We start from the raw sequence: 44,653 nt of genomic DNA, 5'->3' as shown, positions 1-44,653 counted from the left end.
ACGGAACACCGTCCGCAACACCTCATGCCGCCCCACCACCACCGACAACGCCCCACCCAACGCACCCACGTCCAACCCACCCCGCACCCGCACCGCGAACGGCACGTTGTACGCCGCACTCCCCGGCGACAACTGGTCCACCAGCCAAAGCCGTTGCTGCGCGAAGGAGAGCGGCAGCGGCTTGCTCCGGTCCGCGCGCGCGATGCCGTCGGACTCCGGCCGGGTGTGCTTCATCAGCTGCTGCAGGGCGGCCCGCAGGCCGGCGGAGTTGGCGTCAGTCGGCATGGCGGGGTGCCTTCTCCTCGGTCGGGTGTGCCACGGGGCGGTGCCTGTCCATGTCCGCGGCGAGTGCTTGATGGGTGCCGACGTCGCTGCCGCGGAACCAGCAGTCGACCTTGTCGCGCAGTTCGGCGGGCTGGTCCTGGGAGAGCTTGAAGATGCTGTCCACGGCCTCCAGTTCGATCTCGAAGGCGCCCACGCCGGGCACGATCCTCTCGAAGTAGGCCAGCGAGCTCGCCATGTCCCACCCCTGCCCGAACCGGCCTTCGAGGGCGGTCACGGTGCGCTTCACGACCTTCAGCGCGGGTTCGCCCGGGCCGAGGAGCCGGATCCTGCCGCGGACGTGCACGGCGGAGAAGTTCCAGGTGGGCGCCGCCGGATCGACGTCGTACACGGTCGGCGAGATGTAGCCGTGCGGGCCCTGGAACACCACCAGTGCGCGGTCCCCGTCGGCGAGCGCGGTGTACTGCGGGTTCAGCACGTTGAGGTGGCCGTACATCCTGACCCCGACGAGGTCGGTCAGCCCGGTGAGGTCGTCGTCCGAGACGAACACCACGGGGATGTGCGAGGCCACCGGTACGTCGTCCCTGGTCGTGACGAAGCAGGCCAGGGGGTTCGCCCGGATCAGGTCGACGACGGGCTCGACCTCGTGGACGGCGAAGTCTCGGGGTACGTACATGCGGATTCCTCGTTCCGGGCGGGCCACCGGGGCAGCACACAGCGATGACCGCCGGAAGGCGTCCGGCGGGCGAGTTCGGCGGGAGTCGGGGCAGCGCACGGCGCTCGCTGCCGGAAGGTGCCGACGAGCGAGGTCAGTGGGCGCGGATCAGCGGAGAAGGCCGGCGCCGGTCACGCGTTCGTATCGACGAGGCTGTTCCAGAACAGCAGGTCGTACGTGCGCAGGAAGCGGGCGTACTGCCGCGCGGTGTCGGGCACCCAGCCCGTGGACAGCCGCTGGTCCAGGATGCCGAGGCCCTGTTCCTCCAGTTGCGCGTTGGGGGCGCTGAGGCCGTCCAGGAACGCGCAGGCCGCGTCGTCGAGGCCGTGGTGCTTGCGCAGGGCGCCGGCGAGCGTGCCGAAGTACCCGCTCCAGGCGGGGAAGTTGGCCAGCAGCGCGGCGACGACGTCGGCGGGGTCGGCGTTCAGCGCGAGCCAGGCGGTGTAGGCGGGGTAGGCCTGACACAGCGGCATCGGCCGGTGGGCACGGCGGTCCTCCTCGTCCACGCCGAGGGCGGCGGACAGGGTGGTGAGCCCGGCCAGGCCCATGGCCTCGCCGAAGGCCAGCCCCATGAAGAACTGCCGGGTGTCCGGTGCGGTGGAGCGTCCGGCGAGGGAGAGGTAGCTGCCCCAGTCGCTGGTGAAGATCAGGTGTTCCTCGTTGGCGTACCTGCGCAGGGCGTCCTGGGGCGCGCGCCCGGCGGCGACCAGCTCCACGAAGGTGTTGTCCCCTGCGGCGGGCGCCAGTTCACGGCGCATGCCGTCGAGTAAGTGCTGTGCCGAATCGGCCATGATCGATGTTCCCCCGTGCCTGAGACGTGCGGGTGGGGCCGCACGGTTCGAAGTGGGTCAGGTCCTCGCAGCGGCGGTGGCGCCGTCCCGGACGGGCAGCGAACTCATGCCGCGCACCACCCGGGTGGGTCGGCGTTCCGCCCCTTCGGCCAGGCGCAGATCGGGGAACTTGCGCAGCAGCACCCGCAGGGTGGCCGCGGCCTCGATCCGGGCCAGGCCCGCCCCGACGCACAGATGGATGCCGTCACCGAAGGTCAGGTGTTCACGGCTGTTCTTCCGGCGGAGGTCGAACTCCTGGGCGTTGTCCCCGAAGACCTTGGGATCGCGATTGGCCCCGCCGACGACCACGAACACGGGCGAGTCCTCGGGGATGTCGACGCCGGCCAGGGTCACCGGTTCGGTGGTGACCCGCAGCAGGTACTGGACCGGGGCGTCCCAGCGCAGGACTTCCTCGACGGCGTTGGGCACCAGCTCCGGGTCGTCGATGAGCTGCTTCCTGATCCCGGGGTCGTCCAGCACGGTGAGGACGCAGTTGCCGATCAGGTTCACCGTGGTCTCGAAGCCGGCTCCGAGCAGGACACCGCAGGTGGCGATCATGTCGTGCCAGGTCAGCGGCTCGCCCTCGGGTTCGGCCTGCACCATGAAGGACACCAGGTCGTTGCCCGGTTCACGCCGGCGCAGTTCGATCAGGCCGCCGAAGAACTCCTGCATCTCGATGAGCATCTGCCGGAAGGTCTTCAGGTCCCGCATGGTGCGGATGCCGTCGACCGAGGTGCCGATGATGCCGCCCCACTCACGGAAGCGCTCGAAGTCCTCTTCGCCGATGCCGAAGAACGCGGCGATCACCCGGATCGGCACGCGCACGGCGAGGTCGTTGACGGCGTCCCACTCGTCCTGGCCCGCCAGGTCGTCGAGCAGCTCTTCGAGCATGGTCTCGATGGTCGCGGTGCGCTCCCGGATCGCCCGGGGCGAGAACCACGGCGCGACCATGCGTCGCAGCCGGGTGTGGTCCGGGGGGTCCATGGAGAGGAAGGAGTCGTCCATCGGCACGATGAGACGCTCGCCCCGGTCGTCGTACACCGTGGTGTCGATCGGCTTCGCCTTCGCGACCGCGAAGGAGCCGAAACGGGCGCTGTCGCGGAGAATCATCGACGCCAGTTCGTGATCGCACGTGGCGAATGCGCCGATATTTCCGCGAATGAGAGCACCCTTTTCCCTGATGCTCTCATATATTAAGTAAGGGTCCCTCTCGGGACGCCGCGCGATCAGCTGTGCGACAGGATCCCCCGACATCATGAGAATCCGAAGCATGATTCGCGACATTAACATTTTGGATGTTGACGTTGCCATTTCTTGCTTCGCCATAGCGTCATCCTGACACTCTGACGACCAACCGTCAAGTGACTTAGATCACAGTTGCCCCTTGATCGAGTGCGGATTACTCTCATCGAACCCGCCCGGACTTCGAATCGAGCCCGCCCCGTCCGCCCGAAACGACCGAATGGGCCGGCTTCACCATTCCCCCACCAAGCCGCCCGATTACCCGGTCGACCCCCACCCCGGGTGCCGCGTCCGCGCTTTTCGCGGCCACGGATCCGGCAGAGCGTTTCGGCACCCGTGGATCCGACGCCGCGAGAGGCGGCGGGAGTTCTGCGGCCGAGCGCCCCGGCCACCCCGACCGACCGGTCCGCGCAGCCCACCCGGCGACCGCCGGCACCACGGACCGGAGCGCCCATCTCCCCCGCCCGGGCGGGCGGTAAACGTCTCCTCGCCCATGTCACGATGGCTCGATCCGGCCACCGGGGCCTTGGCCCCGCCGCACCCGGACACCCCGGTCGTGCCGCACCCGGGCCGCCACGACCGGTGCGACGACCGCCGGCCGGAATCCGTTACAGCGCCGACCGGCACCCGTGAGCGACGAATTCCGGGCATTCACCGACGGATCGACGGCGCTATTCGGCCACGGCAATCGGGGCGACCACCGCCGTCGATGTCGTGAAACGCCCGAAGGCACCTTGGAATCACCTTTTCGGCCTTCTTCACCGATGGTCGGCACTCGACCTCCGCCAGGCCATCCAGAAATCTTCACCCGGCTACCGGAGGGAGCTCACCGAGGAATCGGGGAAAGCCCACGAAGCGACGCGGCGAGCCCCGGCGACGCGAAAATCAGGGTGGCTGCCAGGCCGCTCCTACCAATGCGCCCGCAGGACGACAGCGGGCTCTTTTCGGCCACGCCGGGAGCTGTTTCGGACTTCCCGTCACGACCCTCCCGGCGAGTCCGGGCCACGGCCGGGCCGGGCAGTTCCACGGGGCCGGTCGCGGCATTCCACCGGGATGCCCCGGCCGTACCGATCCGGACGGCCACGCCCCTTTCGGCGGGAATGCGACACAGCTCCGCGACGGCACTCCCGGAGGCGGGCCGGCGCGCGCCACGACGGCGGTGCGGCCCCGCCGGTGCGCCGGGCCCTAGGACCGGCCGGCGGCGTGCTCCGCGAGGAAGGCGCCGGCGTGTGCGGCGGCCTCCTCCTTGGTCGGGTACCAGGTGTCGCCCCCGGCGGTGCCGTGCGCGCCGTCCGCACCCTCACCCGTCCAGCTCCAGCCGCCGGACTCGGGGTCCTGCACCAGTTCGGCCGTCCCGCCGAACAGCTTCAGCCCCGCGCCGGGCTGCGCCGCCGTGGGGCGGGTGACCGCTTCGGGCCACTTCTTGCGCGCGCCCTGCCGGGTGATGCCCCAGACGGCCCCCAGCTGCTCGTAGCTCGCGCCGTAGGAACCGGCGGTGCCGGCCGCGATCGCCGTCAGTCGCTTGACCTCCGCGTCCACCACCTTCCAGGCGGCAAGGACGGACAGGGTCACGTCGACCGGGTCCGCCTCCCACATCCGCTCCTCGGGCAGCCCCGAGGTCCGGGAGCGGATGGCCGAGGCGAGCGGGTTGAGGGCGTCGAGGAGAGCCTTGTCCAGCTCGGTCTGCTCTTCGAGGGTGATCTCAGTCGAAGTCATGCGACAACCATAGTTCCCACAGAAGAGTCTGGCAACTTTAGTTTCCGAGCCTTGCCGGCCGGGGGCAGGGCGGCCGGCTCCACCGGCGAGCACGCGACCCGACCCACCCGACAGGCCGCGAACGGGTGAAGCATGTCACGGCTACGCCCCGTCCCCCGGTGGGGCGCGGGCGGGTAGGTTCCTGCGTCCGAGGGGAAGAGACTCCCCCTCGGACGCAGAGCCCGCCGTGAAGAGTTCCTCCGACGAGAGAGGCACGAGTGATGTCTGCACAGGACGCCACGCACCACCCCCCGCTGCGCATCGGTGTGGTGGCCGAGTCGGCCGCCGGGGAGACCCGCGTCGCCGCGACACCGTCGACGGTGCGCGGACTGCTCGCCCTCGGCTACGAGGTCACCGTCGAATCGGGGGCCGGCGCGGCCTCCGGCTTCACCGACGAGGCCTACACCGGGACCGGCGCACACCTCGGGGACGCGTGGACGGCCGACGTCGTCCTGAAGGTCAACGCCCCGTCGACCGCCGAGATCACCCGACTGAGTGACGGCGCGACCCTGGTCGGTCTGCTCGCCCCGGCCCAGCGGCCCGACCTGCTGGAGGCGCTGTCCTCGCGCCCGCTCACCGCGCTCGCGCTGGACGCGGTGCCGCGGATCTCCCGCGCGCAGTCGATGGACGTGCTCAGCTCGATGGCGAACATCGCCGGCTACCGGGCCGTGATCGAGGCCGCCCATGTGTTCGGCCGCTTCTTCACCGGCCAGGTGACGGCCGCGGGCAAGGTCCCGCCGGCGAAGGTCCTGGTGGCCGGTGCCGGCGTGGCCGGGCTCGCCGCCATCGGCGCCGCCTCCAGCCTGGGGGCGATCGTCCGCGCGACCGACCCCCGGCCGGAAGTCGCCGACCAGGTCAAGTCATTGGGCGGCGAGTACCTCGCCGTGCAGGTCGCGCAGGAGGCGGGCACCGACGGCTACGCCAAGGCGACCTCCGCCGACTACGACCGCGCCGCGGCCGAGCTCTACCACGAGCAGGCCGAGGACGTGGACATCGTCATCACCACCGCGCTGATCCCCGGGCGGCCGGCCCCGCGGCTGCTCACCGCCGAGGACGTGGCGGCGATGAAGCCCGGGAGCGTCGTCGTCGACATGGCCGCCGCCCAGGGCGGCAACGTCGAGGGGACGGTGGCGGGCCGCACGGTGGTCACCGCCAACGGCGTCACCATCATCGGGTACACCGACCTCGCGTCCCGGCTGCCCGCCCAGGCGTCACAGCTGTTCGGGACCAACCTGGTCAACCTGCTCACCTTGCTGACGCCGGGCAAGGACGGGCGGTTGGTCGTCGACTTCGACGACGTGGTCCAGCGCGCGGTGACCGTGGTCCGGGCGGGCGAGATCACCTGGCCACCGCCCCCGGTGGCCGTCTCGGCCGCTCCCGCCGCACAGCCCGCGGCCGCCCCGGCGGCTCCGGCGCCGAAACCGCCCCGGCTCACTCCGGCGGCCCGGTTCGGCCTGATCGGGCTCGGGATGCTGGCGACGTTCCTGCTGATCGCCGTCGCCCCGGCCCAGCTCGCGGAGAACTTCACGGTGTTCGCGCTGGCGGTGGTGATCGGCTACTACGTCATCGGGAAGGTCCACCACGCCCTGCACACCCCGTTGATGTCGGTGACCAACGCGATCTCCGGGATCGTCGTGGTCGGCGCCCTGCTGCAGATCGGGCACGGGGGTGTGCTGGTCACCGTGCTGGCCTTCGTGGCCGTCCTGCTGACGAGCGTGAACATCTTCGGCGGCTTCGCCGTCACCCGCCGCATGCTGTCCATGTTCTCGAAAGGCTGAGCCCCGATGACTTCCACGACGGCCGCCCACGCCGCGGACCTGGTCGCCGCCCTGCTGTTCATCCTCAGTCTGGCCGGGCTGTCACAGCACCGCACCTCTCGTGCCGGCGTCGTCTACGGCATCGCCGGCATGGCCCTCGCCCTGGTCGCCACCGTGGTGCTGGCGGCCCGCAGCATCAGCGCCGGCGCGGTCGCCCTGATCCTCGTCGCGATGGCGCTGGGCGGCGTGGTCGGCCTGTGGCGGGCGCGGCGGGTCGAGATGACGCAGATGCCGGAACTGATCGCCGTCCTGCACAGCTTCGTCGGTCTCGCCGCGGTGCTGGTCGGCTGGAACAGCTACCTGGAGGTCGAGTCCCGGGGCTCGGCCCAGGTCGCCGTCGCCGCCGACCTGCTGCGGATCCACCACGCCGAGGTGGTGATCGGCGTCTTCATCGGAGCGGTCACCTTCACCGGCTCCGTCGTCGCCTTCCTCAAGCTGTCCGGCCGGATCGCCTCCCGGCCGCTGATGCTGCCCGGCAAGAACGCGCTGAACCTCGGCGCACTCGCCGCGTTCGTCGCGCTCACGGTCTGGTTCACCGTCGCCCCGGGCCTGGGCCTCGTGATCGCGGTGACCGTGCTCGCGCTCGCGCTGGGCTGGCACCTGGTCGCCTCGATCGGCGGCGGCGACATGCCCGTCGTCGTCTCCATGCTCAACAGCTACTCCGGCTGGGCGGCGGCCGCGGCCGGGTTCCTGCTCGACAACAACCTGCTCATCGTCACCGGCGCACTGGTCGGCTCCTCGGGCGCCTACCTGTCCTACATCATGTGCAAGGCGATGAACCGCTCCTTCCTCTCCGTCATCGCCGGCGGCTTCGGCATCGAAGCGCCCGCCGGCGGGGGCGGGGAGCAGGGCGAGCACCGCGAGATCCGCGCCGAGGAGGCGGCGGGGCAGCTCGCGCAGGCCCGCACGGTCGTCATCACCCCGGGCTACGGCATGGCGGTGGCCCAGGCGCAGCACCCGGTCGCGGAGCTCACCCGCCGGCTGCGCGAGCGCGGCGTCGAGGTCCGCTTCGGCGTCCACCCCGTCGCCGGGCGCCTGCCCGGGCACATGAACGTGCTGCTCGCCGAGGCGAAGGTGCCCTACGACATCGTCCTGGAGATGGACGAGATCAACGACGACCTCGCGGCCACCTCCGTCGTCCTCGTCATCGGCGCCAACGACACCGTCAATCCCGCCGCCATGGACGACCCCACCAGCCCCATCGCCGGCATGCCGGTGCTGCGGGTGTGGGAGGCGGAGCAGGTGATCGTGTTCAAGCGGTCGATGGCCTCCGGCTACGCGGGGGTGCAGAACCCGCTGTTCTTCCGCGAGAACAGCGCCATGCTCTTCGGCGACGCCAAACAGAGCGTCGAGGACATCCTGCGTGCCCTCGACGCCGACGGCCGGGACGCCCCGGCACCGGCCGCCCGCCGGACGGCGACGGCCGGCCGGACGGCCGGGTAGGCCCGCCGGCGGGTCCCGGTGTGCCGGCCGGCGCACCGGCACCCGCCGCCCGGGCCGCCCACGCCCGGTGCCCGGGCCCGCTCGGAAATCCGTCCCGGATTCCATCCTTCGCCGTGTCGATCCGCGGCCGGCCCCTTCGACCTGGGATAGAGAGGATCGGAGACCGGTCCCCGGACGAAGGAGCGCAGCCATGGCGAAGTACATGTTGATCATGCGGGGCAGCGACGAGTCGCTCGCGAAGATGAGGGAGACGCCGTTCGAGGAGATGCTCGAAACGATGGGCCGCTACAACGACGAGCTGATCCGGGCCGGCGTGCTCGTCGCGGCCGAGGGCCTGGACGACGCCGAACAGGGCGCGGTGGTCGATGTGAGCGGGCCGACCCCGGTCGTCACCGACGGCCCGTACGGCGAGACCAGGGAACTGTTCGGCGGCTTCTTCATCCTCAATGTGGCGTCGAAGCAGGAGGCGGTCGAATGGGCCAAGCGACTGCCGTCGTTCCCCGGCACGAAGATCGAGATCCGGCGCGTACCGGGGATCGACGAGTTCCCCCAGGACAACGAGTGGATCATCAAGGAGCGGGCCTGGCGCGAGCGGACCGGCCAGCTCTGACACCCGCGACGACGGACGGCCGGCCGGGCGGCGATCCGCCCGGCGTGCCGTCGAGGCGCTCCGGCGGATCGAGTCGGCGCGGATCGTCGGCGCCCTCGCCCGGTCCACCGGGGACTTCGACCTCGCCGAGGACGTCGCGCAGGAGGCCCGGGCGCAGGCACTCGTGGTCCGGGCGCGCGACGGCGAGCCGGCCGGCCCGGTGAGGTGGCTGTTCGGCCCGCGCCCCGGCGCCGGGCGGGCGACGCCACCACCGCACCCCCGGCGCTCCGGGCGGCAGGCCGTGATCCCGTGCCGCCGGGGCCGGATGACTGGGCCGGGCGGGTGAGGTCGGGGAGGTACCGGTGTGGTACCCGGGGGTGATCGCGGGTGCGGGCGGGAGGCTGGCGCTCCGGGGCAGGGAGCCAGGCAGGCAGGAGAGAGCGCGTGAGCGAGCGCAGCCGTCGAGGTACCGGTAGCAGCACGACTGCGGACGGGACGCGGACGGCCGGTGATCCCGGTGTGCTGGGGACGGCGCTCGCCGTGGTGCTGGCGTTCTCCCTCGCGCAGGGTTCGTGGCAGTGGTTCTCCACCTACCTCGGCGTGACGCTGCTCGCGGTGGTGGTGTCCTTCGGCCGGGTGCCGGTGCTGACGCCGGGTCGACGGGTGGCCTACGGGTGGAGCCTGGCGGCGTACTCGCTGGTCGTGGGCCTGTGCGTGGCCCTGGCGGTGGCTCCGGCGCTGCAGCGCTGGGACGGGCTGTTCCCCGTGCCGGGCGCCCGCCACGCCTGCGTGGAGTCGGGCCGGTACCAGAGCATGCAGGCGCGGGCCGCGCTGGGCGCCCTCGCCGGTCACGACGGTGACGCGCTGGCCTCCGCGCAGCGGGAGCAGAGCCGCCAGGCCGTCGACGACTGCCTGGCGGCGACGACGACGCGCTGGCTGCCGGTGTACGCCCTGGGGGCGGCCCTGCTGGTGGGCGCGGGTGCGTGGTCGTGGGAGCGGGCCCGGACCCGGAGGACGACGGCGGGGCCCGCCTGAACTCTCCGGACGCCCCGGCCCGTCAGCAGAGCGTGCCCGGTCTCGCCGCCGTGGCCCTGACCCGCACGCGCCGCGCCGCACCGCACCGCGCCGCACCGCGCCGAACCGCCGACCGGTCAGCCCGCTTCGGCTGCCGCCTCCCACACGGACCGCAGGTGCGGGTCGACGTCGCCGGCCTGGCGAAGACCCGCTCGGTAGGCCGGCTCCCAGGCGGCCACGTCTCCCAGGTCCGGGCCGAACGCCTCGACCGAAGCCGGATCGGGGCTGAGGGTCACCACGGTCCGCGCCCCCACCCCCGCCACCTGCTGGTCGGCTCGCCCCTCGGGAAACTGGTGCGCCATCGGGTCGACCACGACCAGCGTCCGGGCACCGACGGCGAGATCGGCGTTGAGACCGGCCCGCAGCGCCCCGTCCATGTACCGCCGGCCGCCGACGGTGACCGGCGGCGCGGCTCCGGGGAAGGCACTGCTCGCCGCCACTGCGGAGACCAGCGGCACCCCGCTGTCCCGGTCCCACACCACGGGCTCACCGGTACTCGCGTCCACGGCGGTGATCACCAGGTGTCGCTCCGGCCACGCGTCCGCGCCGATCAGGGCGGCGCGCCCGGCGATCAGCGCTTCCTCGGCCCCGGGGACGGTGGCGTCGAGGGCGAGCCGGCCCACCCGGCGCCTGGCCTCGCCGGGTTCCAGACCGCCCTCGCCCAGCACGCCGAACACCCGGCCCATCAGCTCGGGGTCCGGCGTGACCCGGTGCTCGGGCCGGCGGGGCACCGTCGCGAGCCGGCCCGGATCCTGCCCGGTGGCGAGCACCGCGCCGACGATCGCGCCGGCCGACGTTCCGACGATCAGATCGGCCCCGCCCAGATCCACGCCGGCGCGGCGCAACCCGTGGGCCAGCCCCGCCGCCCATGCCGTGCCGACGACGCCGCCGGGTCCCAGGACGAGCGCTCGGTCGATGGTGTGCATGTGGCCCCCTCGTTGTTGAAACAGTCGTACCATATACACGCCTCCCGCCGCTCCGGCTTCGAGGCCCGGGAAGGAGACCCTCCGTGGGACGACCCGCAGATCCCGCCCGTCGTGAGCGCACCCTCGCGCGGGCGACCGACTACGTGCTGGCCCACGGCCTGGCCGGGCTCAGCCTGCGGCCCCTGGCCACGGCCCTCGACACCAGCCCGCGGATGCTGCTCTACGACTTCGGCAGCAAGCAGGAGCTGGTCGCCGCGGTCCTCGCCGAGGCCCGCCGCCGAGGTGCGGTACGCCTGGCCGGGCGCCTTCCGGCCGCGACGGGCTCCGTGCAGGAGCGACTGCGGGGCATCTGGGCATGGATCAGCGCGGACGAACGTGCACCGTTCGTCCGGCTCTTCTTCGAGGTGCACGCCGACGGTTTGCACCACCCCGAGAACTACCCCGACCAGGGCCAGGCGATCACGGACTGGTTCGACACCCTCGGTGCCACCTTCCGCGACGTCTGCACCGGCCCCGAGGACACCGTCACGCCCACGTTGGTCATGGCCGTGATCCGGGGCCTGCTGTTCGATCTCACCACGACCGGCGACCGCCACCGGGCCGATCGCGCACTGGACCGCTTCGCCGAACTCCTGGATCGCTGAACCACGGGCCGGCTCCTCCTGCGGCCGCACCTCGACGGCCCGGCCTCACGGCGGTCGGCGACCGGCCGTGGCCTGCCGCCGACCGGTGCCTCAGGAGGTGAGCTGGCCCGGTCGGCCCGGCACCCACAGCGGCGCCGGACCGGCATGCGGCATGGACCTGGTCGCGTACTCCTCCAGGCAGGCCGCCGCCCGGCCCGGGTCGCCATCGCCGAGCTCCACCAGGGCGGAGGCGGCGGACCGGGCGCAGGAGAGCGTCAGGGCAAGGGTGTCCTGGCGCCGGTGGTGGTGACGGACGTAGGCCTCGCACCGCTCGGCGATGCGACGGCCGTGCGTCTCCCGCTCCGTCTCGCCGGCGTGGTCGCGGCCGGCGGTCGCCGCCTGCACCCCGTGCCAGACGAGGGTCAGCGCGACGGGTTCGGCCGGATGGGCCGCGTCGGCCCGGCGACACCTCTCACGGGCCTCGGCCGACTGCCGGCCGAGCCGGTCCAGTGCGGCCGGACCGTCCCCGTCGCAGGTCCGCAGGGCCAGCTCCGCCGCCCGGTGTACGACCGCCCGCAGGACCGCTCCCGCCGGTACCCGGAGCCCGGGCGCCGCCGGGTCGGCGAAGGCCAGCCAGCTGTCCGCGAACGAGGCCGCCCGCACCTGCCACAGCCACGGCGGGGCCCCGGCCGCCGCACCCGATCGCTCTCCCGCCGCCAGCCGGACCAGACCCACGGCGGCGAGATCCGCCGCAGCCGCGTCCGACCCGAGCCCGAACAGCCGTCCACTACTCCTCAACACGCACCCCCGTCAGCGGCCATCACCTGGTGACGGCACATCTCACCACAGTGGGACGCGAACGAACTGGCCTCGGCCGCCGATGAGACCCAGGACACGTGCTGGGCCCCGTCACCCCGGGGCCCCGTGCAGCGGCCCGGGGGCCGCCCGGCCGCGTGGCGGAGTCGGTTCACAGGACCCCCGCGCCGGGACGGCGCGGCCGCCCTCGGCGGTCAGCGGGCCGGCAGCGAGAGGCCACGCCGGCGAGGGCGCCGCCTCGCGCGCGTTCCGCTGCCGCGACCCGCGGGGCGCCGTGGGCGGGCGCGCGGGTCAGCCGGCGGACCGATAGCTAATTCATCGACATACTCTCATCATTGACCTATGCTCACCTCCATGGCTAACCGTCAACTACAGGAGCCGACCAGGCTCGTACTCACCGCGCTGGCCGACGCCCCGCGGCACGGCTACGCGATCGTCCAGGAGGTCCTGGCCATCTCCGGCGGCCGGACCAAGCTCCTCACCGGCACCCTCTACACGGCACTGGACCGCCTCCTCCAGCAGGGGCTGATCCGGATCGACCACGAGGAGACCGTCGCCGGCCGGATGCGCCGCACCTTCGCCCTCACCGAGGAGGGCCGACAGGTGCTCGGCGAGGAGACGGAACGCCTGCGCGCCGGGGTGGCCGAGGCCGACCGCCGGCTCGCCCTCGGCCGCGGTCCCGCCCTCGGCCCGCTCCGGCTGAACGGAGCCACGGCATGAGCACGCCCTCACAGGCCACCGCCCTACCCACCCGGCTCCCGCTGATCGGGCTCTACCCCGCCGCCTACCGGGCGTCCCACGGAGAGGAGATCGCCGCCGTCTTCGCGGAGTCCGTCCAGGGCGGCGACCGCGGCACCGTCGTGCGCGAATGGGCGGCCCTCGCCGCGCACGCCGCCCGGCTGCGCACCCGGCTCAGCTCGCGCGACCCCGCCGGCCGAATCCTCGCCGGCGCCGCGCCGTTCATGCTCGCCGGCGGAGCGGGCCTGGCCACCGTCCACCTGGTGATGGGCCTCTTCCTCACGGTGCCCCTGTTCGAGCTGGGCGGTTCGAACGCCACGGCCACCGCCGTGGTGGGCGCGGTGCAGACCGCCCCCTGGATCCTTGCGCTGCTCTGCGCCGCCCTCGGCCGCTGGGGCTACGCCCGGGTGCTGGTCCTGGCCGGCACCCTTGCCCGGATCGGCGCCTTCGCCGGCTACTTCGTCCACCCGGCCGGGGCGTTCGCGCAGTACCTCTTCCTGCTCCCGCTGTGGCTCCTGCTCGCCGCGCCGATCCTCATCGCCCCGCCCGACGCCGTCGACCAGTCCACCCGTGGCCGCACCGGGGTGACGATCGCCGCCCTCGCCCTCGCCCTGCCGATGACCGCACTCGTCCTGCGCTGGCCCTGGCGCGGGGCCGGGGACTACTCCGAACCCGTCTTCTCCACCGGCCTGCAGACCCTCCTCGACGTTTCCTCGGCCTGGCCCGCCTTCGTGATGGCCACCGCCCATCTCGTCCAGCTCGCCGCCGCCCGACCCGACCGGCTGCGCGCCGCCGGCACCGCCCTGGCCGTCCTCCCCTGGACCGTCATGCTCGCCGCGCCCTACTACTGGCGGCCACCGCGCGACCTCGCCGAACTCGCCCGCAACGCCGCGGTCGTCGCCGCCTTCCTGATCGTCGCCACCGGCCTCGCCGCCCTGCGCCGCGCCCTCACCGGCGCCCCGAAGCCGGTAGAACCGGCCTGACCGCACCGCGGACCCGCCACCGGACCGGGCCGGCCTCAGCGCCGGCCCGGCTCCGCGCCTGCGATCGCCGCGGCGGGACGCACCACCGCCCACCGACCCCGGCCGGGCGGAGCCGCGCCGCCGAGCCTCCTCGGGCGGTCGCCGGGGCGCGCCGTGCTCACCCCGCCGGGGGCCGGCGCGGGGTGCGGCGAGCGCGACGAACGAGCGCAGTTCCGCGGCCTCGGCGCCGCCGTCAGCGGGCGCCTGGAGGGTGCGCGGGTGCCCACGCCGGACTTCGTCTACGAGCGGTCCCACCGCCTCGACCTCGGCGGCCGGTCGGTGCGGCTGAGCGCCGTCGGCCGGGCTCACAGCAGGGGCGGCGACCAGGTGATCACCGTGCCCGACGCCGGTGTGCTGTTCACCGGCGATCTGGCCGAGACCGGACAGTTCGCGATCTTCCCGTGGTTCCCGCCGCACGACACCGACGTGAGCGGGCTCGGATGGATCGAGGTCATGGCCCGGCTGGCGGCGGCGAGGCCGCGGACGGTCGTGCCGGGCCACGGCGCCGTCGGCGGCGCCGAGGTGGTCGAGGACGTGCTCGACCACGCTCCCCGGAGGGGTCGGCCCTCCGCACCGGTGCACGTCCCCTCGGCACCGGTGCACGTCCGAGGTCGTCACCGCCTCGGCGGCCACGGCCGCCGGCGGCCCCGTGCTCGCCCCCGGCAACCCTCCCGGGAGGGATCAGGCGCAGTCCGGGCAGATCCCGCGGTAGGTGACCTCGGCGGTGGCGACGGCGAAGCCGAACCGCTGCTCCGCCGGCAGGTCCGCGAGCGGATCTCCGGCCGGCTGGACGTCGCGGATCGTGCCGCAGCCGGAGCACACCAGGTGCTGGTGCGGGCGGTGCGCGTTGGGGTCGTAGCGCCTGGCCCGGCCGTCGGTGGCGACCTCCATGACCTCGCCGAGACCGACCAGCTCGCCCAGCGTGTTGTAGACGGTCGCCCGGGAGATCTCCGGCAGCCGCTGGACGGCGCGGGCGTGCACCTCGTCGGCCGTGAGGTGGACGTGATCGCCGTCGAGGACCTCCGCGACGACACGCCGTTGGGCGGTCAGCCGCCAGCCGCGCCCTCTCAGCCGTACCAGCAGGTCACTCATATCGGTTCACCTATTCAGGCTCATGGGGGAACCCCGGATTCTAGCAGTGGCCTTACGAACCCCGACGGGATACGGACTCGGTGTGGTTCTTGACTTGGAATCCGTCCATCGTAGGATCGGTTCCGGCGATAACCTAGGGGGCAGTGAGGCTCCGGAACGGCGGTGAGCACCTCCGCGTCGGGTGAGCTACTCCTCCTCATTGAACGACCCTCCCAGGTGCTTCACCCTTCGATCGTTCCTGAACACAGTGATCCGCCCGGCCCGGAAGGATTCCCATGTCTGAGAACCACGACGCGATCGTCACCGATGCGAAGGCGGAGGGCGGAGGCTGCCCGGTCGCGCACGGACGCGCCCCGCACCCCACCCAGGGCGGTGGAAACCGCCAGTGGTGGCCGGACCGGCTCAACCTGAAGATCCTTGCCAAGAACCCGGCCGTGGCCAACCCGCTCGGTGCGGACTTCGACTACGCCGCGGCGTTCGAATCGCTCGACCTGGCGGCCGTCAAGCGCGACCTCGCCGAGGTGCTGACCACCTCGCAGGACTGGTGGCCGGCCGACTTCGGCCACTACGGCCCCTTCATGATCCGGATGGCCTGGCACAGCGCGGGCACCTACCGGATCAGCGACGGCCGCGGCGGCGCCGGTGCCGGCCAGCAGCGCTTCGCCCCGCTCAACAGCTGGCCGGACAACGCCAACCTCGACAAGGCCCGCCGCCTGCTGTGGCCGGTGAAGAAGAAGTACGGCCAGAGCCTGTCCTGGGCCGACCTCCTGATCCTGGCCGGCAACGTCGCGCTGGAGACGATGGGCTTCGAGACCTTCGGCTTCGGCGGCGGCCGCGAGGACGTCTGGGAGTCGGAGGAGGACGTCTACTGGGGCCCCGAGACGACCTGGCTCGACGACGAGCGCTACACCGGCGACCGCGACCTGGAGAGTCCGCTGGGTGCGGTCCAGATGGGCCTGATCTACGTCAACCCGGAGGGCCCCAACGGCAACCCGGACCCGATCGCCGCGGCCCGCGACATCCGCGAGACCTTCCGCCGGATGGCGATGAACGACGAGGAGACCGTCGCCCTGATCGCGGGCGGCCACACCTTCGGCAAGACCCACGGCGCGGGCCCGGCCGACAACGTCGGCCCCGACCCCGAGGCCGCCCCGCTGGAGCAGCAGGGCCTGGGCTGGAGCAGCGCCTACGGCACCGGCAAGGGCGGCGACGCGATCACCAGCGGCCTGGAGGGCATCTGGACCAACACGCCCGTCACCTGGGACAACTCCTTCTTCGAGATCCTCTTCGGCTACGAGTGGGAGCTGTTCAAGAGCCCGGCCGGCGCCCACCAGTGGCGGCCCAAGGAGGGTGCCGGCGCCGGCACCGTCCCGGACGCGCACGACGGCTCGAAGACCCACGCCCCGACCATGCTGACCACCGACCTCTCGCTGCGGTTCGACCCGGTCTACGAGCAGATCTCCCGGCGCTTCCTGGCCGACCCCGCGCAGTTCGCGGACGCCTTCGCCCGGGCCTGGTTCAAGCTCACCCACCGCGACATGGGTCCGGTCGTGCGCTACCTCGGCCCCGAGGTCCCGTCGGAGCCCCTGCTGTGGCAGGACCCGCTGCCCGCCGCCACCCACGCCCCGATCGACGCCGAGGACATCGCCGCCCTCAAGCGGCAGGTGCTGGCCTCCGGCCTGTCGGTCTCCCAGCTGGTCTCCACCGCCTGGGCCTCGGCGTCCTCCTTCCGCGGCAGCGACATGCGCGGCGGCGCCAACGGCGCGCGCATCCGGCTGGAGCCGCAGAGCGGCTGGGAGGTCAACGAGCCCGACGAGCTGGCGACCGTGCTGCGCACCCTGGGGTCCGTGCGGGAGTCGTTCAACTCCGGCCGGACCGACGGCAAGGCGGTCTCGATCGCGGACCTGATCGTCCTCGCGGGCGCGGCGGGTGTCGAGAAGGCCGCCGCCGACGCCGGCTTCCCGGTCGAGGTGCCGTTCACCCCGGGCCGGGTGGACGCCTCCCAGGAGGAGACGGACGTCGAGTCCTTCGCGGCGCTGGAGCCGACCGCCGACGGGTTCCGCAACTACCTCGGCAAGGGCAACCGCCTGCCGGCCGAGTACCTGCTGCTGGACCGGGCCAACCTGCTGACCCTGAGCGCCCCGGAGATGACCGTCCTGGTCGGCGGCCTGCGCGTGCTGGGCGCCAACCACCAGCAGTCCTCGCTGGGCGTCCTGACCCGCACCCCCGGGCGGCTGACCAACGACTTCTTCGTCAACCTGCTCGACCTGGGCACGACGTGGAAGGCGACCTCCGCGGACGCGAGCACCTTCGAGGGCCGGGACGCCGCCACCGGTGAGGTCCGCTGGACCGGCACCCGGGCCGACCTGGTGTTCGGCTCCAACTCGGAGCTGCGCGCGCTCGCCGAGGTCTACGCGAGCGACGACGCCAAGGAGAAGTTCGTGACGGACTTCGTCGCGGCCTGGACCAAGGTGTCCGAGCTGGACCGCTTCGACCTGCGCCGACCGCAGGTCGGCTGAGGACCGGCCGACCGGCCGGCGTGCCCCGGATGCCCGTGCGGCGTCCGGGGCACGCCGCTGTCATCAGGGGTTGAGCGTCCACTTCTGGTTGCCGCCCCCGGTGCAGGTCCAGATCCGGGTGGCCGTGGCATCGGCCGGATTGTTGTCCGCGACGTCCAGGCACTTGTTCGCCGGTACGTTGACCAGGTCGTGGGTGGCCGCGTTGTACGACCAGCGCTGGGCGCCGGTGCCGTTGCAGTCCCACAGCTGCACCCTGGTGCCGTCGGCGGTGCCGGCGGCGTCGACGTCCAGGCACTTGCCGAGCGCGCGCACCGTGCCGTCCGAGCCGACCGTCCACCGCTGCGCGGCGGTCCCATTGCAGGTGTAGAGCTGGACCTGGGTGCCGTTGGCGGTGGCTGCGGCGGCCACGTCCAGGCACTTCCCGGCCAGCCCGGTCAGGGTGCCACCCGTGGGCGCGGCACCGGAGGTCACCCGGACGTAGTCCACGACCAGTTGCCGGGGGAACACGGTGCCTGCGTCGGGGTCGCCGGGCCAGGAGCCGCCGACGGCCAGGTTGAGGATGAGGAAGAACGGCTTGTTGAACGCCCAGCTCCGGCCGCCGAGGTCGGCCGGGGTGCGGCGCTGGTACACCGTGCCGTCCACGGACCAGCTGATCGAGTCGGGTGCCCAGTCGACGGCGAAGGTGTGGAAGGCGTCCGCGAAGGCCTGCCCGGCGGGGAGGCTGTAGCCGGCGCCGATGCCGCCGCTGCCCGAGTAGCCGGGACCGTGGATCGTCCCGTGCACCGTGCCGGGTTCGAACCCGACGTTCTCCATGACGTCGATCTCGCCGCTGTTCGGCCAGCCGACCTGGCCGATGTCGTTGCCCAGCATCCAGAAGGCCGGCCACATGCCCTGGCCGCGCGGGACCTTCATCCGGGTCTCGACGTGGCCGTAGGCCTGGGCGAACCGGCCGGAGGTGTTCAGCCGGGCCGAGGTGTACTGACAGGTGCCGTACCAGCACCGGTAGTTGGCCGGGTTCTCCCGTCGCGCCGTGATCACCAGGTGCCCCTGGCCGTCCAGCGCGGCGTTGGCGTTGCCGGCGGTGTAGTACTGGCGCTCGTGGTTGTCGACGTTGTCTCCGGTCTCGGTCTGCCACCGGCCGGCGTCGACGGCCGCCCCGGCGGGACCGTCGAAGTTGTCCTCGAAGTTCACTGCTTGAAGAGACGCCGGGGCCGCCGAGACCGGGGCGGGCCCCCAGCCGATGGCCGCGACCATGGCCAGCAGGAGGCCGAACGTCGTTGCCAGGGAGCGTCGTCGGACAGACGAGGGCATACGCAACCGCCTTGAGAGAGGGGTCGTGGGAGTGCCCGGCCGGGACCTTTCTTCAGGAAGTGAACTCTCATGACGGAACCCTGTCAATCACTTGACCGGAGCGCGCGGTCCGGCCCGGGCCGCGACCGCTGCGCGAGCCCGGGCGCCCCCGTCGAGGCGGCGACCGCAGACACCGACGATGCGGGCTCCCGCACCCGGGTGACCGTGCGTCAGCGCGCGGGGTCCTGCGCACGGTGGTGCGCGCGCGGGCCGCGCAACGGCTGGGTCCGGCTGAGCACGAGATTGGTGGTGGTGCTGCCGAACTGGGCCAGCGCGTCGACGATCTCCTCCAGGTGGGCCATCGACGTGGCCGCCACCCTGAGGACGTAGCAGTCGTCCCCCGTGGTGCGCACGCACTCCAGGATCTCCGGGCGCTCCCCGAGCAGCCGGCGCAGCGGCTCGTGCCTCGTCCCCGGGTACTTCAGCCGGATCACCGCCAGGACGGGGTACCCGGTGCGTTCCAGGTCCACCTCGGCCCGGTAGCCCGTGATCACCTCGGCCGCCTCCAGCCGCCGCACCCGCTCCGTGGTCGCCGACGCGCTCAGGTTCACCCGCCGCGCCAGTTCCGTGAAGGCGAGCCGGCCGTCCCGTTGGAGTTCGGCGAGGATCGCCCAGTCGGTCGCGTCAAGAGTCACGGTCATCCGGCCAGATTACCGGCGGATCCACGGGCGAACGGCCTGCGAACAGGCAGGAATCCCTTCTGACGGTCCGTACCGCCTGGCTAGGCTCGACGGTATGAAGATCGGAGTCAACGTCCCCAACTTCGGCCCCGGTACGGACCCCGGAGTCCTGCGGAGCTGGGCCCGGACCGTGGAGGATCTGGGCTTCGACCTGCTGATGCTCTCGGACCACATCGCCATCACGCCCGACGTCGCCGAACGCTATCCCGCGCCCTTCTACGAACCCTTCACCACCTTGTCCTGGCTGGCCGGACTCACCACCCGGGTCCGGCTCGGCACCACGGTCCTCATCGCTCCCTACCGGCACCCGCTGGTCACCGCCCGGATGGCGGCCAACCTGAACGAGCTGAGCGACGGCCGGCTGGTCCTCGGCGTGGGAGTGGGGTGGGCGCGGCAGGAGTTCGCCGCCCTCGGGATCCCGTTCGAGCAACGCGGCCGACTGACCGACGCCACCTGCGGGACGTCCGCGCCGCCTGGGCGGACACCGCCGCCTACGGACACCGCGGGATCCCGGTGTGGGTCGGCGGCAACAGCGACGCCGGGATCCGCCGGGCCGTGCGGTTCGGGGAGGCCTGGCACCCGCTGCGCTGCACCGTGTCCTGGCTGCGCGAGGCCGCCGACCGACTGAAGGCGGCGGCGGCCGAACAGCGGCTCCCCGCGCCCGCCCTGGCCCCGCGGATCGCCCTGCGGCTCACCGCGGCGCCGGTGGACGGACCGCAGCGGCTCGCCGGCGAGGGCACGATCGACCAGGTCCTGGACGACCTCGACCAGCTGCGGCAGTTGGGCGCCGAGACCGTCGTCCTCGACCCCTACCACGGCGACCCGCGCGAGACCTGCCGTCCGCACACCGCGCGGCAGGCCCTCGCCACCGTGGCCGCGCACCTCCTCCCGCCCCGTACCGGAACGGAACAGTCATGACCGCACCCGACCACACCCTGCCGGACCACACCCTGCTGCGCCGGGCCGTCGCGCTCGCGGCCGAGGCACACGCGGGCGGCAACCCGCCGTTCGGCTCCCTGCTCGCGGGACCGGACGGCACCGTCCTGGCCGAGGAGCGCAACACGACCCTCACCGACCGGGACATCACCGCGCACCCGGAGCTGAAACTGGCCAGGTGGGCCGCCAGGGAGCTCGACGCCGCCACGGCGGCGGGCACCACCCTGTACACCAGCTGCCAGCCGTGCGGGATGTGCGAGGCCGTCATCCGGCAGGCGGGGCTGCGGCGGGTGGTGTTCGCCCTGTCCAACGAACAGCTCCTGGACATCAGGCCGGGCAGCGGCCGCCCACCGGTACCGCAGGACGGCCCCGCGCTGCTCGACGAGGTGCGGCCCGTGGTCGAGGCCTGGTACCGCTGACCCACCGGCCCCCGCCCGGTCGACCTCCCCCGGAGCGCCTCGGAGCACCCCCACCCTCGCCTACAGGTCATGAGCATTTGCCTAAAGCCTTTAGGCAAATGCATAATCGATTCTGTCGAACGAAAGGATGGCCATGGGACGCGTGGGGCTGACCACCGAGCGCCTGACCCGGGCGGGCGCGGAGCTGGCCGACGAGGTCGGCTTCGAGCAGGTGACCGTCTCGGCACTGGCCCGGCGGTTCGACGTCAAGGTCGCGAGCCTGTACTCGCACGTGAAGAGTTCCCAGGACCTCAAGACCAGGATCGCGCTGCTCGCCCTGGAGGAGCTCGCCGACCGGGGCGCCGACGCGCTGGCCGGGCGGGCGGGCAAGGACGCCCTGATCGCCCTGGCGGACGTCTACCGCGACTACGCGCGGCAGCACCCCGGCCGCTACGCCGCCACCAAGCTGCCGCTCACCCCGGAGGCGGCGGCCGGCAGCGCCGGCGGCCGGCACGCGGAGATGACGCGGGCGATCCTGCGCGGCTACGACCTCACGGAACCGGACCAGACCCACGCCGTCCGCCTGCTGGGGAGCGTCTTCCACGGCTACGTCAGCCTGGAACTGGCCGGGAGCTTCAGTCACAGCGCCCCCGACTCCCAGGAGTCCTGGGCCCGGGTCCTGGACGCCCTCGACGCCCTGCTGCGGAACTGGCCCGCGCCCTGACCGGGCCCCGTCTCCGACGGAGGACCGGCCCACGCCAGCCTCCGCCCACGCCCGCCTCGGCCGACCGGCCCGTCGCCCGGTCCGGAGCCTCCGTCACCTCGGAACCACAAGGTAGATGCACATGCCCACCACCCCCCGCCCCTGGATCACCACGCCCGTCACCGGGGAGCTGCTGCGCGGCGCCCTGGACCTGGAGCGGACCGAGCACGGCCTGCTGCCGCACCGGCTCCCCGCCTGGGCCCGTGCCCAGAACACCGACGGACAGCTGGCCATGGCCGAGGCCCAGCCCTCGGGCGTGCGGCTGGCCTTCCGCACCCGGGCCACCGCGGTCGAGCTGGACACCCTGCCCACCAAGCGGGTCTACGTGGGCGCCCCGCCCCGTCCGGACGGCGTGTACGACCTGCTCGTCGACGGACTCCTGGCCGGACAGGCCCGCGTGGCCGGCGGCAACACCCTGACCATCGACATGAGCACCGGCTCCGCGCACGTCGGCCGGGGCCCCGTCGGCACCGCCCGCTTCCCCGCGCTGCCCGAGGGCGTCAAGGACGTCGAGATCTGGCTGCCGCACAACGAGGCCACCGAGCTGGTCGCCCTGCGCACCGACGCCCCCGTGCAACCCGCACCGGACCGGGGCCGCAAGGCCTGGCTGCACCACGGGAGTTCGATCAGCCACGGCTCCGACACCGCAAGCCCCACCACGACCTGGCCGGCGCTCGCCGCGGCCCTCGGCGGCGTGGAGCTGATCAACCTGGGCCTGGGCGGCAGCGCCCTGCTCGACCCCTTTACCGCGCGGACCCTGCGCGACACACCCGCCGACCTGATCAGCGTGAAGATCGGCATCAACCTCGTCAACACCGACCTGATGCGCCTTCGCGCCTTCACCCCGGCCGTCCACGGGTTCCTCGACACCGTCCGCGAGGGGCATCCCGACACGCCGCTGCTCGTCGTCTCGTCCATCCTGTGCCCCATCCACGAGGACACGCCCGGCCCCAGCGCTCCCGACCTCGCCGCCCTCAGCACCGGGCAGCTGAGGTTCCGGGCGACCGGTGACCCGGCGGACCGGACGAGCGGGAAGCTCACCCTGCGCATCATCCGGGACGAGCTGGCCCGCATCGTGCGACAGCGGGCCGCCGAGGACCCGAACCTGCACCACCTCGACGGCCGCGAGCTCTACGGGGAGGCGGACTTCGCCGAGCTTCCCCTGCCCGACCGGCTCCACCCGGACACCGCCGCGCACCGCCGCATCGGTGAGCGCTTCGCCGCCCTGGCCTTCGCCCCCGGCCGCCCGTTCGCCGCCCGGTCCGCGGCCTCCGGAGCCGGGTGAGGACGGCACCCGCCGACAAGCCGCCCCGCCTCCGGGCCGGACAACAGGAACCGCCGCCCGGCCCGGGAGGAGCCGGACGGCGGAAGGAGCCGGCGTGCCGGACGGCGGCCGGCCTCCGACTCGCCGCCGGCACACGACCGGCAGGGCGCGCCGCCCCCGCAGCGCCCGCTGCTCGGGTGCCCCGGGGCCCGGTCGGCACCGGACCCGGCGGCCCCGTTCTGCAGCGGAGTGCTCAGCCGCCGCTCTTGCGACGGAAGTTGCGCTTTCCGCCGACCGCGCCGTGGGCGCCGTGGATCTTCGAGTCGGCGTTCGGCCCACCGGCCGAGCTACCGGCCTTGGTGCCCTGCTTGCGCTCCAGCGCGGCAAGGAAGCGGGCCTTGACGTCGTCCTGCGCGGCGGGCGCCGCGGCGGCCTGGTCGGCCTCCGGGCTCGCGGGGTTCTGCGGGTTCTCGGGCTTCTCGGACGACGTTGATTCGCTGCTCATACAGGACCTCCTGGAGTGGTGATGCCGGTTGACGGCTTCACACACACCTTGTCACGTCCGACGACCCCTCCCGCACCGGTGGTGCCGGTTGCACCCGGTCGGAGCCCGCACACCACCCCCGGCCGGCGGCCGGCCCTGCCCGGTCAGGCGTCCACGGGCCGCCAGGCCGGACCGTCGCCGTCCTGGCGGACGTGCCCGAACACCACGTCGGCGAAGTGGACGCCGAAGCCGATCGTGCCGGGCTCCGCCAGCTCGGCGACGAGGCGGCGGCGGCGGCGATCGGCGGTCCGCGCCAGGTCGTGGTCGAAGCCCGAGGACCAGTCGGGGTGGTCGATCTGGATCGGCGAGTGCACGGCGTCGCCGAAGGCGATCAGCCGCCGCCCGCCCCCGGTGATGACGTACTCGGCGTGCCCGACGGTGTGGCCGGGGGTGATCCGCACCCGCACGCCGGGGAAGACCTCCTCCCCGTCCGTGACCGTGCGGACGCGCCGCGCCAGGGCCGCGACCTGCTCGGCCATGCCCTGCTCCACCAGGAGGTCCCGCCGGTCCCACTCCGGCTCCGAGATCAGGTAGTCGGCACGGGAGAACACCGGCCGGTCACCGCCGGGGGCGGGGAGGCAGGCCCAGCCGAGGTGGTCGGCGTGGAGGTGGGTGAAGGCCACCGCTTCGATGTCCTCGGGGCTGCGACCGAGCTCGGCCAGGCCGTCCGCGAGCGCGCCGCCGTGGATGGTGGCGAGGGGCCCGTCCGGCGCCTCGTGCGCCTGCGGGCCGAAGCCCGCGTCGATCAGCAGCGCCCGGTCACCGTGCTCGACCAGCAGAGCGCCGACGCTCCCCACGAGGTGACCGGCGGCGTCCAGGTACTCCGGGTGCGCGGCCCACACCTCGTCCGTGGAGTCCTGCAACAGGTCCAGCGGTCGCAGCCGCACATCGCCGTCCGGCACGTACGACACCTTCACGTCGCCCAGCCGTATCGAGCGGATTCCGGCCGGCCGGCGCAGTCGCCCGACCTGATCCACCGTCACATCAGCCATGAACTCTCTCCCCTGCTTCGTCGTCAGGTCGTCGCGACCACTCCCGTGGCGACGACGCCACCATATGCATCAAGTTCGAATCATTCAAGCTGTAATTATGTTGGCTTGACGTATTTGCTAGGGTGATGGCATGACGACGTCAGCCGAGCCGCACGCCATCGCCGAGCGACAGCTGTGCGGCCTGGTGAACGGGCTGGCCCAGCGGATCGGCGAGCACGTACGCGAGCGCGCCGCCACCCTGGGCCTCACCGCCTCCCAGGCGACGGCGCTGCGGGAGATGAGCGGGCCGATGACCATGCGGGAGCTCGCCGAGCGCATGAGCTGCGAACCCTCCAACACCACCTTCGTCGTCGACAAGCTGGAGAAGCAGAGCCTGGTCGAGCGGCACCCGCACCCCACCGACCGCCGCGCCAAGCAGCTCGTCCTCACGGCCGAGGGCAGCGCACTGCGCGAACGCCTCCTCGAACTCCTCGCCGTGGACTCCCCGCTGTCCGGCCTCACCCCGCAGGAGAAGCAGCTCCTGCACGGCCTGCTGGAGCAGGCCATCGTCTCCGGTCTCGGGGAGCACCGGTAGAGCCGTCGGCGCTGTGCGATCGAGTCTGCCGGCGAGGTTCGACGACTGGGCCGCTCCCGTTCTCGACCTCCTCCGCCACGGCACCGCCGTCGTCCACCGCCCCCTCCATGTCCTGCTTGCCGCACACCTGGGCCCACCGGCGATCCGCCCGTACGCCTGACGGCAGGCCGAGCCGGGCGACGGCGGCAGGCCCCGGCGGGCCGGTCAGGGGCGGGCCGGTCAGCGGCGGGCCGGTCAGGGGCGGGCCAGTCAGGGGCGACCGATGTCGCGCACGAGCTCCAGACCCAGCACCCGGTCCAGGGCCGCGAAGGTCTCGAAGCGGGCGCCGTCCGCGAGCCCGTCCGCCGCGCGGACGCGGTGCAGCAGGGCGAGCACGGCCGGGGTGTCCAGATCCCCGGTGAACGCGGCCGCAGCCTGCCGTCGGACCTCGTCCGGGACGGGTTTCGAGGGCGTCCACGCCCAGTCGGCGACCTGTCGGCGCCAGTCCCGCAGGGTGGCGGCCGCCTCGTCCAGCTCGCGCGGGCCCGTCCCGACCGGCTCGCGGTACGGGCGGGCGAGCAGCGCCAGGCGCAGGGACGCCGCGTCGACGCCGCCCGAGCCGAGGGCCACCGCGACATCGCCGCCCGGATCGGGTCCGGCGGAGCCCACCGCGAGCCGGACGCCCTCTGCGGCGCCGGACCCGTCGGCACCGGCCGCCAGGACCTGGACGTCCGGCGGGCCACCCAGCGCCCCCGCCAGGTCGCCGAGGGCGACGACGGCCACGTGGGGATGGATACCGAGCGCCGCAGCGGCGCGCTCGAAGACGGCGCCCCGCTCCGCGACGGCGTGGTCCGGCAGCACGAGGACCCGCACCACCTGGAGACCCTCGATCTCCGCGACCCGTTGCAGGACGTCACCGATCAGCGCCGCCCGCAGGTCCCCCGCCCCGGTCCGACCACCGGCGCAGGACAGCCGGACGCCGACCCGGAGCAGCATCCGGCGCCCGGGCGGGACCTCGCTGCTCCGGCCGGTGCGGGCGTCGTACACGCTCAGCGCGGGCTGCCGGCTGCCCGCCCCCGGCCGGGCGACCGCCTCCGGCCGCAGCGCCGGCCGGTCACCGAAGGCCGCCGCACCGCTCACCGCGCCCGTCGGGATGCCCTGTTCGTCCGCCACTCGGCCCCACCTCCTCGGCGAGGCCATCCTCCTCCCCCCGCCACCGGGCCGCCACCGGCCGTTTCGCGGGCGAACGGGCGGCCGGGCGGGCGAACCGCGAACAGGACTCCCAGGACGGGCTCATGACGCGCTAGGTCGACCCCGCGTCCGCCCTGGACTCCGACCACCGGAGCACGTCCCCGGGTCGCCGATCCGACCGGTACCGGCTGAACGCGCCCGGGCCGTTCCACGACGGCCGTACCGCCCCGGCCGCCGGGCCGCTAGGACGTCCGGCCGAAGCAGCGCTCCAGCTCGTCGACGTCGTAGAAGTAGCTGCCCTTCGAGACGGGCACGCAGCCCGACCGGAACGCGGTCTGCTTCTCGTTGTAGAGCATCCGGACCAGGTACCGGTCGCCCTTGCGGTACAGGTCCCACTGGATGTTCGCCCCCATCGGGGCCACCGTCGCACCGCGCCAGGCGTTGCTCGCGTACGTGTAGGGGGACGCCTCGGTGGCCTGCGCCGTACTGCCGGGCAGTCGCATCAGCGCGGCGAGCGGGATGATCTCCTCGGCGTGGGTGAAGCGCAGTTCGGCGCCCGGGCCGCCCGTTCCCGCGCGCCTGTCCTCGACCTTGCGGAACAGGTCGTCGAGGAGCACCCCGGCCATCTTGTAGGTGATGTCCCGGCCGGAGAAGCCCGGGCCCTTGGTGTAGAACTCCTCGGCGTTGTCGAGGTAGCCGAACCAGGCGGCCTCGTCCGAGCCGATGTAGCGGCCCAGGTGCCAGTAGCCCTCGTCCGTGAGGTCGGCGGTGACGCTGTACAGGGCGAAGACGGCCTGCGCCACGTCCACCTCGTTCCCCGCGAAGGGGTAGGCGCCGGCCGCGAGACGGGCGACGAACTGCGCGGTGAAGATCCGCTCCAGGACGTGCCGGGCCGCCTCGTGGCTGCACGGCTGGTCCCGCACCGCGGCCAGGGCGGCGGCCAGCCGCGGGTCCTTCTTGACGTAGTCCGTGTAGTCCTTGTTCACGGCGGACTTGTGGAAGTAGAGCAGGTCGGTGTCGGTCCTGGCCGGGTCGACGGCCTTCGCCAGCGACGGGTCCCCGTCCAGCAGGCCCTTGACGAACTCCGTCCCCGAGTCGACCGCCCGCGGCTGGCCCGAGCTGACCACGTCGATCCGGTCCGGGCCCGCCGGGTCCTCGGCACCGGCGGCGATCCGGTGGAAGAGGCCGGGCAGCCGCTGCTCCATCCGCTCGGCCGTCTCCCGCAGCGCGCGCCGGCCCTGACCGGTCAGGGCTCCGTAGCCCACCTTCGCGTTGGCGTCGAGCAGCGCCCGCACGTCGGGGCCGAAGCTCCTGCCCTGCCTGGTCAGCGCGCCCTCGTCGGCGGCCTGCTGCCAGAGCTTCAGCAGGAGGTCGCCGTCCTCGCTGTCACTGAGCGCGCGGGCGCCGTGCCGGGAGACGGTCTGGGTGAAGACCGCCGTGTAGCCGGCCGGTGCCTGCTGCAGGCTCCGGACGCTCTGCAGCGGGCGGTAGGGCGCCTTGGTGGTGGCGCCCGCCGGTGTGGCGAGGACCTGGCCGTCGTGCGCCTGGGCGGGAACGGCGGCCGCCACGGCCAGCAGCGCGGAGGCGGCCAGTGCCAGGGCGGGGGTGAACGTGCGTCGCATGGGGAGTCCAGGGAGTCGCTCGGGGTCGGGAGAGCCGGGCCGATCCCACTCGATCAGGGTGGCCACCGGGCATCCTGCGAATGTCAGCCCGGTGCACAGGCCGGCAACTCGCCCCTGCCCGGAAGGGCGGCGGGCCGCACCGGGCGGGGTGCGCGAGGGCTCCCCGCCCGGCCGTGCGCCGCATGCTGTGGCGGATGCGGCGGCCGCGCGAGTACGGTTCACAAGTGTCCAGTTCTCCCCCGGGGCGAGACCCGAACCGTCGGACGGCTGCGGCCGGGCCCGGGTGAACGGGCTGCTGCTGGCCGTCGACCCGACGAGCGGGGACTCCCTGCTCGCCGCCTTCGGCGCGCTGGCCGTCCTGGTGGTGGTCTTCGCCGAGTCGGGGCTGCTGGTGGTGGGCTTCTTCCTCCCCGGTGACACCCTGCTGCTGCCCGCCGGGGTGCTCTGCGCCGCCGGTAGTCACACCGGGCCCCACCTGTCGCTCTGGCAGGTGATGGTGTGCGCCGCGGTGGGGTCGGTGGCCGGGGCCCAGGTGGGCTTCCTGCTCGGCCGGCACGGGGGGCGGCCGGTGCTGGCCCGCACCCGCAGCGGCCGCCTGAAGTCGGCGGCGGCCCGGGGGGAGGAACTGCTGCGCCGCTACGGCTACCGGAAGGCGATCGTCCTGGGCCGCTTCGTGCCGCTGGTCCGGACGGTGCTCAGCCCGTTGGCGGGCATGCTGGACGTGCCCACCCGTACGTTCACCGTCTGGCAGATCGTCGGTGGCGTGCTCTGGTCGCAGAGCCTGGTGCTGATGGGGTACTGGCTGGGCGCCGCCGTGCCGGGGATCGAGCACTACCTGTGGTTGCTGGTGGGCGGCGTCGTGGTGCTGTCGGTCCTGCCGCTGCTGCTGCGCCGCCGCAAGGGGCCGGACCGGCACTGACGGCCCCGCCGCTGCGGCTCCGCCGGTACGACTCCGGCCGTCCGGACGACCTCCTCGGCCACCTTCGGACCGGCCCCGGCCCAGTCCACCGCGCGATCGGCCCTCACTCCGGGGACCGGTCGGGCCCCACCGCTCCCGGTGGGGCCCTTCTTCGGTCCGCTACGCCGCCTGGGCGCAGTCGGGGTGTCCCCAGCCGTCCGGGTTCTTGGCGATCGGGTCGCCGACGGCGTAGGAGCGGCCGCAGCGGCAGGAGCCGGGGAACTTGGCCTTGGTGCGGCCGCCGCCGGCCTTGGCGCCCGCCCGCGCGCCGGTCCTCCCGGCGGCCTGGGAGCCGTCGCGGGAACCGGCCTGGCGGGTACGGGTCGACGGCGCCGCGTCGGTGCGGGGAGCGGGCACGACCGCGTCGAAGGAGGTGCCGCCCGCGGGCTGCTGGGCCACCGCCGCGTCGCTCGCCGCCCGGTCGGCGACGGCGTTCAGCGGGTCGCCGTCGACCTGGTGGGCGGCGACGTGGACGAACTCGACGGCCCGCCCGGCCAGCAGCGCGTCGATCGCCACGATCAGGTCCTTGTTCGCGACCGGCGTCCCGGCGGCGGTCTTCCAGCCCTTCCTGCGCCAGCCGGGCAGCCACTGGGTGACCGCCTTCATCGCGTACTGGGAGTCCATCCGGACCTCCAGCGGCGCGCCGGGCTCGACCGCTCCCAACAACTCCTTCAGCGCGGTCAGTTCGGCGACGTTGTTGGTCGCGCGGCCGAGCGGCCCCGCCTCCCAGCGCCCCGGCCGGCCGTCGGCGTCGGCGATGACCCAGGCCCAGGCGGCCGGGCCGGGGTTGCCCTTGGAGGCGCCGTCACAAGCGCCGATGATGCGTTCTGCCATGCAGCGATCATGCCAGGGCCCCGCAGGTCCGCGCACATACCGGGTGGGGAGGGCGGCGCAGCCGGGACGAGCGATTCGTTCAAGACCCGGCGGCACCGGGCGCTCGACACTGGCCCGCATGACCGAACGAGCCTTCACGCCCGCACTGGGCCGCCTCGCCCCGACGCGCTTCTACGACCCGGTGATCGCCCTGATGCGCGAACGCCTGTGGCGCGCCCTGACCGCCATGCACGCCGCACCGCGCCCCGAGGACGTGATCGTGGACGTCGGCTGCGGCACCGGCTCACTCGCCCTGCTCCTGCAGCGGATCGAACCGCGGGCCCGCATCGTCGGCGTCGACCCCGACCCCGACATGCTGGCCCGGGCCCGCCGCAAGAGCGTGCCCGGCGACGCCGCCCCGCAGTGGGAGCTCGGCATGGGCGACGCCCTGCCGCAGCTCCTGGGCACCGGCTCGGCGAGCACCGTCGTCTCCAGCCTGGTGCTCCACCAGTGCCCGCTCGCCACCAAGCGGGCCGTCCTCGCGTCGATGTCCGCGGTGCTGCGCCCGGGCGGCCGGCTGGTCATCGCCGACTACGGACGTCAGCGCACCGCACTGATGCGCCTGGCGTTTCGCACCGTCCAGCTGGCGGACGGCCGGGAGGACACCCAGCCCCAGGCCGACGGCGTGCTGCCCGAGCTGATCCGCGAGGCCGGGTTCCGCGAGGTGCGCGAGGCCGAGGTCGTCCCCACCATCAGCGGGTCCGTCTCCGTCTACACCGCGCGCCGCGGCTGAGGCGCGTAGCAGGGGCCGCACGGCCGCCGGGGTGAGTCCGGTCATCTCGCGCAGCTGCCGGCTGAAGTGCGCCTGGTCGGCGAAGCCGCCCGCGACCGCCGCCTCGGCCGGCGACCGGCCCTCGCCCAGGGCCTGCGCCGCGCGGGCCAGCCGCTGCCAGATCCGCCAGCGGGTCAGCGGCATGCCCAACTGCCGCTGGGCCAGGGCGCGGAGGCGCTGGGGCGAGAGTCCGACCCCGGCGGCGAGGGCCGGCATCGGGATCGGGTGCCTGACCAGTCGGTTCATCGCCAGCCGTAGGCGCGCGTCCACGCTCCCGGACGGGCGCGCGCCCGTGGTACGGAGGTCCTCCTCGCCCAGGCCGTTCAACTCGGGGGTGGCGGTGATGCCGGGGCCACAGCGTTCGCGCAACCGGTCGGCGAAGGCGCTCTGCGGCTCGACGAAGAAGGTGAGCACGTCTCCCGTCGTCGCCATGCGGTGGCGCACCATCGGCGCCACCACCAGCGCCGCGGCACGGTGGCGTCCACCGTCGGCGTCGACCATGGTCACTTCGCCGGACGGCGCGAGGGCGACCTGGAAGGCGGCGTGGGCGTGCAGGCCGCCGTCCGCCGACGGACCCCGGTAAACCGCGTAGCCGTCCCGGACGGCGAAGTACGCCGTCGGTCGTTCCCCGTCCTCCATGCCGCGATCGTGCCAGAGCCGGGGCCGACCCGCCGAAGGGGAGGGCCCACCGAAGGGGCCGGCCCACCGAAGGGGAGGGCCCACCGAACCGGGACGGCCCGCCGGCCACCGCGGGGCCGACCGGTCAGCCGACCGGAATGCCCGGGTTGACGACGCCCCGGCCGCCGGTGACGGTGTTGTCGGCGGTGACGGTGGTCGGGCAGGACCCCGGCGCGTAGGCGGTGACGTCGATCGCGTACCGGGTCGGGCCGGTGGCCCCGGTCAGGTCGGAGCGGTTGTTGCGGAAGACCGTGCCGCAGCCCCAGCCGGCCGCCTGGGAGTGGGTCTGGAAGCCGTCGTTGCGCGTCCGCACGCCCGAGTTGTTCTCCACGACGTAGTCGTTGCCCTTCACGTCGACCCAGGAGTCGTCGTAGTTGACGTCGGTCAGCCCGTTGCCGTCGAAGGTGTTGCCGGAGATCAGGCCCCCGGTGGTGCCCTCCTTGAGATCGATGTTCTCCCCGCCGATGCCGGGGCCGATCACGTTGTTCAGGATCCGGACGTGGTCGCTGTGGTCGGTGAGCGTGTTGGCCGTCCCCACGTACACCCCCTCGCCCTTGCCGTCGTGGGCGGTGCCGGTGTCGCGGACGGTGGAGTTGCGCAGCACGCCGTAGCTGCTGGAGTTGCGGAAGTGCACGCCCTCCATGGTGACGTGATGGACCGTCACCCCGTCGATCTCGACGTGGTCGGCGGCGTCCACCATGATGCCCTTCTGGGCGCCGGTCACGGTGACGCCCCGCACCGTCCAGTACGCCGCGCCGTTCAGGTGGAGTCCGTTGCCGCCGCCGGTGGTCGTGGTCAGCACGGCCTTCGGCGAACCGGTCAGGGTGATCCGGGCGGCGGCGGTGCCGGGCGTCGTGGCCTTGAAGTTGCCCTTGTAGGTGCCGTCGGCGAGCCGGATCGTGCGGCCGGGAGCGGCGGCGGTCAGTGCGGCCTGGAGCTCCTTGGCGGTGGCGACCTCGACCACGCCACCGGCGGCACTGCCGCTCGCGCCGGCCACCGGGGCGGCGCCGGCCGGGGCGGGCAGCAGGGTGAGCGCGACGGCGCCGAGGCCGAGCGCGGCGGCCAGTGCCGGGGTGCGGGCCGGCCGGCGGGCGGAAAGGTACGTCATGACGGGTCGCTCCGTGGGGGTGAGAGCGGGTCAGGGACATGTGCACGTTCAATGTGGACTGGACCACTGCGGATCGTCAATGGCCCGCACCCGACGGCCTGACGAAACGGGCCGGACGACCTTGGTCCGACGGATGGTTGACGAACGGTCACGGGGGGTAGTTGCTCCGCCACCACCCGCATCCGATTCAAGGGGCAGCAGCATGGCCGAGCAGGCCGACCTCATCTTCCACGGCGGCGCCATCGTGACCGTCGCCGACGGGCCGGCGCCGGAGGCCGTCGCGGTCAAGGACGGGCTCATCGTCTTCGTCGGCGGTCTCGACGAAGCGGTCGACCGCTGGAAGGGGCCGCAGACGCGGTTGCGCGACCTGGCGGGGCGGGCGCTGCTGCCGGGCTTCGTCGACGCGCACGGGCACCTCGGCGGGATCGGGCTGCAGGCGACCATCGCGAACCTGCTGGCCGCGCCCGACGGGGACGTCACCGACATCGCCTCGCTCCAGGACAAGCTGCGAGCCTGGGCCGAGAGCCCGGTCGGCGGGGACTCCGACTGGATCATCGGGTTCGGCTACGACGACGCCATGCTCGCCGAGGGCGTACACCCCACCCGTGACGAGTTGGACGAGGTCTCCACCACCCGGCCGGTGCTGGCGATCCACCAGTCCTTCCACCTGGGCGCGGTGAACAGCCTGGGACTGAAGCGGCTCAAGTACGGCGCCGACACCCCTGATCCCGAGGGTGGGGTCATCCGCCGCCGGGAGCTGGCCGTGCCGCCCTCGTACGGCGAGCCCGACGGGGTGCTGGAGGAGAAGGCGTTCAACCCGGCCGCGGACCAGGCGATGGCCGGCCTGCCCGAAGCCGCCCTGCTGGCGCTGTTCATCAAGGGCGCGGAGTCGGCGGCACGGTTCGGCTTCACCACCGTGCAGGAGGGCGGGACCAGCCTCGTCAACCTCAAGGCCCTACGGGACACGGCCGCCGCCGTGCCGTTCAGGATCGACGTGGTCGCCTACGTCAAGGCCGACCAGCTCGCGGACGCTCCGGAGGAGGACCCGGTCGGGGCGAGCCCGGAGTACGTCAACGGCGTGCGCGCGGCCGGGGTGAAGCTGGTCCTGGACGGTTCGCCGCAGGGCCGCACCGCCTGGCTCACCACCCCGTACCTGACGCCGCCGCCCGGCAAGCCCGAGGGCTACTGCGGCTACCCCGCCATCGAGGACGACGGTACCGTCCTGAAGCAGGTCGCAGCCGCGTACGCCAAGGGCTGGCAGGTCCTGGCGCACGTCAACGGGGACGCCGCGATCGACCAGTTCCTCAAGGCCGTCGAGGGCGCCGCCGAGGTGGCCGGCCCCGGCGACCGGCGGACGGTGGCGATCCACGCGCAGACCGCCCGAGCGGACCAGGTCGAGGACTTCGCCCGGCTGGGCGTCATCCCGTCCTTCTTCTCCATGCACACCTACTACTGGGGTGACTGGTACCGCCGGACCGTCCTCGGGGAGGAGCGGGCCGCGACCATCTCACCGGCCCGCTGGGCGCTGGACCAGGGCCTCGCCTACACCTCCCACCACGACGCCCCGGTGGCACTGCCCAACTCGATCGCGATCCTCGCCAGCCAGGTCACCCGGCGCACCCGTACCGACGGCGTGGTCGTCGGCCCCGAGCAGTGCGTCGACGCCCTGGACGCCGTCCGCTCGATCACCGTCAACGCCGCCCGCCAGTACTTCGAGGAGGACCGCAAGGGCACCATCGAGGTCGGCAAGCTCGCCGACCTGGTGATCCTCAGTGCCAGCCCGCTGGCCGTCGAGGCCGAGGAGATCAAGGACATCACCGTCGTCGAGACCATCAAGGCCGGCGACACCGTCCACCCGCTGCCCGACCGGAAGGCCGGTGGCACGGCCCTTCCCGCCCGTCCCGGCGAGCCCCAGTGGGGGTGCGGCTGCTGAAGGCCTGCCGGGAGGGCCTGCGCCGGGCGGCAAGGGCGCGGCAGCCGTCGCGGCAGCCGTCGCCGGAGGCCCGTCCGACGAGGACGCGGCAGCGTCCGCCTCGGGACGGGCGACCCTGCCGGCGGGCAGGCGGGTGCGACGGGCGGGGGCAGCGCATCGGCTGCGGCCGCCCGGAACGATCGTCGACCGGGTGCCGCACGGGGGCGGCCCGGCGTGTGAGCCGCCGCCGAGTCGAGCGGCGGCGGGTGGGGCGAATGGCGGCGACGGAGCCGCCGGCAGCCGGGCGGGGGGCGGTCTCAGCCCTCCGGCAGCTGCTCCTCGTGGTCGGCCACCCCGGCGGGCTCCAGGAACGGGGCCCGCTCGACGGGCTGCAGGTGGTGGCGCTCGGTCTGGACGGGGACGGTGGCGGAGGGCTCGGAGAAGGGCTGCCACAGGGGGCGCAAATCGGCGGTCATGATCGCCAGTGTGCCAGCCCCGACGCCCTCGCGGCGCATTCCCCCACCCGGATCGGCCGGGCCGGCCCGCTGCGACCGCCCGCCGGGGCGGTCGCGGGGGGTACGGATCCGGCCGTGGAGCGGCGGCCGGGGCTCGCGGTGCGCCTCGCCCCCGCCCCCGGTCCAGCCCCGGTCCAGCCCCGGTCCAGCCCCCGGCCTCACCGGCCACCGCAAGGGACGAGGCACCGGCCCGAGGACCGATGACCGGCGCCGCACACACCGTCGCGGTACTACGGCATGAGGTCGAGCGGTCGCAGGAAGCGACGCTCGTACCGCTTGATGCAGCGGGTGGTACGAGCCAGTTCGAAGGCCTCCTGGCACTCCGGGTCGGTCATGCTGTCCGTGCGGTACTGCTCGTACGCGGCGAAGCTGGGAAAGGAGAAGAGGGCGTAGGCGATGTCGCTGTCGCCCTCGCTCGGCAGGAAGTAGCCGTGGTGAGTGCCGCCGAACCGGTTGACGAGCCCGACCCAGCGGCGGCCGTACTCCTCGAAGTCCGCAAGCTTGTCGGCGTCGATCTCGTACTTCAGATGAATGGTGATCATGCCCACATGAAAGCGGGCCCGCCGTCCTGGAGCAACGGCCGGGCCCCGAGGCGATCAGCCGCCTCGGTGCTGTCGACTCCGGGTGGCCCCTACAGCTGCTCGAAGTGGAAGGAGCGGATGAAGCAGTCTCGTGGCTGACCGATCGCGAACAGGACGCAGTCGAGCACGGACCGGGCGGTCAGCGGGTCGCCCTCCGTCCGGGGAGCGTGATCCCAGGTGGAGTGGAGCGGGTCCCCGTCGGTGAAGTCCGGCGGGTAGAGCGAGATGACGCGAATGCCCTCGGGGCGGAGCCGGTGGGAGAGGATGTCGGCGAAGCCCGCCTGGGCGGCTTTGGCGGCGTAGAACGCGGGGTGTGCCGCGGAGCGGTGGTCCCGGGCTTCCGCGGCCGAGGAGACCAGATTGACCACGTCCGCGCCCATGGACGCGCGCAGCAGCGGCAGGAAGTGTTTCACCGTCAGCAGGGTGCCCGTGGCCCCGGAGGCGATGGTGTCGGTGATCGCGTCGTCGTCGGCGTCCAGCAGATCGCTGCCCTGCAGGTAGCGGGCGCCGTTGTTGACCAGCACGTCCACCCGGTCGGTGTGGGCGGTGACTCCGTCGGCGAAGGCCCGCACGGAGGCCGGGTCGGCCAGATCGCAGGCGAACGCGTCGGCTCTCACACCGCTGTCGACCGCCATCTCGTCGGCCACTCGCTCGGCTGCGTCCAGCGAACGCGCGGACAGGAACACCCGCGCACCCAGCCGACCTGCCGTCAAGGCCAACGCCCGCCCGAACCCGCGCCCGGCCCCGGTCACCACCACCGTGCGCCCGGTGAGATCCACGCGCACACCTCCTTCTGCGCTTGGTTGATCACCGCGAGCGTAGCCGCGCAGCCCGAGGCGCCGGCGTGCTCCCCCTCGACCGCCGGGTGGGTGCCGGGGGGGGTGGACGGTGGCGGTCGGGTGGCCCTCCCCCGACGGACGACGGGTGCCGCCGGGATGCTACCCACCGGTAGGATGGCGCCGAACCTGCACGGAGGCGGCAGCACAGGCAGCAGGCGGGACGGGGACGATGGGGATACGGCTGCTCGGGCCGGTCGAGCTGCGGCTCACGGACGGCGAGGCCGCCGCGGTCAGCGGTGCGAAGCAGCGGGGGGTGCTCGCGCTACTCGCGCTGGAGCTGGGCCGGACGGTGGCGGTCGAGCGTTTCTTCGAGCTGCTGTGGGGCGACAAGCCGCCGGCCCAGGCGAAGGCGGCGCTGCAGGGACATGTCGCGGCGCTGCGCAAGGTACTGGCCGGTTCGGGGTTCACGCTGGCCACCCGCGCGCCCGGCTACCGGCTCGACGGCGATCCCGAGGCGGTCGACGCGCTCGCCGCCGGGGCCCTGGCCGCGCGGGCCGCCGGGACGGCCGACGACGCCACCGCCGCCGAACTGCTCCAGCAGGCGCTCGGGCTCTGGCGCGGCGCGGCCCTGACCGATCTCCCGGCCACCCCCTTGTGCGCCGCCCTGGCCGACCGGCTGGACGAGAGCCGGACCGAGGCGCTGACCGGGTGGGCCCAGCGGCAGCTGCGGCTCGGACGCGGCCACACGGCCGTCCCCGCGCTGGAGCAGCGTGTCCGCGCGGACGAGCTGCGCGAGCCGACCGTGGCCCTGCTGATGCGTTGTCTGCACCAGAGCGGCCGCGGGCCGGACGCGCTGCGCGTCTACCACCGGGCCCGGGCCCGGCTGGACGAGGAGCTCGGCGTCATGCCGGGGCCCGCGTTGCAGCAGGCCCTGGCCGAGGTCCTGGCGGTCCGCGCGGACGGCCTCGACGCCCCCGCAACCGCGCAGGCAGCGGCACCGGCAGCGGGCAGCGCCGCGGCCGCACCCGGCGGGACCGCCGTCGCGCTGTCGGCGGCCGTCGGTGACCTGCCCGGGCCGCCCCGGGGGTTCGTCGGCCGCACGGCGGAGAGCCGCTGGCTGGACCAGCAGTGCGGACCGGACCGGACCGGGGACGGCCTGACCGTGGTGGCCGGCCCCGCCGGGGTGGGCAAGACCGCGACGGTGCTGCGCTGGGCCCACCGCGCAGCGGCGGCCTTCCCGGACGGCGTACTCTTCACGGACCTGCGCGGATTCGATCCCGCCGGTCCGGGCGACCCGGCCCAGGCCCTGGGACGCTTCCTGCGGGCGCTCGGCCTTCCCGAGCAGGCGATCCCGGAGGACCGGGCCGCGCGGGCGGCCCTGTTCCGCGACCACACCTACGGGCGCCGGCTGCTCGTCGTGCTGGACAACGCGCGAGCTGCCGCCGACGTGGCCGACCTGCTGCCGTCCGGCCCCGGCTGCGTCACGGTGATCACCAGCCGGAACAGCCTGGAGGACCTGGTGGTGACCGACGGCGCCGCGCTGCTCCGGCTCGCCGCCCTGCCGTCCGCCGACGCGCACCGCCTGTTGGAGCGCCTGCTCACCGCCGAGCGCGTGGCGGCGGAGCCGGAGCCGGCCGGGCGGCTGATCGATCTCTGCGACCGGCTCCCGCTGGCCCTGCGGATCGTGGCCGCCCGGCTCGCCGCGCGCCCGGGCTGGCGGGTCGCCGACCTGGTGGACGAGCTGACCGACGAGAGCACCCGGCTGGCCGCCCTCGGCACCCAGGGCGGGGCGGTCAGCGTCCGGGCGGCGCTCACCCTGACGCATCATCAACTCCCTGACAGCGCGAGACGTCTACTCGCACTGCTGACCGTTCACCCGGGGAGCACGGCCGACCCGCACGCGGCCGCCGCGCTGCTGGACACGGACGCGGAGGGGGCCCGGCACGCGCTCGGCTCGCTCGCCGCGTACCACCTCCTGTCGGAGCAGACGCCCGGCCGCTTCGGCCGGCACGATCTCGTCCGGCTCTACGGCACCGAGCTGTTCGACCGGCTCTCCCCGCAACGGCAGCGGGAGGCGTTCCAGCGCCTGGTCGACTACGAGCTCGTGGCCACCGGCCTGGCAGTGCGGCGGGTGAACCCGTACCACGAGCCGTTCCGGCCGCCGGGGCCCGGGCCGCGCGCGCTGCCGCGGCTCGGCGACGTCCGGTCGACGCTCGCCTGGTGCCACGCCGAGGAGCCGGTGCTCCGCGCGCTGGTGGCGGCCGCGACCGATCGCGGCGAGTACGAACGCGCGTGGCGCCTGGCCCGGTCCGCGTCGATCCTCTACTACGGTGCCGGGCGCGTCGCCGACCGGCTCGACTGCCTGCGGATCGGGCTGCGGGCCGCCCGGCTGGACGGCGGCCGGGAAGGACTGGCCGCCATGGAGGCGGCGACGGCCTGCGCGCTCGGCTCCGGCGGACGCGTCGCCGAGGCGTTGCCGCTCGCCGGACGGGCCGTCGCCCGGACCACGCCGGACGACGGCGAACTGCACATCCACGCCCTCTCCGTGCGCTCCTCGATGGCCGCCCTGTCCGGCGACCCGGTCGAGGCGGACCGGATCGCGCGGACCGCCCTCGCCCTCATCCGCGCGAGCGGGCTGCGCGAGCACGCCGCCACAGTGCTCAGCAACGCGGCGGCGATCAAGGTGGTGCTGGGCGAGCCGGTGGCGGCGCTGGAGCACGCCCGCGAGACGCGCACCCTGCTGTCCGACCGCCCGACGGCCAACGCCCACCTGTGGGCGATGGTCAGTGAGGCTCTCGCCCGACAGGCGCTGGGAGAACCGGAAGCGGCCGAACGGGTCTGGCGGGAGGCCCTGCACCTGTGCGGGTCGAGCGGCAACGTGCGGCTCCACGCGCTGGCGCGGCGTCACTTCGCCGACTTCCTGGCGGGGACGGGACGGACCGAGGAGGCTCGCGACCACCGTCGGACCGCGGGCGAACTGTACACCGCGCACGGAGACGTCCGGCTGGCCGAGGAACTGGACGGACAACTAGCCAGGACCGCGGGCCACCGGACGACGCCGAGCACGGCCACCGCCGAACCCGGCTCCCGTACCGGCGGCGACATGCGGATCGCTTGACACCAGCTCACCGGAGGCGACATGACCGCCCATCACCTGAACTGCGCCACCATGTGCCCCTTCGGAGGCCAGCTGCTGCTGGGCAGCGGCGGACCGCTGGTCGCACGGCTGACAGCCCACTGCCTGCTGGTGGAGAGCGCGGACGCACTCATCCTGGTCGACACCGGATTCGGGACCGGTGACGTCGCGGACCCCCGCCGGCTCGGGCGGTCGCTCCTGTGGACGGTCCGGCCCCGGCTCGACCCGGCGGCCACCGCAGTGCACCGGATCCGCGCCCTCGGCCACGATCCGCGCGACGTCCGCCACATCGTCCTCACCCACCTCGACCCCGACCACGCCGGCGGAATCGGTGACTTCCCGCACGCCCGGGTGCACGTCCTCGCCGACGAGCTCCGGGCCGCCGAGGCCCTGGCGACCCGCGGGGAACGCGACCGCTACCGCCCCGTCCAGTGGGCCCACGGTCCGCGCTGGGTGGAGCACCCGCAGGACGCCGCCACCGAGGACTGGTACGGCTTCCGCGCGATCCCGATACTGCCGCGCGAGACCTCCGACGTCCTCCTGGTCCCGCTGCCGGGACACACCCGGGGTCACTGCGGTGTCGCCGTCCGCGAGGCGGACCGCTGGCTGCTGCACTGCGGCGACGCCTACTTCTCGCACACCGACGTCGACCCCGCCTCGCCCCGCCGACCGCCCGCGCTGACAGCCTTCCAGCGCATGATGGCGGTCGACAACGGCGCCCGCCTGCACAACCGGGAGCGACTGCGCGAACTGCGTCGCGCGCACCACGACGAGGTACGGCTGATCTGCGCCCACGATCCGGCCGACCTCGACCCGCGCCCGGCGCCTCGAACCGGGGCGCGCCGGAGCTGAGCCCCGAGCCGGTCCGAGCAGGTCTGAGCTGGTCCGAGCTGGTCCGAGCAGCTCTGAGCAGGTCCGAGCAGCCGGTCGGCCAGCCGATCAGCCGGTTCGCTTGCGGCGCTCGGGCCGTCGTCACGGCCGCCGGCGTCAAGCACGCTCGATCCTGAACGGCGGACGGCGCCCGTGGGGCGCACTGGCAGGTGTCGCACTCCCGGGTGTGATCTCGTCCGCCCCACCCACCGACGCCCTACGGCTGTCGCCGCTCCGGCGCCGAAGAATAGGTTGTTGCCGAACAGTCACGTCAGATCGTGCGCAGAGCCCGTGTCGGCCCCGCTGAAGGGGGCTGACGAAGCATCGGGCACGCGTGGGAATCCAGCATCGACCACCACCTAGCTGAGGAGAATTCCATGCGGGCCAAAAGGACCACGGCCGCGTTGGCCGGACTTCTGCTGACTGCCGGACTTTCCGTCACGCTGGAGTCCTCCGCGCAAGCGGCGGCTTCGTGCGAGGGGACCTACACGATCGTCGTCGGCGGCACCGGCAGTTCGTGGAACAACGACAACTTCACCGGCAACATCCAGCAGCACGTCGGCTACCCGACCCAGATCCCCAACGGCACCAGCGCCCGGGCGGGCGTCAACGAGCTGAACCGGCTGGTGCGCGACCAGCGCAACGCGTGTCCGGGCCAGCACGTCAAGATCGGCGGGTACTCCCTGGGCGCCGCAGTGGTGCACACCTGGGTCACCGAGAACTGGCAGACCTTCGACAACGTCAACGCCGTCCTCGTCTCGGACCCCAAGCGCCAGGGCCCTCCCGGCGCCAACGGCGGCGCAGTGCCGTTCGGCGGCGTCATCGGTGCTCCGCTCGCGGGCGCCGACAAGTTCTTCGGCAACGTGCCGGTCAAGACGATCTGTCACTGGGACTACGTCTGCGACGAGTCCGCCGGCATCTGGACGTACCCGCAGAACCACGTCAACAACTACCCCAACGACTTCGACATGGACCACCACAACGACAGCGCCAACGAGGTCTGGTACAACGGGGCCTGGTATCCCGCGTAGCACCCGCCACCCGCCGGCGGCCGGTCCGCTCACGCCGGTACGCTCCCCCGGACCGGCGGCTGCTCCGCGTCCTCCCCGCCTTCCCGTTCTCCTCCGGTTCGGCGCCCGACAACCGGGTACCCGCGACGAGGGAGGGAGGTGGCCATGATGACCAGACCCACACCCCCGAACCCGGACACCGAACCGTTCCCGCACCCGGCTCCCCGGCCGCGCCCCGGCGAGGAACCCGACCCCGTGCCGCCGCCCGTGCCGCCGTTCCCGGACCCCGATCCGGCGCCGCCGCCGCAACCCGACCCCGCCGGGGTGTGACCGGCCGGGCCGCCCACTCGCGCGCCGGGGTCGAGGAGGACGTCCTCCTCGACCCCCGCCCGGCCCCCGCGGCGCGGCGGGGGGCCGTCACCGGGGGATTGGGGCCAGGCGCCGATGTGCGCCCGCCGCGTCCAGGACGGGCGGCCCCACCGCCCTGCGCCGCAGGGCGGCGTCGGAGACGGCCCACCGCATCTCGGCGACGCCGGCGGCGGGGAACAGTGACCAGAGCAGGGCGACGGCCCCGGTGACGAGCGGCGCCGCCACACTGGTGCCGCCGAGCGGGGCCTGCCCGTGGCCGGTGGCCAGGCTGACGACTAACTCCGGCCGTCCTGTCGTGCGGGCCATCAGGGCGGTGAGCGCCACCAGCTCCAACGGGGCGGGCAGCTCCGGCGGGGTGATCGCCCGGACCGGCCCACCCGCTCGGGGGTCGCCGCGACAGTCGGTCATCGGAGGTCCATGGTGCGTACCGGACTTACTCCCGACACATCCGTTCCACACCACCACCGTAGACCGTTCGGCAGCGATCCGGCACCGGAGCCCGGCCTCCGGCCACGCCGTCCCGGCGGTGGGGTGCCCGCTGCGGGCGACGGGGTCACACTGGGACATATCTGCCGTTCCCCCGGCTGGAGGCACCCATGAGCGACCTCAAGTTCGAGCAGAAGGCCTCGCTGTCACGTCTGGAAGCCGCCGACCGGCTCACCGCGCTCGCGGAAGCACTGAGGCACGGCGGCAACGCCGAGTTGGACCTGGGCCCCGGGACGCTGACCCTGCGCATTCCCGACGACCTCCGTACCGAGATCGAGGTCGAGGTCGGGGACGGAGAGATCGAGCTGGAGGTCGAATTCAAGTGGCGGACCGCGTAGGCCGATCCGACGCCACCGCTGCGACTCCGGTCGGGTCGGCTCCTCGACCGACCGCCGACCGGCCGACAATGGGCCGCGCCGCCAGGCCCCGCCCCCTGACAGCCACGGCCGTCGACGCTCCCGAACGCGTCTGGTACGCCGCGTACGGCTCGAACATGTGCACCGAGCGGCTGGCCTGCTACCTCCGCGGCGGACGGGCGCCGGGTGGTTCCCGGACCCACTCCGGCTGCCGGGACGCGCGGCCACCCGAGCGGGCCGAGCCGGTGGTGCTGCCCGGGCTGCTGTACTTCGCCCTGGAGTCGGCGGTCTGGGGCGGCGGGATGGCCTTCTACGACCCGGCCGGGGTGGGCGAGGTGCCCGCGCGCGCCCATCTGCTCACCACCGGGCAGTTCGGCGACATCGCCGCGCAGGAGATGCATCGGGAGCCGGGATCCGAGCTCCTGCTGGCCCGCGCCCTCGGCGTCGGCCGGGACCGGCTGGGGCCGGGCCGGTACGAGACGCTGGTGTGCCCGGGCTTCCTCGACGGCATCCCGGTCCTGACGTTCACCGCGCCCGACGCTCTTGCCGATGCGGACCTGGCGACACCACGCGCCGCCTATCTGCGCACCATCGCCGCCGGTCTCGTCCAGGCGCACGGCTGGAGCCTCTGGCGGGCCGCCGACTACCTCAGTACCCGCCCGGGCGCGGCCGCACGGTGGAGCCCGGCCACCCTGCTGTGGGCCCTGGAGGACATGGCCGGCGGCGGCTGAGGCGCTCTACTCCGGTGGCGGAACCCCGCCGCGCGCCGCGACCGGGACCGGGACCGGGACCGCCCGCGCGGACCGTCACCCCCGCGTGCACGACCCGCTGCGGTCGCGCGGGCCGGCCGCCCTCCCGGCGGGCACAGGAATGGTGAACGCCCTTGCGGGGAAAGGGTGTTCAACGAACTGCAAATGGTTCAGACCATTGACGCTTCGGGGCCGCGGCTCCTACGGTGGGACCACACCGACCTGGCGCAGGCATGCCAAGAGATCCACGGCCGCCGCACCCCCACGCGCGCGCCCTGCGTCGGGCGCACACTCCATCCACCCCCACGGAGGAGCACCATGCGCAAACGTCATCTCGCGATCGCGGCCGCGGCCGCGATCGCGCTGCCGTTCACGCTGGCCCTGCCGGCGCAGTCGCACGGCTTCATCAACCTGCCGCCCAGCCGGGCCGCACTCTGCGGCGCGGGCGTCGTCACCAACTGCGGCGACATCCAGTGGGAGCCGCAGAGCGTCGAAGGGCCGAAGGGCTTCCCCACCCGCGGACCTGCCGACGGCACCATCTGCGCCGGCGCCGACGCGCGCTGGGCTCCGCTGGACGCCCCGCGCAACGGCAACTGGCCGACCACCGGTGTGACGGCGGGTCAGCAGCTCACCTTCACTTGGAACATCGAGGCCAGGCACGCCACGACCACGTTCAAGTACTACCTCACCAAGCCCGGTTACGACGCGACCCAGAAGATCACCCGGGCCAACCTGGACCTGACCCCGTTCCTCACCGTCAACTACAACGGCCGCCAACCCGCCGCCACGACCACCCACACCGGCACCCTGCCCACCGGCCGCACGGGCCACCACGTCGTCCTGGCGGTCTGGGAGATCGCCGACACCGCCAACTCCTTCTACTCCTGCACTGACGTGAAGTTCTGATCTGACGTCAGTGCCGCGCCGACGCCCGTCGGCCCCCTGCCCTGCACACCCGTCCGAGACCCCGGTCCGAAACTCCGGCCGGAGACCCCGGTCCGGCGCCCTCTCCGCGAACGGCGAGGGCGCCGGACCGGGCGCGCTCGACCGACCCGCTCGACCGGACCGCCCGGTGCGTTGCCCCGTTTCAGGATCGGGCAGCACCGCGCCGGCCCCCGTGACGCGGGGCATCCCACCGGTGCCGCCGCCCATCGTCGACGGTGAGCCGCCACCGGGCCGGCCTCTGCAACGGTCACGGCCGACTGTTACCCAGCCGATGGGCGACCGTGACACGACCTCCCGGGGACCGCGACAAGGCCCTCCTACTGTCGGTCAGGACGCGCCGCCCACACCGGCCGGCCGCGTACTGCAACAAGGAGAGACGCCGTATGTCGAAGCACCGCTCCACCCGCACCACCAACTCGACCGCCCGCCGAGCGCTGGCGGGCTGCACCATAGCGGGCGCGGCCCTGTTCGCCACCGTCTCCGGTGGCCAGGCCTGGGCCGACGGGGTCCGCACCCCGTCGCCCACCGCCCCGGCCGTCGACAACCCCGACCAGCCCGGACCGGTCGCCACCCCCACCGCACGGCCCTCCCAGGCGGCACCGGCCGTCGCCACGTCCACCGCACGGCCCGGCGACCCCAAGGCCCCCCAGGCGGCACCGGCCGTCGCCACCCCCACCGCCGCCCCGAGCCGCGGGCCGGTCGTCGCCACGCCCACCGCCACCCCGAGCAGCGGCCCGGTCGTCAGGCCGGCCGACGGCGCCCAGCCCAGCCAGGGCCCGC

42 protein-coding genes and 2 pseudogenes (1 of these 44 cut by a window edge) are annotated in these 44,653 nt (G+C 73.6%); 23 read left to right on the top strand and 21 right to left on the bottom strand.

Annotated features, from left to right (window positions below):
- The 5 genes from AB0J08_RS21305 to AB0J08_RS21285 all read right to left on the bottom strand — a co-directional run.
- On the bottom strand, positions 1 to 285 hold a 285-nt coding region (locus AB0J08_RS21305; RefSeq protein WP_360636252.1), incomplete at its 3' end, for a condensation domain-containing protein.
- Complete coding sequence (locus tag AB0J08_RS21300; protein ID WP_360636249.1) at positions 275 to 958, bottom strand: FMN-binding negative transcriptional regulator; 684 nt, start codon at positions 956 to 958, stop codon at positions 275 to 277. The genes AB0J08_RS21300 and AB0J08_RS21305, both read right to left, overlap by 11 nt.
- A 170-nt stretch (positions 959 to 1,128) precedes the next feature.
- Positions 1,129 to 1,788 carry a transcriptional regulator gene (locus AB0J08_RS21295; protein ID WP_360636246.1) on the bottom strand — a complete coding sequence of 220 codons (660 nt, stop codon included), beginning with the start codon at positions 1,786 to 1,788 and terminating at the stop codon, positions 1,129 to 1,131.
- 57 nt (positions 1,789 to 1,845) lie between these two features.
- Positions 1,846 to 2,937: a cytochrome P450 gene (locus tag AB0J08_RS21290; protein WP_360636244.1), complete on the bottom strand. Its 1,092-nt coding sequence runs from the start codon at positions 2,935 to 2,937 to the stop codon at positions 1,846 to 1,848.
- 1,317 nt (positions 2,938 to 4,254) lie between these two features.
- On the bottom strand, positions 4,255 to 4,785 hold the full coding sequence (locus AB0J08_RS21285; protein ID WP_360636241.1) for a hypothetical protein: 531 nt from the start codon (positions 4,783 to 4,785) through the stop codon (positions 4,255 to 4,257).
- A 260-nt stretch (positions 4,786 to 5,045) separates the two neighbouring features.
- Here AB0J08_RS21285 and AB0J08_RS21280 point away from each other — a divergent pair, with 260 nt between their 5' ends.
- The 4 genes from AB0J08_RS21280 (at position 5,046) to AB0J08_RS21265 (ending at position 9,708) form a co-directional block, all read left to right on the top strand.
- The gene (locus tag AB0J08_RS21280) at positions 5,046 to 6,602 is read left to right on the top strand and encodes a Re/Si-specific NAD(P)(+) transhydrogenase subunit alpha (RefSeq protein ID WP_360636238.1); all 1,557 of its coding nucleotides are present in this window, start codon (positions 5,046 to 5,048) and stop codon (positions 6,600 to 6,602) included.
- Between the two features lie 6 nt (positions 6,603 to 6,608).
- Entirely contained in the window at positions 6,609 to 8,084 is a 1,476-nt protein-coding gene (gene pntB / locus AB0J08_RS21275; RefSeq protein WP_360636235.1) for a Re/Si-specific NAD(P)(+) transhydrogenase subunit beta, read from the top strand.
- 190 nt (positions 8,085 to 8,274) lie between these two features.
- Positions 8,275 to 8,694 carry a YciI family protein gene (locus AB0J08_RS21270; RefSeq protein WP_360636232.1) on the top strand — a complete coding sequence of 140 codons (420 nt, stop codon included), beginning with the start codon at positions 8,275 to 8,277 and terminating at the stop codon, positions 8,692 to 8,694.
- A gap of 423 nt (positions 8,695 to 9,117) precedes the next feature.
- Positions 9,118 to 9,708, top strand: a complete 591-nt coding sequence (locus AB0J08_RS21265) for a hypothetical protein (protein ID WP_360636229.1) — start codon at positions 9,118 to 9,120, stop codon at positions 9,706 to 9,708.
- A 116-nt stretch (positions 9,709 to 9,824) separates the two neighbouring features.
- Here AB0J08_RS21265 and AB0J08_RS21260 read toward each other — a convergent pair whose 3' ends face one another.
- Positions 9,825 to 10,673: a patatin-like phospholipase family protein gene (locus AB0J08_RS21260; RefSeq protein ID WP_360636226.1), complete on the bottom strand. Its 849-nt coding sequence runs from the start codon at positions 10,671 to 10,673 to the stop codon at positions 9,825 to 9,827.
- Positions 10,674 to 10,756: 83 nt separating this feature from the next.
- Here AB0J08_RS21260 and AB0J08_RS21255 point away from each other — a divergent pair, with 83 nt between their 5' ends.
- A complete protein-coding gene (locus AB0J08_RS21255) occupies positions 10,757 to 11,317 on the top strand; it encodes a TetR/AcrR family transcriptional regulator (RefSeq protein WP_360636223.1) in 561 nt (186 codons plus the stop codon).
- 90 nt (positions 11,318 to 11,407) lie between these two features.
- Here the strand turns inward: AB0J08_RS21255 and AB0J08_RS21250 are convergent, their stop codons facing one another.
- Entirely contained in the window at positions 11,408 to 12,094 is a 687-nt protein-coding gene (locus tag AB0J08_RS21250) for a hypothetical protein (protein ID WP_360636220.1), read from the bottom strand.
- A 372-nt stretch (positions 12,095 to 12,466) separates the two neighbouring features.
- Here AB0J08_RS21250 and AB0J08_RS21245 point away from each other — a divergent pair, with 372 nt between their 5' ends.
- A complete protein-coding gene (locus AB0J08_RS21245; RefSeq protein ID WP_360636217.1) occupies positions 12,467 to 12,832 on the top strand; it encodes a PadR family transcriptional regulator in 366 nt (121 codons plus the stop codon).
- On the top strand, positions 12,829 to 13,833 hold the full coding sequence (locus AB0J08_RS21240) for a hypothetical protein (RefSeq protein ID WP_360636214.1): 1,005 nt from the start codon (positions 12,829 to 12,831) through the stop codon (positions 13,831 to 13,833). Before AB0J08_RS21245 ends, AB0J08_RS21240 begins: the two co-directional genes overlap by 4 nt.
- Positions 13,834 to 14,553: 720 nt before the next feature.
- Here the strand turns inward: AB0J08_RS21240 and AB0J08_RS21235 are convergent.
- Entirely contained in the window at positions 14,554 to 14,964 is a 411-nt protein-coding gene (locus AB0J08_RS21235; RefSeq protein WP_360636211.1) for a Fur family transcriptional regulator, read from the bottom strand.
- A gap of 275 nt (positions 14,965 to 15,239) precedes the next feature.
- Here AB0J08_RS21235 and katG point away from each other — a divergent pair, with 275 nt between their 5' ends.
- Positions 15,240 to 17,483 (top strand): catalase/peroxidase HPI, encoded by a 2,244-nt coding sequence (gene katG, locus AB0J08_RS21230; RefSeq protein WP_360636208.1) that lies wholly within the window; start codon positions 15,240 to 15,242, stop codon positions 17,481 to 17,483.
- Positions 17,484 to 17,546: 63 nt separating this feature from the next.
- Here the strand turns inward: katG and AB0J08_RS21225 are convergent, their stop codons facing one another.
- Together AB0J08_RS21225 and AB0J08_RS21220 are read right to left on the bottom strand one after the other, a co-directional pair.
- On the bottom strand, positions 17,547 to 18,737 hold the full coding sequence (locus AB0J08_RS21225; protein ID WP_360636279.1) for a family 16 glycosylhydrolase: 1,191 nt from the start codon (positions 18,735 to 18,737) through the stop codon (positions 17,547 to 17,549).
- 266 nt (positions 18,738 to 19,003) lie between these two features.
- Complete coding sequence (locus AB0J08_RS21220; RefSeq protein ID WP_360636205.1) at positions 19,004 to 19,474, bottom strand: Lrp/AsnC family transcriptional regulator; 471 nt, start codon at positions 19,472 to 19,474, stop codon at positions 19,004 to 19,006.
- 94 nt (positions 19,475 to 19,568) lie between these two features.
- Between AB0J08_RS21220 and AB0J08_RS21215 the strand changes: the two are divergent.
- The 4 genes and pseudogenes from AB0J08_RS21215 (at position 19,569) to AB0J08_RS21200 (ending at position 22,895) form a co-directional block, all read left to right on the top strand.
- Positions 19,569 to 20,431, top strand: a pseudogene (locus AB0J08_RS21215) (LLM class flavin-dependent oxidoreductase).
- Entirely contained in the window at positions 20,428 to 20,868 is a 441-nt protein-coding gene (locus AB0J08_RS21210) for a nucleoside deaminase (RefSeq protein ID WP_360636202.1), read from the top strand. Before AB0J08_RS21215 ends, AB0J08_RS21210 begins: the two are co-directional and overlap by 4 nt.
- Positions 20,869 to 21,001: 133 nt before the next feature.
- Positions 21,002 to 21,571, top strand: coding sequence for a WHG domain-containing protein (locus AB0J08_RS21205; RefSeq protein WP_360636199.1), 570 nt, complete (start codon positions 21,002 to 21,004; stop codon positions 21,569 to 21,571).
- Positions 21,572 to 21,692: 121 nt separating this feature from the next.
- Positions 21,693 to 22,895: a GDSL-type esterase/lipase family protein gene (locus AB0J08_RS21200; RefSeq protein WP_360636196.1), complete on the top strand. Its 1,203-nt coding sequence runs from the start codon at positions 21,693 to 21,695 to the stop codon at positions 22,893 to 22,895.
- A 232-nt stretch (positions 22,896 to 23,127) separates the two neighbouring features.
- Here the strand turns inward: AB0J08_RS21200 and AB0J08_RS21195 are convergent, their stop codons facing one another.
- On the bottom strand, positions 23,128 to 23,379 hold the full coding sequence (locus tag AB0J08_RS21195; protein ID WP_360636193.1) for a DUF5302 domain-containing protein: 252 nt from the start codon (positions 23,377 to 23,379) through the stop codon (positions 23,128 to 23,130).
- A 143-nt stretch (positions 23,380 to 23,522) separates the two neighbouring features.
- The gene (locus tag AB0J08_RS21190; protein ID WP_360636190.1) at positions 23,523 to 24,410 is read right to left on the bottom strand and encodes an MBL fold metallo-hydrolase; all 888 of its coding nucleotides are present in this window, start codon (positions 24,408 to 24,410) and stop codon (positions 23,523 to 23,525) included.
- Between the two features lie 130 nt (positions 24,411 to 24,540).
- Between AB0J08_RS21190 and AB0J08_RS21185 the strand changes: the two genes are divergently transcribed.
- Positions 24,541 to 24,984, top strand: coding sequence for a MarR family transcriptional regulator (locus AB0J08_RS21185; protein ID WP_360636187.1), 444 nt, complete (start codon positions 24,541 to 24,543; stop codon positions 24,982 to 24,984).
- Between the two features lie 249 nt (positions 24,985 to 25,233).
- On the opposite strand, the gene AB0J08_RS21180 is transcribed toward AB0J08_RS21185, so the two are convergent.
- Together AB0J08_RS21180 and AB0J08_RS21175 are read right to left on the bottom strand one after the other, a co-directional pair.
- A complete protein-coding gene (locus tag AB0J08_RS21180) occupies positions 25,234 to 26,136 on the bottom strand; it encodes a hypothetical protein (RefSeq protein WP_360636184.1) in 903 nt (300 codons plus the stop codon).
- A 260-nt stretch (positions 26,137 to 26,396) separates the two neighbouring features.
- Positions 26,397 to 27,776: a histidine-type phosphatase gene (locus tag AB0J08_RS21175; protein ID WP_360636181.1), complete on the bottom strand. Its 1,380-nt coding sequence runs from the start codon at positions 27,774 to 27,776 to the stop codon at positions 26,397 to 26,399.
- Between the two features lie 295 nt (positions 27,777 to 28,071).
- Between AB0J08_RS21175 and AB0J08_RS21170 the strand changes: the two genes are divergently transcribed.
- Complete coding sequence (locus tag AB0J08_RS21170) at positions 28,072 to 28,695, top strand: DedA family protein (protein ID WP_360636276.1); 624 nt, start codon at positions 28,072 to 28,074, stop codon at positions 28,693 to 28,695.
- A 159-nt stretch (positions 28,696 to 28,854) separates the two neighbouring features.
- On the opposite strand, the gene AB0J08_RS21165 is transcribed toward AB0J08_RS21170, so the two are convergent.
- Complete coding sequence (locus AB0J08_RS21165; protein WP_360636178.1) at positions 28,855 to 29,568, bottom strand: ribonuclease H; 714 nt, start codon at positions 29,566 to 29,568, stop codon at positions 28,855 to 28,857.
- A gap of 118 nt (positions 29,569 to 29,686) precedes the next feature.
- On the opposite strand from AB0J08_RS21165, the gene AB0J08_RS21160 reads away from it, so the two are divergent.
- The gene (locus AB0J08_RS21160; protein ID WP_360636175.1) at positions 29,687 to 30,340 is read left to right on the top strand and encodes a methyltransferase domain-containing protein; all 654 of its coding nucleotides are present in this window, start codon (positions 29,687 to 29,689) and stop codon (positions 30,338 to 30,340) included.
- A gap of 27 nt (positions 30,341 to 30,367) precedes the next feature.
- On the opposite strand, the pseudogene AB0J08_RS21155 reads toward AB0J08_RS21160, so the two are convergent.
- Positions 30,368 to 30,595 (bottom strand): annotated as a pseudogene (locus AB0J08_RS21155) (helix-turn-helix domain-containing protein); the annotation flags it as partial.
- Between the two features lie 547 nt (positions 30,596 to 31,142).
- Positions 31,143 to 32,165, bottom strand: a complete 1,023-nt coding sequence (locus AB0J08_RS21150) for a right-handed parallel beta-helix repeat-containing protein (protein ID WP_360636172.1) — start codon at positions 32,163 to 32,165, stop codon at positions 31,143 to 31,145.
- A 202-nt stretch (positions 32,166 to 32,367) separates the two neighbouring features.
- Here AB0J08_RS21150 and AB0J08_RS21145 point away from each other — a divergent pair, with 202 nt between their 5' ends.
- Positions 32,368 to 34,098: an amidohydrolase family protein gene (locus tag AB0J08_RS21145; RefSeq protein ID WP_360636169.1), complete on the top strand. Its 1,731-nt coding sequence runs from the start codon at positions 32,368 to 32,370 to the stop codon at positions 34,096 to 34,098.
- 296 nt (positions 34,099 to 34,394) lie between these two features.
- On the opposite strand, the gene AB0J08_RS21140 is transcribed toward AB0J08_RS21145, so the two are convergent.
- The 3 genes from AB0J08_RS21140 to AB0J08_RS21130 all read right to left on the bottom strand — a co-directional run bounded on the left by AB0J08_RS21140 (position 34,395) and on the right by AB0J08_RS21130 (position 35,952).
- Entirely contained in the window at positions 34,395 to 34,553 is a 159-nt protein-coding gene (locus AB0J08_RS21140) for a hypothetical protein (RefSeq protein ID WP_360636166.1), read from the bottom strand.
- A 269-nt stretch (positions 34,554 to 34,822) separates the two neighbouring features.
- Positions 34,823 to 35,134, bottom strand: a complete 312-nt coding sequence (locus AB0J08_RS21135; RefSeq protein WP_360636163.1) for an NIPSNAP family protein — start codon at positions 35,132 to 35,134, stop codon at positions 34,823 to 34,825.
- Between the two features lie 89 nt (positions 35,135 to 35,223).
- Positions 35,224 to 35,952 (bottom strand): SDR family oxidoreductase, encoded by a 729-nt coding sequence (locus AB0J08_RS21130; protein WP_360636160.1) that lies wholly within the window; start codon positions 35,950 to 35,952, stop codon positions 35,224 to 35,226.
- A gap of 229 nt (positions 35,953 to 36,181) precedes the next feature.
- Here AB0J08_RS21130 and AB0J08_RS21125 point away from each other — a divergent pair, with 229 nt between their 5' ends.
- The 3 genes from AB0J08_RS21125 to AB0J08_RS21115 all read left to right on the top strand — a co-directional run bounded on the left by AB0J08_RS21125 (position 36,182) and on the right by AB0J08_RS21115 (position 40,989).
- Entirely contained in the window at positions 36,182 to 39,070 is a 2,889-nt protein-coding gene (locus tag AB0J08_RS21125; protein WP_360636157.1) for a BTAD domain-containing putative transcriptional regulator, read from the top strand.
- 21 nt (positions 39,071 to 39,091) lie between these two features.
- A complete protein-coding gene (locus tag AB0J08_RS21120) occupies positions 39,092 to 39,940 on the top strand; it encodes an MBL fold metallo-hydrolase (RefSeq protein WP_360636154.1) in 849 nt (282 codons plus the stop codon).
- A 395-nt stretch (positions 39,941 to 40,335) separates the two neighbouring features.
- Positions 40,336 to 40,989, top strand: coding sequence for a cutinase family protein (locus AB0J08_RS21115; RefSeq protein ID WP_360636151.1), 654 nt, complete (start codon positions 40,336 to 40,338; stop codon positions 40,987 to 40,989).
- Between the two features lie 396 nt (positions 40,990 to 41,385).
- Here the strand turns inward: AB0J08_RS21115 and AB0J08_RS21110 are convergent, their stop codons facing one another.
- A complete protein-coding gene (locus AB0J08_RS21110) occupies positions 41,386 to 41,745 on the bottom strand; it encodes a S8 family serine peptidase (protein ID WP_360636147.1) in 360 nt (119 codons plus the stop codon).
- Positions 41,746 to 41,933: 188 nt separating this feature from the next.
- Between AB0J08_RS21110 and AB0J08_RS21105 the strand changes: the two genes are divergently transcribed.
- The 4 genes from AB0J08_RS21105 to AB0J08_RS21090 all read left to right on the top strand — a co-directional run.
- A complete protein-coding gene (locus AB0J08_RS21105; protein WP_360636144.1) occupies positions 41,934 to 42,161 on the top strand; it encodes an amphi-Trp domain-containing protein in 228 nt (75 codons plus the stop codon).
- 155 nt (positions 42,162 to 42,316) lie between these two features.
- Positions 42,317 to 42,910: a histone deacetylase gene (locus AB0J08_RS21100; protein WP_360636141.1), complete on the top strand. Its 594-nt coding sequence runs from the start codon at positions 42,317 to 42,319 to the stop codon at positions 42,908 to 42,910.
- A 336-nt stretch (positions 42,911 to 43,246) separates the two neighbouring features.
- On the top strand, positions 43,247 to 43,834 hold the full coding sequence (locus AB0J08_RS21095) for a lytic polysaccharide monooxygenase (RefSeq protein WP_360636138.1): 588 nt from the start codon (positions 43,247 to 43,249) through the stop codon (positions 43,832 to 43,834).
- A gap of 422 nt (positions 43,835 to 44,256) precedes the next feature.
- Positions 44,257 to 44,653 carry the 5' portion of a hypothetical protein gene (locus AB0J08_RS21090; protein WP_360636135.1) on the top strand. 161 nt of this gene lie beyond the right edge of the window, so 397 of the gene's 558 nt are visible here — the first part of the coding sequence; it begins with the start codon at positions 44,257 to 44,259; its stop codon lies beyond the right edge, outside the window.

Origin of the sequence: Kitasatospora sp. NPDC050463 (genome assembly GCF_040655255.1) — a bacterium.
GTDB lineage: Bacteria > Actinomycetota > Actinomycetes > Streptomycetales > Streptomycetaceae > Kitasatospora.
The sequence above is the reverse complement of the archived record's forward strand: the minus strand, read 5'-3'. Positions and strand labels throughout refer to the sequence as shown.

Excerpts from the sequence above, each read along its gene's own strand:
- AB0J08_RS21300 (WP_360636249.1), bottom strand. The coding sequence starts at position 958 with ATGTACGTACCCCGAGACTTCGCCGTCCACGAGGTCGAGCCCGTCGTC.
- AB0J08_RS21295 (WP_360636246.1), bottom strand. The coding sequence starts at position 1,788 with ATGGCCGATTCGGCACAGCACTTACTCGACGGCATGCGCCGTGAACTG.
- AB0J08_RS21290 (WP_360636244.1), bottom strand. The coding sequence starts at position 2,937 with ATGATTCTCCGCGACAGCGCCCGTTTCGGCTCCTTCGCGGTCGCGAAG.
- AB0J08_RS21285 (WP_360636241.1), bottom strand. The coding sequence starts at position 4,785 with ATGACTTCGACTGAGATCACCCTCGAAGAGCAGACCGAGCTGGACAAG.
- AB0J08_RS21280 (WP_360636238.1), top strand. The coding sequence starts at position 5,046 with ATGTCTGCACAGGACGCCACGCACCACCCCCCGCTGCGCATCGGTGTG.
- pntB (WP_360636235.1), top strand. The coding sequence starts at position 6,609 with ATGACTTCCACGACGGCCGCCCACGCCGCGGACCTGGTCGCCGCCCTG.
- AB0J08_RS21270 (WP_360636232.1), top strand. The coding sequence starts at position 8,275 with ATGGCGAAGTACATGTTGATCATGCGGGGCAGCGACGAGTCGCTCGCG.
- AB0J08_RS21260 (WP_360636226.1), bottom strand. The coding sequence starts at position 10,673 with ATGCACACCATCGACCGAGCGCTCGTCCTGGGACCCGGCGGCGTCGTC.
- AB0J08_RS21245 (WP_360636217.1), top strand. The coding sequence starts at position 12,467 with ATGGCTAACCGTCAACTACAGGAGCCGACCAGGCTCGTACTCACCGCG.
- AB0J08_RS21240 (WP_360636214.1), top strand. The coding sequence starts at position 12,829 with ATGAGCACGCCCTCACAGGCCACCGCCCTACCCACCCGGCTCCCGCTG.
- AB0J08_RS21235 (WP_360636211.1), bottom strand. The coding sequence starts at position 14,964 with ATGAGTGACCTGCTGGTACGGCTGAGAGGGCGCGGCTGGCGGCTGACC.
- katG (WP_360636208.1), top strand. The coding sequence starts at position 15,240 with ATGTCTGAGAACCACGACGCGATCGTCACCGATGCGAAGGCGGAGGGC.
- AB0J08_RS21225 (WP_360636279.1), bottom strand. The coding sequence starts at position 18,737 with ATGGTCGCGGCCATCGGCTGGGGGCCCGCCCCGGTCTCGGCGGCCCCG.
- AB0J08_RS21220 (WP_360636205.1), bottom strand. The coding sequence starts at position 19,474 with ATGACCGTGACTCTTGACGCGACCGACTGGGCGATCCTCGCCGAACTC.
- AB0J08_RS21210 (WP_360636202.1), top strand. The coding sequence starts at position 20,428 with ATGACCGCACCCGACCACACCCTGCCGGACCACACCCTGCTGCGCCGG.
- AB0J08_RS21205 (WP_360636199.1), top strand. The coding sequence starts at position 21,002 with ATGGGACGCGTGGGGCTGACCACCGAGCGCCTGACCCGGGCGGGCGCG.
- AB0J08_RS21200 (WP_360636196.1), top strand. The coding sequence starts at position 21,693 with ATGCCCACCACCCCCCGCCCCTGGATCACCACGCCCGTCACCGGGGAG.
- AB0J08_RS21195 (WP_360636193.1), bottom strand. The coding sequence starts at position 23,379 with ATGAGCAGCGAATCAACGTCGTCCGAGAAGCCCGAGAACCCGCAGAAC.
- AB0J08_RS21190 (WP_360636190.1), bottom strand. The coding sequence starts at position 24,410 with ATGGCTGATGTGACGGTGGATCAGGTCGGGCGACTGCGCCGGCCGGCC.
- AB0J08_RS21185 (WP_360636187.1), top strand. The coding sequence starts at position 24,541 with ATGACGACGTCAGCCGAGCCGCACGCCATCGCCGAGCGACAGCTGTGC.
- AB0J08_RS21175 (WP_360636181.1), bottom strand. The coding sequence starts at position 27,776 with ATGCGACGCACGTTCACCCCCGCCCTGGCACTGGCCGCCTCCGCGCTG.
- AB0J08_RS21165 (WP_360636178.1), bottom strand. The coding sequence starts at position 29,568 with ATGGCAGAACGCATCATCGGCGCTTGTGACGGCGCCTCCAAGGGCAAC.
- AB0J08_RS21160 (WP_360636175.1), top strand. The coding sequence starts at position 29,687 with ATGACCGAACGAGCCTTCACGCCCGCACTGGGCCGCCTCGCCCCGACG.
- AB0J08_RS21150 (WP_360636172.1), bottom strand. The coding sequence starts at position 32,165 with ATGACGTACCTTTCCGCCCGCCGGCCGGCCCGCACCCCGGCACTGGCC.
- AB0J08_RS21145 (WP_360636169.1), top strand. The coding sequence starts at position 32,368 with ATGGCCGAGCAGGCCGACCTCATCTTCCACGGCGGCGCCATCGTGACC.
- AB0J08_RS21140 (WP_360636166.1), bottom strand. The coding sequence starts at position 34,553 with ATGACCGCCGATTTGCGCCCCCTGTGGCAGCCCTTCTCCGAGCCCTCC.
- AB0J08_RS21135 (WP_360636163.1), bottom strand. The coding sequence starts at position 35,134 with ATGATCACCATTCATCTGAAGTACGAGATCGACGCCGACAAGCTTGCG.
- AB0J08_RS21125 (WP_360636157.1), top strand. The coding sequence starts at position 36,182 with ATGGGGATACGGCTGCTCGGGCCGGTCGAGCTGCGGCTCACGGACGGC.
- AB0J08_RS21120 (WP_360636154.1), top strand. The coding sequence starts at position 39,092 with ATGACCGCCCATCACCTGAACTGCGCCACCATGTGCCCCTTCGGAGGC.
- AB0J08_RS21115 (WP_360636151.1), top strand. The coding sequence starts at position 40,336 with ATGCGGGCCAAAAGGACCACGGCCGCGTTGGCCGGACTTCTGCTGACT.
- AB0J08_RS21110 (WP_360636147.1), bottom strand. The coding sequence starts at position 41,745 with ATGACCGACTGTCGCGGCGACCCCCGAGCGGGTGGGCCGGTCCGGGCG.
- AB0J08_RS21105 (WP_360636144.1), top strand. The coding sequence starts at position 41,934 with ATGAGCGACCTCAAGTTCGAGCAGAAGGCCTCGCTGTCACGTCTGGAA.
- AB0J08_RS21100 (WP_360636141.1), top strand. The coding sequence starts at position 42,317 with ATGTGCACCGAGCGGCTGGCCTGCTACCTCCGCGGCGGACGGGCGCCG.
- AB0J08_RS21095 (WP_360636138.1), top strand. The coding sequence starts at position 43,247 with ATGCGCAAACGTCATCTCGCGATCGCGGCCGCGGCCGCGATCGCGCTG.